47 protein-coding genes, 1 tRNA gene and 2 pseudogenes are annotated in these 53317 nt (G+C 70.8%); 29 read left to right on the top strand and 21 right to left on the bottom strand.

Features of this window, described 5'->3' with window-relative positions; genetic code table 11:
- Both IEY78_RS28880 and IEY78_RS28875 read right to left on the bottom strand, forming a co-directional pair.
- On the bottom strand, positions 1-1475 hold a 1475-nt coding region (locus IEY78_RS28880; RefSeq protein WP_506417104.1), incomplete at its 3' end, for an SUKH-4 family immunity protein.
- A 5-nt stretch (positions 1476-1480) separates the two neighbouring features.
- On the bottom strand, positions 1481-2488 hold the full coding sequence (locus IEY78_RS28875) for an SMI1/KNR4 family protein (protein ID WP_189103229.1): 1008 nt from the start codon (positions 2486-2488) through the stop codon (positions 1481-1483).
- A gap of 320 nt (positions 2489-2808) precedes the next feature.
- Between IEY78_RS28875 and IEY78_RS28870 the strand changes: the two genes are divergently transcribed.
- Both IEY78_RS28870 and IEY78_RS28865 read left to right on the top strand, forming a co-directional pair.
- Positions 2809-3321 carry a YwqJ-related putative deaminase gene (locus tag IEY78_RS28870; protein ID WP_189103227.1) on the top strand — a complete coding sequence of 171 codons (513 nt, stop codon included), beginning with the start codon at positions 2809-2811 and terminating at the stop codon, positions 3319-3321.
- Between the two features lie 8 nt (positions 3322-3329).
- Entirely contained in the window at positions 3330-3884 is a 555-nt protein-coding gene (locus IEY78_RS28865; protein WP_189103225.1) for an SUKH-3 domain-containing protein, read from the top strand.
- A 23-nt stretch (positions 3885-3907) separates the two neighbouring features.
- On the opposite strand, the gene IEY78_RS28860 is transcribed toward IEY78_RS28865, so the two are convergent.
- Positions 3908-5425 (bottom strand): sensor histidine kinase, encoded by a 1518-nt coding sequence (locus IEY78_RS28860; RefSeq protein ID WP_189103223.1) that lies wholly within the window; start codon positions 5423-5425, stop codon positions 3908-3910.
- Positions 5426-5677: 252 nt separating this feature from the next.
- On the opposite strand from IEY78_RS28860, the gene IEY78_RS28855 reads away from it, so the two are divergent.
- From IEY78_RS28855 to IEY78_RS28830, 6 genes are all read left to right on the top strand, one after another.
- Positions 5678-5749: transfer RNA gene (locus tag IEY78_RS28855), tRNA-Gln, on the top strand.
- A 132-nt stretch (positions 5750-5881) separates the two neighbouring features.
- Positions 5882-7336, top strand: coding sequence for a bifunctional UDP-N-acetylglucosamine diphosphorylase/glucosamine-1-phosphate N-acetyltransferase GlmU (gene glmU / locus IEY78_RS28850; RefSeq protein WP_189103221.1), 1455 nt, complete (start codon positions 5882-5884; stop codon positions 7334-7336).
- Positions 7337-7409: 73 nt separating this feature from the next.
- Complete coding sequence (locus IEY78_RS28845; RefSeq protein ID WP_093483605.1) at positions 7410-8384, top strand: ribose-phosphate diphosphokinase; 975 nt, start codon at positions 7410-7412, stop codon at positions 8382-8384.
- Between the two features lie 190 nt (positions 8385-8574).
- Positions 8575-9168 (top strand): 50S ribosomal protein L25/general stress protein Ctc, encoded by a 594-nt coding sequence (locus IEY78_RS28840; protein WP_189103219.1) that lies wholly within the window; start codon positions 8575-8577, stop codon positions 9166-9168.
- Positions 9169-9308: 140 nt separating this feature from the next.
- Entirely contained in the window at positions 9309-9896 is a 588-nt protein-coding gene (gene pth, locus IEY78_RS28835) for an aminoacyl-tRNA hydrolase (protein WP_189103217.1), read from the top strand.
- Positions 9897-9975: 79 nt separating this feature from the next.
- A complete protein-coding gene (locus IEY78_RS28830) occupies positions 9976-10500 on the top strand; it encodes a hypothetical protein (protein ID WP_189103215.1) in 525 nt (174 codons plus the stop codon).
- A gap of 72 nt (positions 10501-10572) precedes the next feature.
- Here IEY78_RS28830 and ppc read toward each other — a convergent pair whose 3' ends face one another.
- Positions 10573-13335, bottom strand: a complete 2763-nt coding sequence (gene ppc, locus IEY78_RS28825; protein WP_189103214.1) for a phosphoenolpyruvate carboxylase — start codon at positions 13333-13335, stop codon at positions 10573-10575.
- A 298-nt stretch (positions 13336-13633) separates the two neighbouring features.
- Here ppc and IEY78_RS28820 point away from each other — a divergent pair, with 298 nt between their 5' ends.
- The 6 genes from IEY78_RS28820 (at position 13634) to IEY78_RS28795 (ending at position 19056) form a co-directional block, all read left to right on the top strand.
- Positions 13634-14638, top strand: a complete 1005-nt coding sequence (locus IEY78_RS28820) for an acyl-CoA desaturase (RefSeq protein WP_189103212.1) — start codon at positions 13634-13636, stop codon at positions 14636-14638.
- A 22-nt stretch (positions 14639-14660) separates the two neighbouring features.
- Entirely contained in the window at positions 14661-15347 is a 687-nt protein-coding gene (locus tag IEY78_RS28815) for a TetR/AcrR family transcriptional regulator (RefSeq protein ID WP_372508924.1), read from the top strand.
- A gap of 210 nt (positions 15348-15557) precedes the next feature.
- A complete protein-coding gene (locus tag IEY78_RS28810) occupies positions 15558-16001 on the top strand; it encodes a WXG100 family type VII secretion target (RefSeq protein ID WP_229700230.1) in 444 nt (147 codons plus the stop codon).
- A gap of 43 nt (positions 16002-16044) precedes the next feature.
- Complete coding sequence (locus IEY78_RS28805) at positions 16045-17229, top strand: WXG100 family type VII secretion target (RefSeq protein ID WP_189103210.1); 1185 nt, start codon at positions 16045-16047, stop codon at positions 17227-17229.
- Positions 17230-17283: 54 nt separating this feature from the next.
- The gene (locus tag IEY78_RS28800; protein ID WP_189103208.1) at positions 17284-18411 is read left to right on the top strand and encodes a hypothetical protein; all 1128 of its coding nucleotides are present in this window, start codon (positions 17284-17286) and stop codon (positions 18409-18411) included.
- Between the two features lie 12 nt (positions 18412-18423).
- A complete protein-coding gene (locus IEY78_RS28795) occupies positions 18424-19056 on the top strand; it encodes a hypothetical protein (protein ID WP_189103206.1) in 633 nt (210 codons plus the stop codon).
- 22 nt (positions 19057-19078) lie between these two features.
- On the opposite strand, the gene IEY78_RS28790 is transcribed toward IEY78_RS28795, so the two are convergent.
- Together IEY78_RS28790 and IEY78_RS28785 are read right to left on the bottom strand one after the other, a co-directional pair.
- Entirely contained in the window at positions 19079-19447 is a 369-nt protein-coding gene (locus tag IEY78_RS28790; protein WP_189103204.1) for a VOC family protein, read from the bottom strand.
- A 29-nt stretch (positions 19448-19476) separates the two neighbouring features.
- Complete coding sequence (locus tag IEY78_RS28785) at positions 19477-20301, bottom strand: trans-aconitate 2-methyltransferase (RefSeq protein ID WP_189103202.1); 825 nt, start codon at positions 20299-20301, stop codon at positions 19477-19479.
- Between the two features lie 158 nt (positions 20302-20459).
- Here IEY78_RS28785 and IEY78_RS28780 point away from each other — a divergent pair, with 158 nt between their 5' ends.
- Together IEY78_RS28780 and IEY78_RS28775 are read left to right on the top strand one after the other, a co-directional pair.
- Complete coding sequence (locus IEY78_RS28780; protein WP_189103200.1) at positions 20460-20957, top strand: MarR family winged helix-turn-helix transcriptional regulator; 498 nt, start codon at positions 20460-20462, stop codon at positions 20955-20957.
- Positions 20958-21417: 460 nt separating this feature from the next.
- Entirely contained in the window at positions 21418-22212 is a 795-nt protein-coding gene (locus IEY78_RS28775) for an SDR family NAD(P)-dependent oxidoreductase (protein ID WP_189103198.1), read from the top strand.
- 54 nt (positions 22213-22266) lie between these two features.
- On the opposite strand, the gene IEY78_RS28770 is transcribed toward IEY78_RS28775, so the two are convergent.
- The 4 genes and pseudogenes from IEY78_RS28770 to galT form a co-directional block, all read right to left on the bottom strand.
- Positions 22267-23034, bottom strand: a complete 768-nt coding sequence (locus IEY78_RS28770; protein WP_229700229.1) for a response regulator transcription factor — start codon at positions 23032-23034, stop codon at positions 22267-22269.
- Positions 23035-23303: 269 nt separating this feature from the next.
- Positions 23304-24516: pseudogene (locus tag IEY78_RS28765) on the bottom strand (galactokinase).
- Positions 24516-25490, bottom strand: a complete 975-nt coding sequence (galE, locus tag IEY78_RS28760; protein WP_189103194.1) for a UDP-glucose 4-epimerase GalE — start codon at positions 25488-25490, stop codon at positions 24516-24518. The pseudogene IEY78_RS28765 and the gene galE overlap by 1 nt, the downstream one beginning before the upstream one ends.
- On the bottom strand, positions 25487-26551 hold the full coding sequence (gene galT, locus IEY78_RS28755) for a galactose-1-phosphate uridylyltransferase (RefSeq protein WP_189103192.1): 1065 nt from the start codon (positions 26549-26551) through the stop codon (positions 25487-25489). Before galT ends, galE begins: the two co-directional genes overlap by 4 nt.
- Before the next feature lie 248 nt (positions 26552-26799).
- Here galT and IEY78_RS28750 point away from each other — a divergent pair, with 248 nt between their 5' ends.
- Entirely contained in the window at positions 26800-28470 is a 1671-nt protein-coding gene (locus IEY78_RS28750; protein WP_189103190.1) for a sodium:solute symporter family protein, read from the top strand.
- 30 nt (positions 28471-28500) lie between these two features.
- Positions 28501-28812, top strand: coding sequence for a hypothetical protein (locus IEY78_RS28745; protein ID WP_189103188.1), 312 nt, complete (start codon positions 28501-28503; stop codon positions 28810-28812).
- A gap of 68 nt (positions 28813-28880) precedes the next feature.
- Here IEY78_RS28745 and IEY78_RS28740 read toward each other — a convergent pair whose 3' ends face one another.
- Positions 28881-29621 carry a response regulator transcription factor gene (locus IEY78_RS28740; RefSeq protein ID WP_189103186.1) on the bottom strand — a complete coding sequence of 247 codons (741 nt, stop codon included), beginning with the start codon at positions 29619-29621 and terminating at the stop codon, positions 28881-28883.
- 447 nt (positions 29622-30068) lie between these two features.
- Here IEY78_RS28740 and IEY78_RS28735 point away from each other — a divergent pair, with 447 nt between their 5' ends.
- The 3 genes and pseudogenes from IEY78_RS28735 to IEY78_RS28725 form a co-directional block, all read left to right on the top strand.
- Entirely contained in the window at positions 30069-30500 is a 432-nt protein-coding gene (locus IEY78_RS28735) for an SseB family protein (protein ID WP_189103184.1), read from the top strand.
- Entirely contained in the window at positions 30497-31102 is a 606-nt protein-coding gene (locus IEY78_RS28730; RefSeq protein ID WP_189103182.1) for a hypothetical protein, read from the top strand. Before IEY78_RS28735 ends, IEY78_RS28730 begins: the two co-directional genes overlap by 4 nt.
- Positions 31103-31166: 64 nt before the next feature.
- Positions 31167-35567 (top strand): annotated as a pseudogene (locus tag IEY78_RS28725) (putative T7SS-secreted protein); the annotation flags it as partial.
- On the opposite strand, the gene IEY78_RS34645 reads toward IEY78_RS28725, so the two are convergent.
- Entirely contained in the window at positions 35556-35816 is a 261-nt protein-coding gene (locus IEY78_RS34645) for a hypothetical protein (RefSeq protein ID WP_229700227.1), read from the bottom strand. The pseudogene IEY78_RS28725 and the gene IEY78_RS34645 overlap by 12 nt on opposite strands.
- 112 nt (positions 35817-35928) lie before the next feature.
- Between IEY78_RS34645 and IEY78_RS28720 the strand changes: the two genes are divergently transcribed.
- Positions 35929-36534 carry a hypothetical protein gene (locus IEY78_RS28720; protein ID WP_189103181.1) on the top strand — a complete coding sequence of 202 codons (606 nt, stop codon included), beginning with the start codon at positions 35929-35931 and terminating at the stop codon, positions 36532-36534.
- Positions 36535-36959: 425 nt separating this feature from the next.
- Here the strand turns inward: IEY78_RS28720 and IEY78_RS28715 are convergent, their stop codons facing one another.
- Positions 36960-38762: an ABC-F family ATP-binding cassette domain-containing protein gene (locus tag IEY78_RS28715; RefSeq protein WP_189103231.1), complete on the bottom strand. Its 1803-nt coding sequence runs from the start codon at positions 38760-38762 to the stop codon at positions 36960-36962.
- Positions 38763-38930: 168 nt separating this feature from the next.
- Between IEY78_RS28715 and IEY78_RS28710 the strand changes: the two genes are divergently transcribed.
- Positions 38931-39689, top strand: coding sequence for an alpha/beta hydrolase (locus tag IEY78_RS28710; protein ID WP_189103179.1), 759 nt, complete (start codon positions 38931-38933; stop codon positions 39687-39689).
- A 356-nt stretch (positions 39690-40045) separates the two neighbouring features.
- Here the strand turns inward: IEY78_RS28710 and IEY78_RS28705 are convergent, their stop codons facing one another.
- A complete protein-coding gene (locus IEY78_RS28705) occupies positions 40046-40261 on the bottom strand; it encodes a hypothetical protein (RefSeq protein WP_189103177.1) in 216 nt (71 codons plus the stop codon).
- A gap of 187 nt (positions 40262-40448) precedes the next feature.
- Between IEY78_RS28705 and IEY78_RS28700 the strand changes: the two genes are divergently transcribed.
- Together IEY78_RS28700 and IEY78_RS28695 are read left to right on the top strand one after the other, a co-directional pair.
- Complete coding sequence (locus IEY78_RS28700) at positions 40449-41306, top strand: helix-turn-helix domain-containing protein (protein ID WP_189103175.1); 858 nt, start codon at positions 40449-40451, stop codon at positions 41304-41306.
- The gene (locus IEY78_RS28695; RefSeq protein WP_189103173.1) at positions 41287-41505 is read left to right on the top strand and encodes a DUF397 domain-containing protein; all 219 of its coding nucleotides are present in this window, start codon (positions 41287-41289) and stop codon (positions 41503-41505) included. Before IEY78_RS28700 ends, IEY78_RS28695 begins: the two co-directional genes overlap by 20 nt.
- Positions 41506-41565: 60 nt before the next feature.
- Here IEY78_RS28695 and IEY78_RS28690 read toward each other — a convergent pair whose 3' ends face one another.
- The 7 genes from IEY78_RS28690 to rsmI form a co-directional block, all read right to left on the bottom strand.
- The gene (locus IEY78_RS28690; RefSeq protein WP_189103171.1) at positions 41566-41931 is read right to left on the bottom strand and encodes a hypothetical protein; all 366 of its coding nucleotides are present in this window, start codon (positions 41929-41931) and stop codon (positions 41566-41568) included.
- A 102-nt stretch (positions 41932-42033) separates the two neighbouring features.
- Positions 42034-42954 carry a 4-(cytidine 5'-diphospho)-2-C-methyl-D-erythritol kinase gene (locus IEY78_RS28685; RefSeq protein WP_189103169.1) on the bottom strand — a complete coding sequence of 307 codons (921 nt, stop codon included), beginning with the start codon at positions 42952-42954 and terminating at the stop codon, positions 42034-42036.
- Positions 42951-43901, bottom strand: coding sequence for a 16S rRNA (adenine(1518)-N(6)/adenine(1519)-N(6))-dimethyltransferase RsmA (gene rsmA / locus IEY78_RS28680; protein WP_189103167.1), 951 nt, complete (start codon positions 43899-43901; stop codon positions 42951-42953). Before rsmA ends, IEY78_RS28685 begins: the two co-directional genes overlap by 4 nt.
- 22 nt (positions 43902-43923) lie before the next feature.
- Entirely contained in the window at positions 43924-45075 is a 1152-nt protein-coding gene (locus tag IEY78_RS28675) for a resuscitation-promoting factor (protein WP_189103165.1), read from the bottom strand.
- A gap of 160 nt (positions 45076-45235) precedes the next feature.
- A complete protein-coding gene (locus IEY78_RS28670; protein ID WP_189103163.1) occupies positions 45236-46111 on the bottom strand; it encodes a TatD family hydrolase in 876 nt (291 codons plus the stop codon).
- Between the two features lie 33 nt (positions 46112-46144).
- Positions 46145-46618, bottom strand: a complete 474-nt coding sequence (locus IEY78_RS28665) for a hypothetical protein (RefSeq protein WP_189103162.1) — start codon at positions 46616-46618, stop codon at positions 46145-46147.
- Between the two features lie 265 nt (positions 46619-46883).
- Complete coding sequence (gene rsmI, locus IEY78_RS28660; RefSeq protein WP_189103160.1) at positions 46884-47777, bottom strand: 16S rRNA (cytidine(1402)-2'-O)-methyltransferase; 894 nt, start codon at positions 47775-47777, stop codon at positions 46884-46886.
- Between the two features lie 109 nt (positions 47778-47886).
- Here rsmI and IEY78_RS28655 point away from each other — a divergent pair, with 109 nt between their 5' ends.
- From IEY78_RS28655 to IEY78_RS28640, 4 genes are all read left to right on the top strand, one after another.
- A complete protein-coding gene (locus IEY78_RS28655; RefSeq protein ID WP_189103158.1) occupies positions 47887-49641 on the top strand; it encodes a dolichyl-phosphate-mannose--protein mannosyltransferase in 1755 nt (584 codons plus the stop codon).
- Between the two features lie 154 nt (positions 49642-49795).
- Positions 49796-51451 (top strand): penicillin-binding transpeptidase domain-containing protein, encoded by a 1656-nt coding sequence (locus IEY78_RS28650; RefSeq protein WP_189103156.1) that lies wholly within the window; start codon positions 49796-49798, stop codon positions 51449-51451.
- A gap of 88 nt (positions 51452-51539) precedes the next feature.
- On the top strand, positions 51540-52055 hold the full coding sequence (locus IEY78_RS28645) for a YbaK/EbsC family protein (RefSeq protein WP_229700226.1): 516 nt from the start codon (positions 51540-51542) through the stop codon (positions 52053-52055).
- The gene (locus tag IEY78_RS28640) at positions 52052-52897 is read left to right on the top strand and encodes an EamA family transporter (protein WP_189103152.1); all 846 of its coding nucleotides are present in this window, start codon (positions 52052-52054) and stop codon (positions 52895-52897) included. Before IEY78_RS28645 ends, IEY78_RS28640 begins: the two co-directional genes overlap by 4 nt.
- The last annotated feature ends 420 nt before the right edge of the window (positions 52898-53317 follow it).

The following is a 53317-nucleotide window of genomic DNA, read 5'->3' as shown; positions in this document are numbered from 1 at the left end:
GGCTTGGGCGCGCCCGGCACCCCCGGAGGACCGGGCGGCGGCGGCACACCGGGGCCGCCGGCCTCCCCCGGACCGCCCGCGACGGGCGGCGGCACCCGGAGGGCCGCGCTGTCGGCCAGCATCGTCGCGGCGGCGTGCACCCCGCCGGAGCGGGGGCCGTCGGGGGCGGGGGAAGCAGCGTCACCGGCGGAACCCTCGGAACCGCCGGTCTTCCCCGTTCCGTCCGGCCCGTCCACCGCGCTGAGATCCACGTCCGCGGCGTCCAGCTGCGACACCAGCTGGGTGGGGATGTAGCCCCCGGCCGGTGCGGCCCGGGGGGCGTCGGCCTCCGGCGCGTCCTGCGGCGCGCCGTCCCGGCCGGGACCGGGAGGAGCGGGAGGGCCGGGAGGCGGCGGCGGACCCGCGGCGGCGTTGCCGGGCAGCGCCGAGCCGTCGGCCAGCATCGTCGCGGCGGCGTGCACCCCACCGCCCACCGGCGGAGCGGGCGGAGCGGGAACGGCCGGTTCCGCGGCGGCGGAGCCACCCGCACCCGGCGGGGGCGGCACATCGGTGACCGGCGGTCCGGACGGCGGCGGCAGCGCGGACAGCCCGTCGGCGGACGGCGGCACGGACGGCGGTGCGGACGGCACCGGCGGCGGCAGCACCCCGTCACCGGGGCCGCCGGCCGGACGCGGCCGCCCCGCCGGACCGCCGTCGGCGTCCGGCAGGTCCAGCGCGGGCGCGAGCCGGGTACGCGGCAACTGGCTGCCGCCCTGGAGCAGTTCGGTCTTGGCCTCGGGGCGCGCCCGCGGCGCCGGCGGGGCCTCGTCCGCCTCGTCGAATCCGGCCAGCGGCGGCGCGAAGACCGTACGGGGCAGCTCGACCGAGCGGTCCTCGCCGCCCGCGCCGTGCGTGGTGTCCGCGCCGTCCCACGAGGCCGGCGCGGCGGAACCGGGCGCGCCGGTGGCCGGGCCGACGCCGTCCCCGGTGGGCCCGCCGTCGGCGGCATTCACGTTCACCCCGGCCCAGGCGTCGGCGGCCGAGGGCGCGGTGGCGGGCCCGGCCGGCGGTATCGGGAGCGGCGCCGCGGCTCCGGTGCCTTCCGCCGCCCGCCGCTCCGCGGCCCCTCGCGCGTCGGCCGCCTCCTGGAGCCATTCCGGCGGCGTCAGCAGGAAGGAGGTGGCCTCCAGGTCGATCCGCTGCGGCGGTTCGGGCGCGTGGTACCCGCCGTCCACGGGAGCGCCGTACGCCTCCTCGTAGCGCCGGATCACCTCGCCGACCGGCAGCCCCGGCCACAGCGTGGTCTCCCCGCTGTCCCGGGCGATCACCAGCCGGGCCCGGCCGCCGCCCGCCGACGGCCCGCCGGCCCGGTCCTCGGCCCAGGCCACGAAGCCCAGGTCGAACTCCCGCACCTGTACCTCGCGGTGGAGCCGCGGCGGCACCTCGCCGTTCACCCACAGCTCCGCGCGCTCCTGCGCCTGCGCGAACGTCACCACCGTGCTCAGCCCCCCACCGCAACCTGGTACGCGAAACCGCCGTCGACCATCAGGTCCGCCACGGTCTCCAGCTCCGGCGGGTTGCCCGCCAGCCGGAGCAGAAAGTCGTCGAAGTCCGCGCCGCACGGCAGCAGCAGCCGCTCCACGCGCTCCTGCACCGTCCAGCCGTCCCGGTCCCGTGCGTCGTCGTACGGGCAGAACCACACCGAGCCGAGCGCCTCGCCGCGGACCTTCACCGCGACCACCCCGCCCTGCACGAACGCCACGCCCAGGTAGTCCTTGGTGAAGTGGTCCCGCAGGCACTTGTTCACATAGACCAGATCGTTGACCGCCACGTCGTCGCGCACCGTGAAGAACGGCTGGTCGACCAGCAGCCCCAACTCCGCGTCGAGCGCCGCCCCCACCGGCGCGCACCCGCCCGCCGCCTTCAGGAACGCGCGGTAGGCCTCCGGCAGCCGGTAGCCCAGCGACTCCTCGGCCTGCGCCAGCGCTTCCTCACTCACCGACAGATCGCGGTGCGGCAGCCCGAAGTGCGCAGGCCGGGTCTCCTGCAACGGCCGGGTGCCGCGCCGGTCGTGCGCCACCGGGGCCGTCGCCAGCCCGCCGTGGTGCCGCAGCAGCGCCTTCACCTCGACCGGCACCAGCTCCATCCGCCGGGTGCCGGCCACGTGGTGCCAGGTCCAGCCGTGCGGGGTGGCCACCGCCGGCACGTCTATCCACAGCTCGTGGCCCTGGGCGTGCAGCGCGGCGTTCGCCGAGACGTAGTCCGTCAGCCGCAGCTCGTCGACGCCGAAGCCCTCCGGCGGCTCGGCGATCTCCGCCGCGGCGCGCGCGTAGGGCGTGAACTCCGGGAAACCGCGGGCGTCCATCCGCACGCCGGCCGGGTACCGCGCGGCGCGCACCGGGTCCGGGAAATGCACGACCTGTCCGGCATACGCCGCGTTCGGTGGCGCGGCATGTCCCGCCGCGCGGGGGCCGGGGAGTGCCCCCAGCCCGTGCGGACCTGTCGTCATCGCGGTTGCCCCCTGGCTCAAGCTGGCTGTGGGGCACAGCCTAAGCCGTACGGCCCAACCGGCCGCCGCCCCGTCCCCCCGCACGTCAGCCCGGCGACACACCGGTGTCACCCGCCGCCCCACCACCTGCGAGCCCCCCGCGCACCACCCCGCCGACCAGCCGCGTTTCCCCGCGGCCGACGCCCCGTCAGCTCCCCGTGAGATCGCCGACAGGCCGCCCGACTACCGCAACACCCAGCACATTTGGCAGGCTGACCCTCCCCCACCTTCGGTGGGGGGACCCCCAGCACCACGGGGATTCGGGGAGGGAAAGCACCACGATGAGCACCACTGCACGCCACCACAACTCAGCCGGCGACCCCCGCATCGGCTGGAGCGGCACCGCCGACACCCCTCGCGCGCCCGCCCTCCGCCACCGCCGCGACGGCATCCTCCCCACCGTCGGTGCCGCCCTGTCAGTACGCGGACAAACCCTTACCTGCACGGCGAGCAAGGCGGAGCAGCCGCCGGCACTCCACCCGCTGGTCCAGGATTTCCTCGACGCGCTCGCCACCGCACAGCGCGAACGTTTCACCGGACGCTGCCCCGAAGCCGTCCTGCTCTCCCGCCACCTCACCGCCGTCGAGGCCAACCGCGGCAAGCGCGCCTCCCGCAAGCCGCTGACCAATGGCGAAGCCCGCCGTTCCCTGAAACACTCCAAGATCACCGCACGCCATATCCGCGAGGACGGCGACCCCCAGCACGGCGGCTACGCCCCGCCGTGCCGCTCCTGCGACGCACTCCTCGCCCACTTCGGTGTCATGCCCGTCGGCGCGACGCCCACAGGAAGCTGACCGCCACCATGCCGACCACCCCCGGCCCCCGCACCGCCGCCCACGACCGCGGCGACTCCACCCGGTTTCCCGCCGCCGTCGACGTCGCGCTCCAGGACGCCGGCTGGCACCCCGGCCGCTGGGACATAAAGCAGGCGGAACACTGGGCCGACACCCTGCGCGCCCACACCTCGCCCGCCGGCCACCGCCACACCGTCTTCCCCGCGGCCGTCGAGGCCTGGGCCGAATTCGGCGCGCTGCACATCACCGGCCCGGGGCCCGGCCGCCACATCGCCCCCGCCCCCTTCGTGCTCGACCCCCTGCACGGCCTCCACCTCGCCCGCACCCTCGGCGATCTCGGCCGCGCCCTGGAGACGGACGTGGCCCCGCTCGGCCGCGAGGAACTCACCGCGCCCGACGGGGCCACCTACGGCCAGGCCGCCCTCGCCATCGACGCCGAGGGCCGGGTCTACAGCCTCGACCACACCGGCGACTGGTATCTGGGGCCCGACATCGACACCGCGCTGGGGACGCTGGTGCTGGGCAGCCGGCCCACCCGGCTCGCGCCGGACGCGGCCGGCTGAACCGGCGGGACCGGGCGGCCGGATCAGGCGGCCGGCACCGGGGAGACCGGCAGCACCGCCGACACCCGGAAGCCACCGGTCTCGGTCGGGCCGGAGACGAAGACGCCGCCCAGCGCCGTCACCCGCTCCCGCATCCCCACCAGGCCGTTGCCGCCGCTCGGCAGCCCGGCACCGGCCGCGCCGCTCTCGCCGGGGCCGTTCTCCACCTGGACCGCGAGCTCGCCGTCCCGGTGCGCCAGCCGCACCCGCGCCTGCGCACCCGGCGCGTGCTTGTGCACATTGGTGAGCGCTTCCTGCACGACGCGGTAGACCGTCCGCTCCACACGCGCCGCGTACCGGCACCCGGCCTCGGCCGCCACCGCTCCCCCGGTGTCCCCGGCGTCCCCGGCATCCTCGTCGACCGTCAGCTCGACCGTCATGCCGGCCGCCCGGGACTGCCCCACCAGATCCGCCAGCTCCGCGAGGTGCGGCCCCTCGGCCGCCGCCTCACCGCCCCGCTGCTCCGGTACGTGCGCCCCGGTGGGCGCCGCATTGGCGGCTCCGGGCCCCGCCGTCGGCGCGCCGCCGGACGGCTTCGCGGGCGGCTCGGCCGGGCGGTCCCGCTCCGTCGCCTGCGCCCCGGCCCGGGAGGCCACCGCCGCCAGCCGCTCGGACGCGGCGGGCGCCGAGGCGCCCCGCACCGCCGGCCCCTCGGCCGTCCGCAGCACCCCGAGCATCTCCCGCAGCTCGGTGAGCGCCTGGCGGCCCATGTCGCCGACCAGCCCCGCGTTCCGCGACGCCTTCTCCGGGTCCTTCAGCGCCACCGCCTGCAGCGCGGCCGCGTGCACCACCATCAGGCTCACCCGGTGCGCGACCACGTCGTGCATCTCGCGCGCGATGCGGGTGCGCTCCTCGTTGCGGGCCCACTCGGCGCGCTCCTCGGCCCGGTCGGCCAGCAGCGACAGCTCCCGCTCCAGGCCGTCCGCCCGCTCCCGCAGGCTCTCCACCAGCCGCCGCCGGGCACCGATGTACAGGCCCCACAGCACCGGCGGCGCCGTCAGCAGCAGCCCCACCGCGACCGAGGTCACCGGCGCGAACCACAGCGGCGGACGGAAGCCCTGCTGACCGGCCATCCCCTGCTGCACGTTGAGGTACGACGTCACCCACGACCCCACCACCGACATCCCGGCCAGCAGCGCGGTGATCCGGCGCGGCAGGTCCGACGCGGCGAGCGTGTACAGCCCCACCAGGCCCAGGAGGACGCCCATCTCGGCGGGCATCACCGCGATCGAGACCAGCACCACCGCCACCGGCCACCGGCGGCGCACCAGCAGCACCGAGCCCGCCAGCAGGCCGAGCAACAGCCCCAGCAGCTCGGGCAGCTGGGCCTCGTCGGCGAATTTCGCCCCCTCGATCAGGCACTCCAGGGCGGACGCCGCCGCCAGAAACACATCCAGTACGGCGCTCCGCCGCCGGGCCCACCACCACGGCCCGTCCACCGGCCCGTTCACCGGCGCACCCCGCGCGCCCACGCCTTCGTCACTTGCCCCCGTCGCGGTCATACCGCCCAGCCTACGGGCGCCCGCCCCGGATCCCCCTAGGAGTTGCGCAGCCCATTACCAGGCCGTATCCCCGGATTTCCCTCGAACTATAAATTCACCCGCAATACCGACATCCCGCCCCACCCGCCCCGCACACACGCGGCAGCGGCATCACACGGACCTATACCGTCGCGTCAACGGCTGGTGGTACGGCATAGTGTGGGTGGCCGAGCGGCCGTACCGGCGCACCGTCCGGAGCGGTTCGCCCTACCATCCCCTGTGGTGTAATTGGCAGCACTGAGGCTTTTGGTGCCTTATGTCCGGGTTCGAGTCCTGGCAGGGGAGCAAACGCACCACAGGCATATTTCCGGGTCCTGACCACCACGTCAGGACCCGCACGCGTTTCGGCTGCAATACGCACCGGTATCCTTCGGGTGACCACCACCCGAAGTAGCCAAGAAGCCGAAGGGCATCCCCGTGAGCGCCAACCGCCCGGCAGCCGTCGTCGTTCTCGCAGCGGGTGAGGGCACCCGCATGAAGTCGGCGACCCCCAAGGTCCTGCACGCCCTCTGCGGCCGCTCCCTCGTCGGACATGTCGTCGCCGCCTCCCGCGAGCTGGACCCCGAGCACCTCGTCGTGGTCGTCGGCCACGCCCGCGAGCAGGTGCGGGCCCATCTCACCGAGACCGACCCCGCCGTGCGCACCGCGGTGCAGCACGAGCAGAAGGGCACCGGCCACGCGGTCCGCACGGCCCTGGAGGAGCTGAGCCAGAGCGGTGTCGCCCTCGACGGCACCGTGATCGTGGTCTGCGGCGACACCCCGCTGCTGACCGGCGCGACCCTGGAGCGGCTCGGCGCCACCCACGCCGCGGACGGCAACGCCGTCACGGTCCTGTCCGCCGAGGTCCCGGACGCCACCGGCTACGGCCGGATCGTGCGCGAGGCCGGCGGCGCGGTGACGGCGATCGTCGAGCACAAGGACGCCACCGACACCCAGCGCGCCATCCGGGAGATCAACTCCGGCGTCTTCGCCTTCGACGCCCGGCTGCTCGTGGACGCCCTGGGCAAGGTGCGCACGGACAACAGCCAGGGCGAGGAGTACCTCACCGACGTGCTGGGGATCGTGCGCGAGGCCGGGCACCGCGTGGGGGCCGCGGTCGCGGACGATCACCGCGAGATCCTCGGGATCAACAACCGCGTCCAGCTCGCCCAGGCGCGTGCGCTGCTGAACGAGCGGCTGCTGGAGCGGGCGATGCTGGCCGGCGTGACCGTGGTGGACCCGGCGTCGACCCTGATCGACGTGTCGGTGACCTTCGAGCCGGACGCGACGGTGCACCCGGGGACCCAGCTGCTGGGCACCACGCACCTCGCCACCGGCGCCGAGGTCGGCCCGCATTCGCGGCTGACCGACACCACGGTGGGCGCGGACGCGGTGGCCTCCTTCACGGTCGCCGAGGGCGCGCGGATCGGCGCGGGCGCGAATGTCGGCCCCTACGCATATCTGCGGCCGGGTACGGATCTCGGTCCGAAGTCGAAGGCCGGCACCTACGTGGAGATGAAGAACGCCACGATCGGCGAGGGCACGAAGGTGCCGCATCTGTCCTATGTGGGAGATGCCACGATCGGTGAGTTCACCAATATCGGAGCGGCGAGCGTCTTTGTGAACTACGACGGTGAGGCGAAGCACCACACCACGGTCGGATCACATTGCAAGACGGGCTCGGACAACATGTTTGTGGCTCCGGTCACGATCGGGGACGGCGCTTATACGGCGGCCGGCTCGGTCATCACCAAGGATGTGCCCCCGGGTTCGCTGGCGGTCGCGCGCGGCCAGCAGCGGAATATCGAGGGCTGGGTCGCGCGCAAGCGGCCCGGAAGCGCCGCCGCGCAGGCGGCTTCGGCCGCTCGCCAGGAATCCGAGGGCGAGCGGTGACCGTGCAAGAGGTGCGCCGTGCGGGGCGTACCTTTGTTGAGCGCACGCAAACTGTGATTCGAGGAGATTTGCTGTGACCGGGATCAAGACGACCGGCGAGAAGAAGCTGATGCTCTTCTCCGGCCGCGCCCACCCCGAGCTTGCCGAGGAGGTCGCGCACCAGCTGGGTGTGGGCCTGGTCCCGACCAAGGCATTCGACTTCGCCAATGGCGAGATCTATGTCCGCTATCAGGAATCGGCGCGTGGCGCGGACTGCTTCTTGATTCAGAGCCACACGGCTCCGATCAATAAGTGGATCATGGAACAGCTGATCATGATTGATGCGCTGAAGCGGGCCTCGGCCCGGAGCATCACCGTGGTCGTGCCGTTCTACGGCTATGCCCGCCAGGACAAGAAGCACCGCGGCCGCGAGCCGATCTCGGCGCGGCTGATCGCGGACCTGATGAAGACCGCGGGCGCCGACCGCGTGGTGACCGTGGATCTGCACACGGACCAGATCATGGGCTTCTTCGACGGCCCGGTGGACCACCTCTTCGCGCTGCCGGTCCTCGCGGACTACGTGGGCGCGAAGGTGGACCGCGACAAGCTCACGGTGGTGTCCCCGGACGCCGGCCGGGTGCGGGTCGCCGACCGCTGGTGCGACCGCCTCGGCGCCCCGCTGGCGATCGTGCACAAGCGGCGCGACAAGGACGTGGCGAACCAGGTCACCGTGCACGAGGTCGTCGGCGACGTGAAGGACCGGGTCTGCGTCCTGGTCGACGACATGATCGACACCGGTGGCACGATCTGCGCCGCCGCCGACGCGCTGTTCGCGAACGGCGCCTCGGACGTGATCGTGACCGCGACGCACGGCGTGCTGTCCGGCCCGGCCGCGGACCGCCTGAAGAACTCCAAGGTCAGCGAGTTCATCTTCACCAACACCCTGCCGACCCCGTCGGAGCTGGAGCTGGACAAGATCACGGTGCTGTCGATGGCGCCGACGATCGCCCGGGCGATCCGCGAGGTGTTCGAGGACGGCTCGGTGACGAGCCTCTTCGAGGAGCAGTGAGCGGGTCGGTGGGGTAGTCCGCACTGATCGACTTTGGGGCGGCCTCCCGGCCGGGTAGACTCATCGAGTTGCTCGGCGAGGGAGGCCGCCCCGTGTGGTGGTTGTCCGTTATCGACGCGCTCTTCGTAGCAGGTCTGTCGTGGGCCGGGTGACGCCCACCAGATGTTTCTGAGTTACGAGGAGTGCTGTTATGGCTGAGGTCAAGCTCACCGCCCAGGTCCGTACCGACTTCGGTAAGGGTGCCGCCCGCCGCGCCCGCCGCGCCGACCTGGTGCCGGCCGTCGTCTACGGCCACGGCGCGGAGCCGCAGCACGTGGCGATCCACAACCACGCGCTGATGATGGCGCTGAAGACGCCGAACGCCCTGATCCGCCTGGACTTCGACGGCAAGACCGAGCTGGTCATCCCCAAGGCCGTGCAGCGTGAGGCCATCCGCCAGTTCCTGGTCCACGTGGACTTCCTCGCCGTGAAGAAGGGCGAGAAGGTCTCCGTCGAGATCCCGATCAACGTCGAGGGCGACCTCGCCCCGGGCCAGCTCGTGCTGGAGCACGTCCTCAACACCCTGCCGGTCGAGGCCGAGGCCACCCACATCCCCGAGTCGGTCACCATCTCCGTCCAGGACCTGGACGCCGGCGCCTCGGTGCTGGCCAAGGACATCACCCTGCCGTCCGGCGTCTCGCTGGCCGTCGAGGACGACGCCGTCGTGGTGCAGGTCATCGCCGCCCAGGCCGAGGCGCCGGCCGAGGAGGCCGCCGAGGGCGAGGGCGAGGCCGCCGAGGCCTGAGTCTCTTCCGCTGGGTAGATTTCTCAGCGAGTCGTCCAACCGCCGCCGCGCGCCTTTGGGTGCGGGGCGGCGGTTGGACTGTTTCATGGGCAATTGCGGTCGTTGGCCGGCGGCGGTCGGCGGGATGTGGGAGTGACGGAATGTCGGACGCGGATCCGTGGCTGGTCGTGGGGCTGGGTAATCCGGGCCCGGAGTACGCCGGAAATCGCCACAACGTGGGCTTCATGGTGGCGGATTTGCTGGCGCAGCGGATGGGGGGCCGGTTCAAGGCGCACAAGGCGCGGGCCCAGGTCGTGGAGGGCCGCTGCGGTGCGCCCGGGCCGGGAAGCCGGCGGGTGGTGGTGGCCAAGCCGTCCTCGTACATGAATGTATCGGGCGGGCCGACCACCGCACTCCGGGATTTCTACAAGGTGCCGGTCGCCCACATCATTGCCATTCATGACGAGTTGGATATCGATTACGGTGCGCTGCGGCTGAAGCTGGGCGGCGGCGACAACGGCCACAACGGGCTGAAGTCGATCACGAAATCCCTGGGTGCGGAGTACCACCGGATCCGGTTCGGGATCGGACGCCCGCCGGGCCGTATGCAGGTGGCGGATTTCGTGCTGAAGGACTTCTCCTCGGCCGAACGGCGCGAACTGGACTACTTCGTGGACCGCGCCGCGGACGCGGTGGAGACGCTGATCGTGGACGGTCTGGAACGGGCGCAGAGCACCTACAACTCCTGAATGGGACAGCGCGGGTCAGGGGCCCACGAACCGTTTCCGGAGGTTGACGGGCGCTGATGCATGGCCAAGGATCGCCGCCATGCCCCGAAGCAGTACGCGCCCCCGTCCGGTCAGACGCAGTCGTACCCGCCGGGCCGGCGAGAGCGCTTTCGGCGCGCTGCTCGTCGCCAGGATCGCCGTGATGGGGCTGCTGGCCGCGCTGTTGCTGGTGGCCGGGGTGTGGACGTCCTGGCACACGGCGCAGTACGCGATGCTCGTCAAGGCGCGCGAGCGCGGGCTGATGACGGTGTCGGCGTGTGCGGGTGAGCGGTGCACGGGACCGTACGTGCCGACGGGCGGGGACGGCCGGCGGCGGCCGAAGGTGACGATCGCGCAGGCGGCCGCGCCCGACGAGGGCGAGCGGGTCGAGGTCGTGGTCGAGCCGGGGACGACGCACGCGGTGCGGGCCGGGACCGCCGGCATCCTGCACGCCTGGGTGCCCTTCGCGGGGGCGCTGCTGCTGGCGGCGCTGGTGGTGGCCGGCGGGATGCGGATGCGGCGTACGGCGTGGGTGATGGGACTGCTGGGGGTCGTGCTGCTGGGCGCGGCCTTCGCGGCGATGTAGGGCAGGAACGCGCGGCGGCCCGTCCTCTCCGGTGGGGGAGGACGGGCCGCCGCGCTGCTTTCGGGGCGCCGGTCAGCCGGTGTTGCGCAGGCCGGCCGCGACACCGTTGACGGTGAGCAGCAGGGCCCGGGCGAGGACCGGGTCCGCCTCCTCGCCGCGCTCGGCGGCGGTCCGCTGGCGATCCAGCAGCGAGACCTGGAGGTAGGAGATCGGGTCGAGGTAGGCGTCGCGGATGTGGAAGGTCTGCTGGAGGACCTCGTTGGAGTCGAGGAGCTTCTTCTCGCCGGTGACGCGCAGGACCTCGGCGACGGTCAGCTCGTGCTCGGCCTTGATGTGCTCGAAGACGTGCTTGAGGTTCTCCGGGACGAGGGTGTCCACGTAGTGCTGGGCGATCCGCAGGTCCGTCTTGGCCAGCGTCATGGTGACGTTGGACAGGAAGTTGCGGAAGAAGTGCCAGTGCTCGTGCATCTCGTCCAGCACGCTGTCGAGTCCGGCCTCGCGGGCGGCCTTGAGGCCGGTGCCGACGCCGTACCAGCCCGGGACGATCTGGCGGGACTGGGTCCAGCCGAAGACCCACGGGATGGCCCGCAGTCCGTCGAGGCCGGCGCCGGAGTCGGGGCGGCGGGACGGGCGCGAGCCGAGGTGCAGCTCGGCGAGCTGGTCGACGGGGGTGGAGGCGAAGAAGTACGCGGGCAGGTCGGGGTCCTCCACCAGGCGGCGGTAGGAGCCGTGGGCGGCCTCGGAGACCGTCTCCATGGCCGCGTCCCAGCGGGCCAGCGCCTCGTCGGACTGCCGGGGGGCGGTGTGCAGGGCGGAGGCCTGGAGGGTGGCCGCGACGGTCAGCTCCAGGTTCTCCCGGGCCAGCGACGGCACCAGGTACTTGTCGGAGATGACCTCGCCCTGCTCGGTGACCTTGATCTCGCCTTCGAGGGTGCCGTAGGGCTGGGCGAGGATCGCGTCGTGGGAGGGGCCGCCGCCGCGGCCGACCGTGCCGCCGCGGCCGTGGAAGAGGCGCAGCCGCACGCCGTGGCGGTGGGCGACGTCGCGCAGCAGGCGCTGGGCGCGGTGGATCTCCCACTGGGAGGTGGTGATGCCGCCGAACTTGGAGGAGTCGGAGTAGCCGAGCATGACCTCCTGGACGTCGCCGCGCAGGGCGACCAGCCGCCGGTAGGAGGGGTCGGAGAGCATCTCGTCGAGCAGCTGGTCGGCGATCTTCAGCTCGTCGGTGGTCTCCAGCAGCGGCACGATGCCGATCTTGGCCCAGCCGGCGTGCAGGTCGAGCAGACCGGCCTCACGGGCGAGGACGGCGGCCGCGAAGACGTCGTCGGATCCGGCGCACATGGAGATGATGTAGGACTCGACGACCTCGGGGCCGAAGGTGTCCTTGGCCTTGCCGATGGTGCGGAAGACGCCGAGGGTCTTGGCGCCGGCCTCGTCGAGCGGGGCCGGGGTGGGGGCCAGCGGGCGGCGCGAGCGCAGCTCCTTGGCGAGGAGCTTGCGGCGGTAGTCACGCGGCATGTCCACATAGCGCCAGGACTCCTCGCCGAGCCGGTCGAAGAGCTGGCCGAGGGCGTGGTGGTGGGCGTCGGCGTGCTCGCGGACGTCCATGGTGGCGAGCTGCAGACCGAAGGCGGCGATGGTGCGCAGGGTGCGCTCCAGGCGGCCGTCGGCGACCAGACCGCCGCGGTGCTCGCGCAGCGAGGTCTGGATCAGGGCGAGGTCGTCGAGCAGCTCCACGGTGCCGAGGTAGTCGCGGCCGGGCACGTGCGGGGTGTCGCCGGCCAGCCGCTCGCGGGTGTTGACGAGCTTCTGCCGGATGCAGGTGGCCTTGAGGCGGTAGGGCTCCTCGCTGTTCAGCCGCTTGTAGCGGGGGCTGATCTCGGGCAGCACGTCGAGGTCGCGCCGCAGGGACGCCAGCAGCTCCTCGGTGGCCCCGCAGTTGCGGATGGAGTTGGACAGCGCGCCGCGCAGCTCGTCGACGTGCTCCAGGGCGTCGGTGATGCCGTGCTCGTGCTGGAGGAGCAGCACGTCCCAGGTCACCTGCGGGGTGACGTTGGGGTTGCCGTCGCGGTCGCCGCCGATCCAGGTGCCGAAGGTGAGCGGGCGGGTGCCGGCGGGCAGCTCGGCGCCGGCCCGCTCCAGCTCGGCGGCGAGGTCCTCCAGGACGTCGCCGACGGCGCCGCGGCCCAGCTCGTCGAGGTAGTAGATCGCGTTGCGGGCCTCGTCGGTGGGCTCCGGGCGGGCGACGCGCAGCTCGTCGGTCTGCCAGATGAGGTCGATGTTCTCGGCCAGGCGCAGATCGGCGCGGCGGCGCTCGGCGTCGGGGCTGTCCAGCAGCTCGGCGACCTTGCGGAGCTTGGTCAGGACGGAGCGGCGGGCGGCCTCGGTGGGGTGCGCCGTGAAGACGGGGCGCACGTTGAGGTTGCGGGCGGTGTCCCGCAGGTGCGCGGGGTCGGCGTCCTTCAGCATGTCGGCGGTGCGGGCCAGGATGCTGCCCTCGGCGGAGCGCCGGGCGGCCAGCTCGCGGCCGCGGTGGACCTGCTCGGTGACGTTCGCGAGGTGGAAGTAGGTGGAAAAGGCCCGCACCAGCTTGGCGGCGGTGGCCAGATCCGTGTCGCCCAGGAGCCGGGCAGCCGCTTCGCCGTCCTCGCGCGTCAGGGCGCGTACCCGCTCGACGAGGTCGAGCAGCTCGGGGCCCTCCTGGCGGACGAGGGTCTCACCGAGGAGGTCGCCGAGGCGGCGGATGTCGGCACGCAGGGCGACGTTGTCGCTCGGGCCGGCGTCCAGGCTCTCGGCGATCGCGGTCTCGGCCGGAGTGTGGTCGGCACTGCTCACAGGTGCGCTCCTTGCAGCGATCAGGGACGTCGCGCCGCGGCTCTGGCATGAGGGGGCGGGCGACGGATGGGCTGGTCTGATGCGGGCGGGTGCGGACCGCGCTGTCCGACGTCCCCAGGATAGGTCTGCCCAGCCTCGGGGAATCACACCGTCCGCTTGCTGGGCATCTGCTGCGGCGCCGGGGGGTGTGGCGCCTGTCACGGCCTTGCCCGTGTCGGCGTCACTGCCATACTTACGAGACCGTAGGTTACGGTCCCGTAGCCGTAGCCGTGCCCCCGAGCCCCCGACGAGGGACACCATGACCGCTGGTCCTGAAGCCGTAGAAGACCCCCCGATTCCTGCCGATTCCCCCGCCGCAGGCACCGCTCTGCCGTCCGCGACGCTGGGCGGTGAGCAGCGCAGATCGATCGAGCAGATCACCCTGCTGATCTTCATCGTCGTCCCGTTCGTGGCGCTGGTGGCCGCCGTCCCGCTGGCCTGGGGCTGGGGGGTGAGCTGGCTGGACCTGGCGCTGATGACAGCGATGTACTACATCGGCTGCCACGGCATCACGATCGGCTACCACCGCTACTTCACCCACGGCGCCTTCAAGGCCAAGCGCCCGCTGCGGATCGCGCTGGCGATCATGGGGTCGGTGGCCGTGGAGGGGCCGGTGGTGCGCTGGGTGGCCGACCACCGCAAGCACCACAAGTTCTCCGACGCCGAGGGCGACCCGCACTCCCCGTGGCGCTTCGGCGAGACGGTGCCCGCCCTGATGAAGGGGCTGTGGTGGGCCCACATCGGCTGGATGTTCGACCAGGAGCAGACCTCGCAGCAGAAGTACGCACCGGACCTGGTCAAGGACGAGGCGATCCGCTCGGTCTCCCGCCAGTTCGTCCTGTGGACGGCGGTCTCACTGCTGTTCCCGCCGCTGGTGGGCGGCCTGGCCACCTGGTCCTGGCAGGGTGCGCTGAGCGCGTTCTTCTGGGGTTCCCTCGTCCGGGTCGCGCTGCTGCATCACGTCACGTGGTCGATCAACTCCATCTGCCACGCCGTCGGCAAGCGCCCCTTCAAGTCGCGCGACCGCTCCGGCAACGTCTGGTGGCTGGCCGTCCTGTCCTGCGGCGAGTCCTGGCACAACCTGCACCACGCGGACCCGACCTGCGCCCGGCACGGCGTCCTGAAGGGGCAGCTGGATTCCAGCGCCCGGATCATCCGCTGGTTTGAGAAGGCGGGCTGGGCCTACGACGTCCACTGGCCGGACGCGTCCCGGCTGGAGGCCCGCCGCACGGCGGTGGCTGCCGGGGGTACCACCCGGCGGTAACCGGGGAAGGCATGATTGACGGGTGGCGATCGACGACAGCAGCACGAGCAGCAGCAAGGCCAAGCCGTCCCCTGCCCCGGGGACCCGGCGGGCCCGCAGGGTCCGGATGACCGGTGCGGAGCGCCGGGAGCAGCTGCTGGACATCGGTCGCACGCTCTTCGCCGAGCGCGGCTACGAGGGCACGTCGGTGGAGGAGATCGCGGCCAAGGCCGGGGTCTCCAAGCCGGTGGTCTACGAGCACTTCGGCGGCAAGGAGGGCCTGTACGCGGTGGTCGTGGACCGCGAGATGCGCCAGCTGCTGGACATGGTGACCGGCGCGCTGACCGCGGGCCACCCCCGCGAACTCCTCGAACAGGCGGCGTTCGCGCTGCTCGACTACATCGAGACCTTCACCGACGGCTTCCGCATCCTGGTCCGCGACTCCCCCGTGGCCCAGTCGACCGGCACCTTCGCCTCCCTGATCAGCGATATCGCCACCCAGGTGGAGGACATCCTGGGCCTGGAATTCAAGGCCCGCGGCTTCGACCCGAAGCTGGCCCCCCTCTACGCCCAGGCCCTGGTCGGCATGGTCGCCCTGACCGGCCAGTGGTGGGTCGACACCCGCAAACCGAAAAAGGCCGAGGTAGCCGCCCACCTCGTCAACCTCGCCTGGCACGGCCTGGGCAACCTGGAGGCCCGCCCCCGCCTGATAGGCCACCGCAAGAACTGAGGCCGCAGCCCGGCTTCCCCGGGCACCTCACGTTCACCCCACCTCTCCCGCTTGCGGAACCGCCTTACCTCTTTCGCCCAGCGGACCGCCATGCCGGACATTTCCGAGAAGGCACGAACCCTCTCACGATACTCCGCCTTGCCCCCATCGCCCCATCCCGGCCATTTCCGGCCGGAGTGATTTCCCTCCTTCCATCCGCATCGCGATACGGTGATCCACAGCACGGAGAACGTTTCGCCCCATCGTCCGGAGCATTGGCGTCCTCCGTCCGCTGCCCTCAATCATTTCAGTGCGAATGATTCCGCGAAGGATTCACGGGCAAACAACAACAGCAACGACGGGGCATGGAGGGGAAATTTCAGCATGCCGTCAGACTTCAAAATTGATGTCGAACGCGTACAAGGAATGCTCAATAAGCTGTCAAGTGCCGATGACCGCATGCGGGACGCGCAGAAACGCCTCAACCAGGTTGGCCCGAAATCTTTGGGGACCGAAGGCCTCGACGATGCCTGTGATGAGTTCCAGGATCAGTGGGGGGACGGCATCAAGAGGATCGCTGATGCCGCAAAGGATATTCACGAGAGGCTCAAAGCAACCTTGGACGCCTACAAGGCAGGCGAGGAAGAGAACTCCAAAATGCTGGGAAAGCACTGACCTTCGGGTCGGTTCTCGAAGAAGCTAATCAAGGGGGAAATGCATGTCCTGGCGCAGCATGTTCATCGACGATGATTCGGCTTGGCCCGGCGTGGGATTCAATCCAGCCAAGGGAGATCTGCACGCAATTCAGGCGCTCGCCTCGGATGTGAAGTCCGTCGGCGACGAGCTCGACGAGCTGGACCACCTGCTCAAATCTGTCGGCAGGAGCGACGGCGCTTGGGAGGGGGAGGCGGCACAGAACTTTGCGAAGAAGCTCGGCGAACTCCCCAAGTATCTCCGCCAAGGCGGAGAATCCATGCACGATTGCGCGAAAGCTCTACGCGGCTGGCACAGTCACTTGCAGGAATTCCAAGACAAGGCCGGGAAGGTCGAGACCGAGGCGGCGACGGCCCGCAAGCAGGCAGAGTCTGACCTCGATCATTTCAATGATGTCTATCGACAGTACGAGCCGTACTTCGGCCAGCCAATGGAACCGGCCCAAGCCAAGCGGATGGACAACGAGATGGACGCGGCCCGCGACAGGGCCGACTCCTCGAAGGAGAAGCTCGAGCATCTCATCCGTGAGGCCGAGCGGATCCATGCCCAGTGGAAGGACCGGGCAGGCGAAGCCGAGCGGGCCATCCTGAAAGCATCGGAGAACCACCCGCCGGACATTCACTGGTGGAACCGTGCGGTCGACGGTCTCAAGAGCGCTTGGCGCGGGTTCAAGGACTGGCTGGTCGAGCATGCGGATCTGCTGTCGACGATCTCCGCAGGACTGGCCGCGGCGGCGCTGGCGTGCGAGTTCGTCCCGGTCGTCGGAACGGTCGCTGGCGGCGTGCTCGCCGGCGCCTCAGCTGTGTGTGCAGCCGGTGCGATGGCAGGCCATTGGATGGGGAACGCCCGCGGCAACGGAACACCGGGCTGGAAGATCGGGCTGGATGCCCTCGGGGTCATTCCAGGCGTGGGTGGCATCGCGAAGACGGCCGTTGCCGGGATCAAGACCGCCCGCGGTGCCGAAGCTGCGGGAGAGGGAATCCAAGCCGCCGCGAAGTTCTCCGAAGGTATTCGCCAGCCCCTCACACAGAAGGGCATCAACTGGGCCCTTAACAAGAGGTTTAATTTCCCGGAAGGCAAGATCCCCAGCAAGATCGAGGCCGGAATCCAACTGCCCATCAAGGCAGGGTCTTTCATTCACGGCACCGCGAAGGAAATGTCGGGCCACTCCGCCGGAAGCGACGACTAAACACATACCTCGCGCCCCTCTGTTCATCCAGTTGCTTGAAGGATCGGAATTTTGATGAACATCACCGGAGACGAGGTGGCAAACGCGGCTGCAGCCGTGCGACGGCCGTCCAAACTTAATGTTGGATGGATAATGCCGCCGTTCATACACGAACTCCCCGTGTCGGCCGCAGACGACGAGACCGCGGCCGAACAACTGTACGCGCTGGTGACGGAGATTCTTCCGGAACACCCCGCGGAGCTCCAGTACCGCTTCGCCCTAGGGATATCGGCGCAGCTCGAACCCATGGCTGCTGCCGACGTAATCTATGCCGGTCTCTGCCTGCTCACGGTGGAACAGCGACCAAGTCTCTCCACCATAGTCGTCAGTCAGGTGCGGCACGAGAGCGAAGACGATGCAGCGCTGCTCCGCACAACGCAAGGAGTTCTTGAACTTAAGTTCCCCGACGATGAATACCGAACCCTGGAATTGGCATGTGGTCCAGCCCTCGTGCGTGCTGGGGTATCCGAGTTCGTCATAGATGCGGACTGGTCGATATCAGGCCGTGAACTGACGGTGCAGCAGTCGCAGATCCAGTCATACATTCCACTTCCGGGCACCAGCGAGATGCTGATATTCGAACTCAGCTCGCCGGCGGGTATGGACTGGGAATTGCATACGGAGTTGTTCCACGAGATCCTCAACACAATCGATTGGGGAACAGACCAGGAAGTCGCGGACTATCGCAGTATACGTCAGTCTACTTCGGTGGCGCTAGAGGCGGACGACTCAGTCAAAAAGGAACTGCATTGGTACTCCAGTCGCCTCCTCGATGCTCTGGGTGTTCGAGGGCGCATGAGGGGCGGCGGGCGAGTCAACCCGGTCACCTGCCAGAAATGCTGGGATAGGGGCTTGCGGACTCCGTGCTCCGCCACGCACGACTGGCGTATGGAGCTTCCGCAACAGACCGATATCGTTGCCGCCCTCTCGCGTGTCGCGAATTTCTCCGCCACCCTCGGATGGGAATCAGAAGTGTCCGACGGAAGCACTGTGATCCGCAGCTGGGAAGTGGGCGACGAGGAGAAAGCAGGCTTCCGGTTCGCCCTCGGAGTGACCGAAGGGACCGAGCAGATCGCTTCGGAAGTCACCTCTCCTTGCAACCGTTCTCTCCGCGCGTCCGTGACCGAGTCCACTTTCGGATGAATCGAGAGTTGAATGAAACGCTATGACATCGCCGACCGAGTGCGGGCGGTGCTGCCCGTCGGTGAGCAGGGTGCCAAAATTTTCGTTGTCACCCATATCAACCACAGCGAGGCCGGGGGCGGTGACGTCCCGAAGTCGGTACGGCCGAAGGTGCTGGTCGGACACCGTATGCCGGGTGACGGTTGGGCTCGGGTCTTTTCGGTCTTCGGGTTGATTTTGAAGCTAGTGATCAATGACTTGCCGAGTCCCGGGAAGGGTAGTGATGATCCTGAATACCGGGTGACGGCTCAGCAGCGGAACCATCGTTTCTTCGGTACCTGGGACGGTCTGGCCGGGCGCATCATGGCGGCTTCACAGCCGCTTTGCACCGGTGGCGTGGTGACGGCGATAGCGGTCAGCGAAAGCACCCTGCGATTCGTTTACTGGCAGAACCGTCGCTGGGGAGTGAAAATCGGTGACGCCTACGAAATGGGGCCCTGCTTCCGGCGGGACACCATCGCGTGGACGCGCCGCCGGGGAAAGCGTGGCGGCGATGTGCAGATCGGATTCGTCGACGGCTCCTGGGGAACACTGCTGCTCCCCGCGGCCACCGAATTCCTTGCCGAGTTCCCGGGGAGTCTGACCGCCGACGATCCCGTTCCGTAACCGGTTCACCGCTCCGGCCCGCTCAGTCGTGCTCCACCGGCTCCAGGAACTCCAGGCGGTTGCCGACCGGGTCGACGGAGTGGAAGCGACGGTGGTTCGGGAGGGTGGTGTCCCAGGTGACGGGGGTGCCGGCGGTGGTCAGGCGGGTGGCGAGGGCGTCGATGTCGTGGACGCGGAATCCGGGGTGGGCCTTGCGGGCCGGGCGGAAGTCCGGCTCGATGCCCAGGTGAAGGCGGGCCGTGCCGGCCTCGAACCAACATCCGCCCCGGGCGGCCAGCGCCGGTGGCTTGCGGACCTCGGTCATGCCGAGGAGGTCCGCGTAGAAGGCGCGCAAGGCGTCCTCGGTGCCGGGGGGTGCGGCGAGCTGGATGTGGTCGAGGCCGGTGATCACGGGCGGCTCCTCACGGGTGGGGAAAGGCGTCAGCCGTTCGCCGGTTTGCGGGCCACGGCGAAGATGCGGCGGAAGGGGAAGACGGTGCCGTGGGCGCCGGTGGGGTAGGCCTTGCGCAGCGCGTCGCGGTACTCGGCGAGGAAGGCCTCGCGGGTCTGCGGATCGTTCTCCAGCGCGGTCAGCACGGGGCGCAGGGCGGTGCCCTTGACCCAGTCGAGGACCGGGTCCTCGCCCTCCAGGAGCTGGACGTAGGTGGTCTCCCACACATCGGTGGCGCAGCCGAGGTCGGCGAGGCGTTCCAGGTAGTCGGCCGGTTCGAGGATGTGGACGTAGCGGCGGCCGTGGGTGGTGAGCCGCTCGCGCCACTGCGGGGCGTCGCACAGCTCGCCCAGGAGGGCGTGGCTGGGCGAGGTGAAGTTGCCGGGGACCTGGAAGGCGAAGACGCCGCCGGGGGTGAGGGCGTCGATCCAGCGGGCGAAGGAGTCGGGGTGGTTGGGGACCCATTGCAGTGCCGCGTTGGACACGATCAGGTCGTAGGTCTCCTCGGGCGCCCAGTCGGCGGCGTCGGCGATGGCGAAGTCGAGGTGGCCGCCGCCCGGGGTGGGTCCGGCGTGGGCCTCGGCCTCCTTGAGCATCTCCGGGGAGTTGTCGTAACCGGTGATGTGCGCGTCGGGCCAGCGGGAGGCGAGCAGCGAGGTGACGTTTCCGGGACCGCAGCCGAGGTCGGCGATGCGGGCGGGCCGGCCGGGCCGGGGCAGGTCCGATATCCGGGCGAGGAGGTCGAGGAAGGGACGGGTACGGTGCCCGGAGTGGCGGAGGTATTGCTGCGGATCCCAGGTTGGTGCGTCGTGCATGGTCGAAACCCCTTTGCTGGGCAGGCACAAGGCTGGCACGGGCTGGTTCGGGCCGACACGGCCGGAAACCGAGCCCCCGCCGACGATGCCCATCGTCCAACGAAATATATCTCGACGTCAAGAGACTTCATGTCGACAGACCCTCTACACTGATCGTCATGGAGGACGAGGTCGACCGACTGGTCGCAGCATGGCGCCGCGAGCGCCCGGACCTCGACGTGGAGCCGCTTGAGGTCCTCAGCCGCGTCTCCAGGCTGGCCAGACACCTCGACCGGGCTCGCCGCATCGCCTTTTCCGAGGTCGGCCTGGAGCCCTGGGAATTCGACGTGCTCACCGCGCTGCGGCGGGCCGGGGCGCCCTATCAGCTCTCCCCCGGTGCGCTGTTGACGCAGACCCTGGTCACCTCGGGGACGATGACCAACCGCATCGACCGGCTTGCCAAGAAGGACCTCGTCGAGCGGCTGCCCGACCCCAGCGACCGGCGCGGAGTGCTGGTCAGGCTGACCGCGGCGGGCCGCGACAAGGCCGACCGGTCGCTGGCCGGACTGCTGATCCAGGAGCGCGCCATTCTCGCCGAGCTCTCCCGCGAGCAGCGCGGCGAACTGGCCGGGCTGCTGCGGCGGTTGACCGGCCCGTTCGACAACATTCCGGGGTAGCGGAGCAGTTCGCCCGGCCCCTGTTCCAGGGCGGTGCGGGCGGTGCGGGCGGTCCATTCGGTGACGTCGCCGGCAGGTGCCCGGTCCGTGCGGCCTCGTTCCCGGCGGATTCCCACCAGGCCCGGGCTCCCCTTGCGGCCGCTCCCGCCCCGCTCTCCTACCCCGTTCCGGCCCCCGTGGCCGACGCCCCCCTCCCCCACGTGGCCGGATTCTTTCGCGGACGGGCGAGAGGCACCCACTCCCGGCCAGTCAGCCGGCCGGCCAGGCGGACACGACCCACCGCGCCGGGGAGCCGCCCGGCGGACACCGCGGAGGCCGACGGCGCCCAGCGCACGACGGGGTGGCCACACACAGAGTTGACGGATCGTCATGAGGTCTCGCGCGCCCCCTGGTTCCGTACACGCCCCCCTCGTGCCGCGTCCCCTTGCCCGCCGCTCTCCTCGTGGGCTTGGATCACGCCATGAGCCAGCAGCGCGCACCGCACTCGTCGAACGGCCCGTACGGCAGGCGGTTCGAGGGCCGTACGGTCCTGGTCACCGGCGCCGCCACCGGCATCGGGGCGGCCACCGCCGACCGGCTGGCGGCCGAGGGCGCGGGCGTCCTGCTGCTGGACATCGACGACGCGCGCGGCGAGCGCACCGCACGCCGCATCCGTGCGGCCGGCGGCCAGGCCTCGTACGAGCACTGCGATGTGGCGGTCGAGGACGACTGGCGGCGGGCGATCGAGGCCGCCCGGCGGCGCTACGGCCCGGTGAACGGGCTGGTCAGCAACGCCTTTCTGCCGTATGTGGCGACCGTCGGCGACACCCCGCTCCCCGACTGGGACCGGCAGCTCGCGGTCAATCTCACCGGCTCGTTCCTCGGGGTGCGCGCCGCCCTGGACGATCTGCGGGCACACGACGGCGCGGTGGTGCTGACCTCGTCCGTCCATGCGCTGATCGGGCTCCCGGGGCGGCCCGCGTACGCGGCGGCCAAAGCGGGGCTGATGGGGCTCGGGCGGCAGCTGGCCGTCGAGTACGGGCCCGGGATGCGGGTCAACTGCGTGCTGCCGGGCCCCGTGCTGACGGCGGCCTGGGACGGCATCGACGAGGAGGACCGGCAGGCCAGCGCCGCGCAGACGGCGGCCCGGCGGCTGGGGCGGCCGGAGGAGGTCGCCGCCGCCATCACCTTCCTGCTCTCCCCCGAGGCCTCCTTCATCACCGGCGCCGGCCTCGTCGTCGACGGCGGTTGGAGCGTGTACAAGAACTCCTCGTGAAGCGGGCGGTGGGGCCTACTGCTGGTCCGGGCCCGCGGGCCACTGCCGCTCAGCTCACGGCACCGGGACCGAGGCCGCGGTCTCCAGCTCGACCGGGCCGACGCCGGCCCGGCGGGCCAGTGCCACCGCGGCGAGGGTGGAGTGCACCCCGAGCTTGCCGAGCACGTTCTGCATATGGGTGCGGACCGTGTGCGGGGAGAGGAACAGCCGCTCGGCGACCGCCTTGCGGCCCAGGCCCGCCACCATGCAGCGCAGCACCTCGCGCTCGCGCGGGGTCAGCGACTCCACCAGCCGCTCGCTCTCCGAGCGGTGCTTGCGGGCGGCCGTCAGCTCCCGCAGCACCCCCGTCAGTAGTGCGGGCGGCAGATGCGTCTCGTCGCGCAGGACGCCGCGGATCACCGCCAGCAGCCGGGAGAGCGAACAGTCCTTGGCGACCCAGCCGGAGGCCCCCGCCTGCAGGGCGGCGGCCGCGCGGCGCGGGTCGTCGCGGTCGGCCAGGACGACGGTGCGCAGATACGGATGGCTGGTGCGCAGGCCGGAGACCAGCGCGATGCCGTCCCGCGGGCAGGCGCGCGGCACGCTCTCGCGCAGCGGCGCCGGCGACTGCGGCGGCACCGCGAGCAGCGGCGCGGTGAGGTCGGCGTCGGCGAGCAGCACGTCGAAGCGGCGGCCCTCGGTGGCCGCCCGGTCCAGATTGCGCAGCGCCGCGGGGGCGCTGCCCGCGGCCGCGACGTCCACGTCCTGCTCCGCGGCGAGCGCGGCCGCCAGGGATTCGGCGAAGATGCGGTGGTCGTCGACCACCAGAACCCGGATGCGTTGCACAGAGACCCCCTGTCCCGGTGAACGGACCATAGCGGGCACGACACCCGGGTTGAAGATCGCCTCAGCCGCACGGCCGCCGCCGCGCCGACTTGCCACCCCACCCCGGGCGCCGTACCCGAACGGTCTCGCCCCCTGATCGGCACCGGCCCCCACCGGTGCAGGATCTCAGCGTACGGACGGGGTGCGACGAGGGAAGGTGATTGACGAAACTGCTTGCCCCGTCGGGCCGTTCGCCGGCCGCCGGACGGCCGCGCGCCGTTGGGCGCGCCCTACCCGATGCGGTGCGCCCCCGCGCTGGGGACGGCCTCGAAGATCCGCGGCACGGCGTGGCCGGCCGCCGCGAACGCCTCGGTGACGGCCGCGCCGACGCCCGCCGCGTCCGCCTCCTCCACCAGGACGATCGCCGAGCCGCCGAAGCCGCCACCGGTCATCCGGGCCCCGAGGGCGCCGGCCGCCAGGGCGGTGTCGACGGCGAGGTCGAGTTCGCGGCAGGAGATCTTGAAGTCGTCGCGGAGCGAGGCGTGACCGGCCGTCAGCAGGGGGCCGATGGCCCGGGTGCGGCCGGCGTCGAGGTGGGCGACGATCTCCTCGACGCGGAGGTTCTCGGTGACGATGTGCCGGACGAGGGCCTGGACGACAAGGTCGCCGGACAACTCGGCCAGGGCCTTGGACAGATGCGCGTACGGCACCTCGCGCAGGGTCCGCACCCCGAGCGCCCGCGCGCCACGCTCGCAGCCGGCGCGCCGCTCGGCGTACGCGCCGTCCCCCAGCTCGTGCTGCACCCGGGTGTCCACCACCAGCAGCCGCAGCCCCTCGCGCGCCAGGTCGAACGGGATCTGCCGCCGGGTGAGATCGCGGGCGTCCAGGAACAGGGCGTGGCCCTCGGTGCAGCAGGCCGCGGCGGTCTGGTCCATGATTCCGCAGGGCACCCCGACGAAGGCGTTCTCGGCCCGCTGGGCGAGCCGGGCCAGCTGCTGCGGCTGCTGCCCGAGCCCGTGGAGCGCATTGAGGGCGAGCGCGGTGGCGACCTCCAGGGCGGCGGAGGAGGAGAGTCCGGCTCCGGTCGGCACCGTGCTCTCGAAGTGCAGATCCGCACCGCCCACGGGCAGCCCGGCCTCCCGCATCGCCCAGACGACGCCCGCCGGGTACGCTGCCCAGCCCCCGCTGCGCCGCACCTCGCCCCGGCTGCCCTCCAGCGCCTCGGTGGCCGGGCCGGGCGCCGGGCGCAGCTCGTCGGCGCGCAGCTCCACGATGCCGCCGCCGACGCCGCCGGAGTGCAGCCGCAGCACCCCGTCGGTGCGGGGCGAGGCGGCGGCGATGGTGGTGTGCGGCAGGGCCAGCGGCATCGATCAGGTTGACCCGGCCGGGCGCGGCCCACAGGCCGGTGGGCGCGGTGCCGTACACGGCGGCGAACCGCTCCGCCGTGTGCCGGGCGCCGTGTGCGTGCCCGGTGGCCGGGGTGACGGCTCCGTGCGCGGTCATCAGGACTCCTTCGTCCGTTCCAGGTGCTGCGCGAACTGCCAGGCGTCGGCGACGATGCCGGCCAGGTCGGTGCGGCTGGGGCGCCAGCCGAGGCGGTCGACGGCGGTGCGCGCGGAGGCGACCAGCACGGCGGGGTCGCCGGCGCGGCGCGGGGCGGCGATCTCCGGGATCGGGTGGCCGGTGACCTTGCGGACCGTCTCGATGACCTCGCGGACGGAGAAGCCGTTGCCGTTGCCGAGGTTGCAGATCAGATGCTCGCCGGCGCGGGCCGCGTCCAGGGCGAGGAGGTGGGCCTCGGCGAGGTCGGCGACGTGGATGTAGTCGCGTACGCAGGTGCCGTCGGGGGTGGGGTAGTCCGCGCCGTAGACGGAGATCGCCTCGCGCCTGCCCTGGGCGACCTGGAGGACGAGCGGGATGAGGTGCGACTCGGGGTCGTGGCGCTCGCCGCAGCTGCCGTAGGCGCCGGCGACGTTGAAGTAGCGCAGCGAGACGGCGGCCAGGCCGTGGGCGGCGGCCTCCCCGCTGATCATGTGGTCGACGGCGAGCTTGCTGGCGCCGTAGGGGCTGGTGGGCGCGGTCTCGGCGGACTCGGTGAGCGGCGTCGACCTCGGCTCGCCGTAGGTGGCCGCCGTGGAGGAGAAGACGAGGGTGCGGATCTGGGCGTCGCGCATGGCGGCGAGCAGGTCCATGGTGCCGCCGACGTTGTTGCGCCAGTACTTCTCGGGGTCGGCCACGGACTCGCCGACCTGGGAGAAGGCGGCGAAGTGCAGCACCGCGTCATAGGACGGGTCGAGCCACTTCGCCGCGTCCTGGATGCGCCCCTCCAGGAAATGGGCGCCGGCGGGGACGCCCTCGCGGTGGCCGGTGGACAGGTCGTCCAGCACGGTGACCTCGTGGCCGGCCTGCAGCAGATGTGCCGCGACGACGCTGCCGACGTATCCGGCACCGCCCGTGACCAGGTACTTCTTGCTCACTTGCTCGCTACCTCTCGCAGTCGCTCGGCCGCGGCCTCCGGCGGCACGTCATTGATGAACACGTTCATGCCGGATTCGGAACCCGCGAGAAACTTCAGCTTGCCGGAAGTGCGGCGAATGGTGAAAAGCTCGAGGTGGAGCGCGAAATCGCCGCGGTGCTCGGCGCGCAGCGGGGCCTGGTGCCAGGCGGCGATGTACGGCGTGCGGGCGGTGCGCTCCCCCTGGCCGTCCCCCTCGTCGAAGATCCGGTCGAAGCGCCGCAAGACTTCCAGGTAGACCTGTGGGAATTCGGTGCGCGCCGCCTCGTCGAGGGCGAGCAGGTCGGGGACCCGCCGCTTGGGGTAGAGGTGCACCTCGTAGGGCCAGTGGGCGGCGTAGGGGACGAAGGCCACCCAGTGCTCACCCTCCAGGACGACGCGGCGGCCGTCGGCCAGCTCCTCCTCGACCACCTCGTCGAAGAGGTTGCCCCCGCCGGTGGCCGCGCGGTGCTCCGCGAGCGAGTCGAGCATGCGGGCGGTGCGCGGGGTGACGAAGGGATAGGCGTAGATCTGGCCGTGCGGATGGCCGAGGGTGACGCCGATCTCCGCGCCGCGGTTCTCGAAGCAGAAGACCTGCTCCACGCCCGGGAGTTGGGACAGTTCGGCGGTGCGGTCGGTCCAGGCCGCCAGGACCAGGGCGGCCTGCGCGTCGGTGAGGTCGGCGAAGGAGGCGTCGTGGTCGGGGGTGAAGCAGACCACCTCGCAGCGGCCGTGGTCGCCGGCGAGCGAGGGGAAGCGGTTCTCGAAGACGGCGACGTCGTAGTCCGGGGCGGGGATCTCGGAGCGCCGGCCCTCGCGGGAGGGGCACAGCGGGCACTCGTCGGCCGGCGGGTGGTAGGTGCGGGCCTGCCGGTGCGAGGCGATGGCGACCCGGTCGCCGAGCAGGCGGTCGTGGCGGATCTCGGCGGCGGTGGCGACGGGGTCGAGGGGGCGGGGGTCCGGCTCGCCGTGCACGGCGTCGTCGCGCAGGTCGTAGTAGATGAGCTCCCGGCCGTCCGCGAGCCGGGTCGTCGTCTTCTTCACGGGAGCTCCTCAGCCACGCTGACCAAACACAAACAAACACAATGAAGCACAACTAAACAGCCACGTCAACGCCGGACCCTGGGCGGACATTCCCGGCAAACCGCCCACCCCGATCACGAATCAACAACTGAAACAAACATAAGTGTTCAGTTTCTCAAGGAGCGAGCGTAGCTTTTTGTGCGTTCAGCTCGCGCACACCGCTCTGTCTCCTGGGGGACGCCCCCCGGACCCCCGAAAAGAGTGCCCTCATGATCACGCTGGCCGAAGGGCTACGGCTCCCCACCAACGGGCTCGACTACACCATCCTGGCCATCTACTTCGCGGTCGTCCTCGGCATCGGCTTCGCCGCCAGGCGCAGCGTGCGGACGAGCCTGGACTTCTTCCTCTCCGGGCGGTCACTGCCCGCCTGGGTCACCGGCCTCGCCTTCGTCGCCGCCAACCTCGGCGCCACCGAGATCCTCGGCATGGCCGCCAACGGCGCGCAGTACGGGGCCTACACCGTCCACTGGTACTGGATCGGCGCCATCCCGGCGATGGTCTTCCTCGGCCTGGTGATGATGCCGTTCTACTACGGCTCCAAGGTCCGCTCGGTGCCGGAGTTCCTGCTGCACCGCTTCGGCCCGTCCTCGCACCTGCTGTCGTCGGTGATCTTCGCCGTCTCCTCGGTCCTGATCGCGGGCGTCAACCTCTACGCCATGGCGATCGTGCTGCAGGCGCTGCTCGGCTGGCCGCAGTGGCTCGCGATCGTGATCGCCGGGCTGTTCGTCCTCCTGTACATCACCATCGGCGGCCTGTCCTCGGCGATCTACAACGAGGTGCTCCAGTTCTTCGTCATCCTGGCCGCGCTGATCCCGCTGACCGTCGTCGGCCTCAAGCGAGTCGGCGGCTGGGACGGGCTGACCCACTCGCTCACCTCCTCGCACGGTGACGCCTTCCTGACCGCCTGGAAGGGCACCGGCATCGGCGACTCCAACCCGCTCGGCGCCAACTGGCTCACCATCGTGCTGGGCCTGGGCTTCGTGATGAGCTTCGGCTACTGGACCACCAACTTCGCCGAGGTCCAGCGCGCGCTGTCCGCGAAGAACCTCTCCGCCGCCAAGCGCACCCCGCTGATCGCCGCCTTCCCCAAGATCTTCATCCCGCTGGTGGTGGTCGTCCCCGGCCTGATCGCGCTGGTCATGGAGCCGACGCTGGGCAAGACCGACGGCGGGCTGCAGTACAACGACGCGATCCCGGTGCTGATGCGGGACCTGCTGCCCAACGGCGTGCTGGGCATCGCGGTGACCGGTCTGCTCGCCGCCTTCATGGCCGGTATGGCGGCCAACGTCTCGTCGTTCAACACGGTCTTCACCAACGACATCTGGGCCGCGTACCTCAAGAAGGGCCGCGAGGACCGCTACTACCTGGCAACCGGCCGGGTGGTCACCGCCGTCGGCGTGCTGATCGGCATGGGCACCGCCTTCATCGCGTCGTCCTTCAGCAACATCATGAACTACCTCCAGACGCTCTTCTCCTTCTTCAACGTGCCGCTGTTCGTGGTCTTCATCATCGGCATGTTCTGGAAGCGGACCAGCGCCGCGGCCGGCTTCTGGGGGCTGCTGTCCGGCACCGTGGCCGCGATGGTCAACTACTTCTGGTTCTACAAGCAGGGCATCATCTCGATCCCCTCCGACCAGGGCGCCAACTTCGTGTCCTCGATCGTCGCCTTCGTCGTCGGCGCGGTCGTGATGTTCGTGGTCACCCTGGTCACCCGGCCCAAGCCCGCCGCCTCCCTCGCCGGCCTGGTCTACGGCACCCGCTCCCCCGGCATGGAAGAGCTGCCGGCCGAGGGCGACGACGCCTGGTACCGCAAGCCGGCGCTGCTGGGCTGGGGCGCGATCGTCCTGGCCGCCGTCTGCTACATCCCGTTCTCCTTCTGAGCCCGTCCGAACCAGCGGAGTTGACGCACCATGAGTGACTACCAGCACGAGGTCGAGGAGCTGGAGCGCGAATCGGCGACCGCCGCGCGGCTCTTCGACGTCCGGCGCATCATCGGCGGCCTGTTCGTCGTCTACGGCGTGATCGTCACCATCGCCGGCCTGACCGCCTCGGACGCGGACCTCAGGAAGGCCCAGGACATCAACATCAACCTGTGGACGGGCGTGGGCATGCTCGCGCTCGGCCTGTTCTTCCTGATCTGGCTGAAGCTGCGACCGGCCGTACCGCCGACGGCCGACGAACTGCGGGCGGCGACGACCGAGGACGGTCCTACGGGAGGCTGAACGGGGCGCCGGTCACCGCGGGGTGGGGTGACCGGCGGGTGCTGGGGGGCGGCTGCGGGGGCCGACGATCAGTGCGGCGGCGGTACCGGATGATCCCGCGGTTCCGCCGGATCCGCCGCCGTGGGGCGCACGACGGCCGCCCGCCCGCCCACCGCCCGGTCCAGCAGCCCGGTACGCGCCGCCAACGCGGCGGCCTCCAGCCGGGAGCCCACCTCCAGCTTCATCAGCACCCGCTGCACATGGGTGCGCGCGGTGCTCGGCGCGATGTCCATCCCCGCCGCGATCAGCCGGGTGTCCTCGCCCTCCGCCACCCGCATCAGCACCTCGACCTCGCGCGGGGTGAGCAGCTCCAGCAGCCGCGCGCCCTCGTCGTCGGGCTGCGCGGCCGGGTGCAGCAACTCCTCGAAGGCCTGCTGCAACAACTGCGGCGACACCGCCGACTCCCCCGCCCGCGCCTTCATCATGGCGCGTTCCACGCCCTCGATCCGCTCGTCGTTGCGCACGTACCCCGAGGCCCCGGCCGCGAACGCGGCGGCGATCCCGCGCGGACTGGGCACCGGCCCCAGCACCACGACTGCGACCTGCGGCCGCTCCTTCTTGATCCGTACGACCGGGTCGAAGGCCCCCGGCTGGGCCGGCGCGGCGGTCCCCAGCAGACACACCTCGGGCGCCCGGCTCACCACCAGCTCCGCGGCCCCCGCACTCGGCGCGGCCGCCGCCAGAACGCGGTGCCCGCGCAGCTTCAACGCCGAGGCGAGCGCCTCCGCGAGCAGACGATGATCGTCGACCACCATGAGCCGCACGCCCATCGGGCAACCCCCTCCCACCACCGGCGGGCCCCTGTGCGACCCCCCGGCCGGGCCGCTCGTCCCCGGGAAGCTACACGCTCGGCTGCGATAGTGCGCCCCCTACCGGGGAGAAGCCCCCGGAATGCTGGATTCCCGGCCAATCTGGGCCGGTTGCCGCCGTTTCGGAACGGTGCCATGCCCAACTGGGCCCCGTCTTCGGGGATTCGGCGGCGGGGCATCGGGGGCGTGCTGCACATCGGGGGCGCCGGTGGGGCGCGATGTGTGACCGCACCACACCGCCTCCACCAATCCGGCTGCACCCACCACCCATGCGATTGAAAACAAAAGAAACCACCGGCCGGTTTTCGCGTCCACAGCATCCCGGCGCCTTTGCGCCGCCCCCTGTCAGTGCCGTATGCGAAAGTAGGTTCGGCAGTTGAGGAGAAATCGGGGGAGGGCCGATCCGCCATGTCATTGGCCGACGAGGTAGCAGCCGCTCACGCGGGACATCCGAATCCAGCCGCCCTGGTGGGTGAATTGCGCAGGACGTCGGTATGCGTACCGCTTGTCACCGACTCCCTCATGTCAGCCGAGTTGACCGGCATCCGGTGGCTGTACGCCTTCTCCGACGAACAGGAGCTGGCCCGCTTCGCGGTGTCCCGGGGCGCCGACGCCGATGCCGAACTCTCCTACGTCCGCACCGTCGGCGCCCGCCTCCTGGACGTCGTCATCCCCGCCATCGAGGGACCGGCGGGCGTCGTGCTGGACGCGGGCAGTGCGCAGGCGATGGTGTTTCCGCCGGTCAGCGGCATCGTCCCGGACTCCGCGGCGGTCGACCTCGGCGAGCCGGTCGAAGCCGCGAGTGGACCCGGCATACCCGCGGCCGGAGGTGCGGCATGACATCGGCCGAAGGCTACGAACTCGACCCGGCGGCCCTGAAGCAGGTCACCAAGGGCATCCACGACGCGATCGCGGAGCTGAAGGAGCTGGGCTTCGACACCAGCGCCCAACTCGGCCAGGGATTCGACAAGCTGGCGCTCTCCGGGATGGAGAGCGGCCATGCCGATGTGAGTTCCGTATTGGATTCGTTCTGTGAACGCTGGGGCTGGGGAGTTCGCCTGCTCATCCATGAAGCGAACGAATTCGCGCGCCGCCTCGATCTGTCGGCCGGGCTTTATCACGAGCAGGAGCAGTACGTTTCGACGACGTTGAAGGTCGGGGCGAATGCCTTGCTGATGGGCGACCCGACGAAGACCGAGGAACAGCTGAAGCACCGGACGTGGAAGCAGGTCGGCGAGGACAACGCGGTCACCCAGTTCGATGACGCGGACTGGGACCCCACCTCGGCCAGGTCCCGCAAGGCGTTCCAGGAAGTCGGGCAAGCGGCGGAGCAGACGGGCCAGGACTTCTCGACGTCCAAGTGGGCGGGCGACGCGGACCACAACTGGGCCCTGCGGCCCCTGAGAACGCCCCATCAGAGCTCAGGGCACGACGGATCCTGAGCCTTCGCCGCACCGCCACTACCGCACACCACTGCCGCACCGCACCACTGGGGGATGAGAACTGATGGGCCTCGGCGACATTCTCGGGGACGTCAAGGACGGCATCAATTCCGTGGCCGACAAGGCCGGGAACGCCATCGATGACGTGAAGGAATCGGCCGGCGAGGCGGTCGACTACGCCACCGACAAGACCGCCGACGTTCTCGGCTACGTCGGTGCGGACGGCGCGGCCAAGGCCGTCCGATCCGCCGGTGACGACATCGCCGACGCGCTCGGCGCACAGGTCGACGAGCGGCAGCTGGGAGAGACCGACGACCCCAAGGAGCTGATCCACGGCGACGTCGCGAAGATCAACGAATCCGCCGGGCACCTGAAGGACTTCTACGCGGCCTTCGAACGCGTCGGCCAGGGCATCCGCAAACTGGACGCCGGTTCCTGGAAGGGCAAGGCCGCCGAAGCCTTCCACGAGAAGTTCGACGTGCACCCCAAGCAGTGGATGCGCACCGCGGATGCCTGCGAGTCCGCGTGGAAGGCCCTCGACTCCTACGCCGAGACGGTCTCCTGGGCGCAGAAGAAGGCCCGGTCGGCCATCGACGCCTGGCAGGCTGCCGAGAACAAGAGCAAGAAGGCGTACGAGGCCTACCGCCATACGGTCGACTCGTACAACGCGAAGGCCGATGCCTACAACGCCGCGCGGGAACAGGGCTCCGACCCCGGGCCCAGGCCCGACAAGCCGGGCGACTTCCATGACCCCGGCGACCAGGGCCGCGAGGCGGCGCAGGACATTCTCAAGAACGCCCGCAGCCAGCGCAACGAGGCGGCCGCGAAGGCACAGCACGCCCTCAAAGGCGCCTTGGAACACGCGCCGCAGGCACCGAAGTTCACCACGGAGGCGTCCTTCGACGTCGTGGACGGTGTCGCGGCCGGCGGCATGACCCTGATGCACGTCGTCGGCGGTGTGGGCAAGGGCGCGGTGGAGACGGTCAATATGGCCCGCACGCTGAACCCGATGGAGCCGTACAACATCGCCCACCCCCACATGTACCTGGCCAACGTCGCCAAGACCTCACTCGGCCTGGCCGGCACCGCCGCCCACCCCGGGCGCCTGGCCAAGGGGATGCTCGGCGAGGGCTGGGGCAGCGACCCGGGGGACGCGTTCGGGCACCTCCTCGCCAACGTCGTCGGCGGCAAGGGCGCCGCCGGCATCGGCAAGGGCCTGCTGAAGGCGGGGGCGAAGGACGCGGCCAAGGGGGCCGCACGGACAGCGGTCAAGGACGGCGGCAAGCGCACGGTCATGGACCGTGCGCGTACCGCCTGGTGCAAGACCTTCGGCAGCGACCCCATCGACATGGCCACCGGCCGGATGATCCTGCCGCAGACCGACATCACCCTCCCCGGCAGCCTCCCCCTCACCTTCAGCCGCACCTTCGAGTCGTCCTACCGCACCGGCCGCTGGTTCGGCCCGAGCTGGATGTCCACGGTCGACCAGCGCCTGGAGATCGACGCCGAGGGCGTCATCCTCATCGGCGAAGAGGGCAACTTCCTCCTCTACCCCCACCCCGCCGTCGGCGTCCCCACCCTCCCCCAGGAAGGCGACGGCGCCCCCCTCGAACTCACCCCGGACGGCGACTACCTCCTCACCGACCCCGTCACCGGCATCCGCCGCTACTTCACCACCTGCACCGAGGACCTCGCCGTCCTCGACGAGATATCCGACCGCCGCGGCAACCACCACACTTTCGACTACACCGAGGACGGCACACCGACCGCCCTCACCCACAGCGCCGGCTACCGCCTCCTGTTCACCACCGAGAGCGGGCGCATCACCGCCCTCCACCTCGCCGGCGGCGCCCCCGACGGCTCCGATCAGCTGCTGATGACGTACGGCTACGACGAGGCCGGCAACCTCATCAGCACCACCAACTCCTCCGGCCTCCCCCTCCGCTTCACCTACGACGACCACGACCGGATCACGTCCTGGACCGACACCAACGACAGCAGCTATACCTACGTCTACGACGACGATGACCGCTGCACCTCACAGGGCGGCATAGCGGGCCACCTCAGCGCCCACTTCACCTGGGGCGAGCCCGACCCGGTCACCGGACTGCGCACCAACCTCCACCACAACTCCCTCGGCCAGATCCTCACCTACCAGGTCAACGACCGCCACCAGATCGTCGCGACCACCGATCCCACCGGCGCCACCACCCGCACCGTCCGGGACGCCAAGCACCGCGTCCTGTCCACCACGGACCCATTGGGCCGCACCACCCACATCGACTACGACGACGCCGGCCACCCCACCACCGTCACCCTCCCCGACGGCAGCGTCTCCACCACCGCGTACACCCCCGACGGCCACCCGGCGAGCACCGCCGGCCCCGATGGCGCCACCTGGACCCACACCTACGACGCCGACGGCAACCGCACCTCCACCACGGACCCCGCCGGCGCCACCACCCACTACACCCACGACGAGCGCGGCCATATCGCCGGCGTCACCGACGCCTTGGGCAACACCACCCACCTCTTCTGCAACAAGGCCGGCCTGCCGATATCGGTCACCGACCCGCTGGGCGCCACCACCCACTACCGCCGTGACCCCTTCGGCCGCACCACCTCCGTCACGGACCCCCTGGGCGAGACCACCCACATGGTGTGGACGGTGGAGGGGAGGCTCGCCGCGCGCATCGACGCGACCGGCGCCACGGAGCAGTGGACCTACGACGGCGAGGGAAACCGCCTCACCCACACCGACGCCATCGGCCAGACCACCCACTACGCCTACGGCCACTTCGACCTCCTGGTGGCCCGCACCGACCCCGACGGCGTCCGCCATGAGTTCACCCACGACACCGAACTCCGCCTCACCCAGGTCACCAACCCCCAGGGCCTGACCTGGAACTACGCCTACGACGGCGCCGGCCGCCTCATCTCCGAGACCGACTTCGACGACCGCGTCCTGGCCTATACGCACGACGCCGCGGGCCAACTCGCCACCCGCACCAACGCGCTCGGTGAGGTCACCGCCTACCGGCGCGACACCCTCGGCCGTATCACCGAGAAGAACGCCGCGGGTCTGGTCACCACCTACGCCCACGACGCCGGCGGCAACCTCCACCAGGCGGCCAACCCCGACGCCACGGTCACCTACGCCCGCGACACCCTCGGCCGCGTCACCGCCGAGTCGGTCAACGGCCGCACCATGACGTTCACCTACGACGCCCTGGGCCGCCGCACCTCCCGCACCACCCCCACCGGCCACACCACCACCTACACCTACGACGCCGCCGGAAACCGCACGGCCCTCAACACGGGCGGCCACACCCTCACCTTCGACCACGACGCCGCCGGCCAGGAGCTCACCCGCACCATCGGCGACCACCTCGCCCTCACCCACACCTGGGACCCCGCCGGCCGCCTCACCGCCCAGTCCCTCACCACCGCGGCCACGGGCACGCTCCAGTCCACCGGCCCGGACAACCCGGCGGCCGCCGAGGCCCAACGAGTCCTCCACCGCGGCTACACCTACCGCCCCGACGGCCACCTCACCGCGATCGACGACTCCCACACCGGCCGCCGCACCTTCGACCTCGACCGCGCCGGCCGCGTCGCCGCCGTCCACGCCACCGACTGGACCGAGACCTACGCCTACGACGCAGCCGGCAACCAAACCCACGCCACCTGGCCCGACCGCCACCCCAGCCCCTCAGCCCGCGGCACCCGCACCTACACCGGCACCACCATCACCCGAGCCGGCCGCATCCGCTACGAACACGACGCCCTCGGCCGAGTAACCCTCCGCCAAAAGACTCGCCTCTCGCGCAAGCCGGACAGCTGGCATTACAACTGGAACAGCGAAGACCGCCTCACATCGGTCATCACCCCAGATGGCACCGCCTGGCGATACCTCTACGACGCTTTCGGCCGTCGTACAGCCAAACAACTTCTGGCTCAGGACGGGTATACAGTCCGAGAGCAGACAGAATTCATATGGTCTGGGTCGGTACTTGTCGAGGAGACGACGAAGACACACACCCAGGCTTCAACACTTAACTGGGACCACATAGGGCTGCATCCAGTCGCCCAGACAGAGCGACAAACGAACATGGCGCTTGAAACGCAAACAGACCGACGCTTCTTCGCCATTGTGACGGACCTGATAGGTACGCCGGTCCAACTGCTGGATGAGACTGGACAGGTGGCCTGGAGGACACGCACCACGCTATAGGGTAGCACGGTCTGGAATCGCGCCGCAACAGCTTACACTCCACTCCGTTTCCCTGGACAGTATTTCGACCAAGAAACCGGCCTCCATTACAACGTACACCGTTACTACGACCCGGATTCCAGTGTCTATTTGTCGCAAGATCCGCTTGGCCTACCCCCCTCCCCGAACCCAAGCGGCTATGTCAAGAACCCACTCACCCTGGCAGATCCATTCGGACTCTCACCATGCGAGTGGGATGTCACTCGAATTGACGAGAAGTACGATAAGCACGTAGAGGGACATGGCAAGCGTCTGGGCGAAGAGCCCGACATGCCGGAATACAAAGATCAACATCCAGAAGATGACGGATTTGAACGATACAGGAGAGATGCCGAGCACCTCGCAAATAGCCCACTGCACGAAGTCCAGAGGGAGGTCCGAAGGTACCACGACGGCGCGATATTGCGCATGGACAGCAAGGGTAGAATCGTATTCATTCAAGACGGAAAGATAACGAACTACTTCCGTCCGGGCCCTGATCCCAGCCCTGAGAAATTTATGGATAACGAGGGTACACGCTAAGGAATGTCAATTTCTCACGAAGGTTATCAAGATGTCAGGCAGTAGCGGCGAGGCTTCATCAGTTGACCTGGAAGAATCAGCGCGGCGTTGGAAAAAATTTGCCGGGTACTGCCGTGATGGGTACCCGTGGGAGATGGAAGACTACCTTGTCGATGTCACTCTTCGTTCAGTCATTAACGAAGCCATGCGTGACGGTAGTGCACAGTTCGAGTCTCTCCCCGAGCAGGTGAAGCGTGAAATTTTGGAGACTGATTCATCACTGCTGAGCCTGTTCACCACGGAGGCTTTCCCTCGCGCCCCCGAGAGTGAGTGGTGGATCCGAAATGTGCCGGAGTACGCATCGCGGCGCTTCTGCCAAGAATTCGAGGAAGCGTATAATGTCAAAATCACTCCGAATTCGAAATTCGACGCCGACTTGGATGACATGTTCAGACTCGTCGACGAGGGAACACCCCCGGTTGAAGTATGCCTGAAAGCAAAGAACTGCGGTTGGTATGTTGCCACCGAACCTGCTCTTCTTTTTCGTGCATGCACTCTAGTTCTGTCATTGCAGCGGAAGGAGCGGAGAGCGGTATGGGCATGGGCAATTGGAGATTTTTCTGATTCAACCCTCCAGATGAAGCTCAGTGAGTCTTAGATGAGCCGCTCACCAGGTCGCTGTCGATTCGGGTTGTTGGTGATCTGCCAGCTACGCCACAACGGCATGCCTGGCCGCGCCCAACGGCGAAGTTGGTCCACCCGCGCAAGTCAGGCTTTCTCAACAGTCGTAGGAGCCCGTCGTGTGGATAGCCCAGCTCTGTTCGGGGAAGCCCGCGACGCCTTCTCTGTCGCGGTCGGCGTTCAACACATGCCAGAGCGAAAAGAGTCGGGGCGGAAGCGGAAGCACGCCTTTCGGGTGGTTCCGTGGACAGGAAGCGCGGCTTAAGGGTGTCTCTCCCACAACAGCGGCCGTAGGCCCGGCGGGAGCACAGACGCAAACGGACGATCCGGGGCGGTCCCTTGATCGGCCCCGACGGCGCGCACCCTCGCCCGCTATCGCCCTGGGCCAGCGCAACCCCGCCCCTACGCCCCCTCAGCCAGCTCCAGCCACCGCATCTCCAACTCATCCTTCTCCGTGCTGAGTTCGCGCAGCTGGGCGTCGAGGCCGGCGACCTTTTCGAAGTCGGTGGCGTTTTCGGCGATCTGGGCGTGGAGCTTGGTTTCCTTGTCGACGAGCTTGTCCAGCTGGCGCTCGATCTTCTGGAGTTCCTTCTGGGCGGCGCGGTTGACGGCGGCGGCCTTCTTGGGGGCGGCGGCGGTCTGCTGGGTGGGCGCCGGCATCGCGGCGTCGATCACCTGCTGGCGGCGCTCCAGGTACTCGTCCAGGCCGCGCGGCAGCATCCGCAGCGTGGCGTCGCCGAGGAGGGCGTGCACGCGGTCGGTGGTGCGCTCGATGAAGTAGCGGTCGTGGCTGATGACGATGAGGGAGCCGGGCCAGCCGTCGAGGAGGTCCTCCAGCTGGGTCAGGGTCTCGATGTCGAGGTCGTTCGTCGGCTCGTCGAGGAAGAGGACGTTGGGCTCGTCCATGAGGAGGCGCAGGATCTGCAGGCGGCGGCGCTCACCGCCGGAGAGGTCGCCGACCGGCGTCCACTGCTTCTCCTTCGTGAAGCCGAACTTCTCGCACAGCTGGCCGGCGGTCATCTCCCGGCCCTTGCCCAGGTCGACCCGCTCGCGCACCCGCTGGACGGCCTCCAGCACCCGCAGCGCCGGGTCCAGCTCGCCGACCTCCTGGGAGAGGTAGGCCAGTTTGACCGTCTTGCCGACGGTGACCCGGCCGGCCACCGGCTGCGTCTCGCCCTGCGTACGGGCGGCGTCGGCGAGCGCCCTGAGCAGCGAGGTCTTGCCGGCGCCGTTGACGCCCACCAGGCCGATCCGGTCGCCGGGGCCCAGCTGCCACGTCAGGTGCTTGAGGAGGACCTTCGGCCCGGCCTGGACGCTGACGTCCTTCAGCTCGAAGACGGTCTTGCCCAGCCGTGAGCTGGCGAACTTCATCAGCTCGGCGTTGTCGCGCGGCGGCGGGACATCCGCGATCAGCTCGTTGGCGGCCTCGATGCGGAAGCGGGGCTTGCTCGTGCGGGCCGGGGCGCCGCGCCGCAGCCACGCCAGCTCCTTGCGCATCAGGTTCTGCCGCTTGACCTCTTCGGTCGCGGCGATCCGCTCGCGCTCGGCCCGGGCGAAGACGTAGTCGCTGTAGCCGCCCTCGTACTCGTGGACGTCGCCGCGCTGGACGTCCCACATCCGCGTGCAGACCTGGTCGAGGAACCACCGGTCGTGGGTGACGACCACGAGGGCGGAGCGGCGGGCGCGCAGGTGCCCGGCCAGCCAGGAGATGCCCTCGACGTCGAGGTGGTTGGTGGGCTCGTCCAGGACGATCAGGTCCTGCTCGGCGATCAGCAGCTTGGCCAGCGCGATACGGCGGCGCTCACCGCCGGACAGCGGGCCGATGACGGTGTCCAGGCCCTGGGTGAAGCCCGGCAGGTGCAGATCGCCGAAGAGGCCGGTCAGCACGTCGCGGATCTTGGCGTTGCCGGCCCACTCGTGGTCGGCGAGGTCGCCGATGACCTCGTGCCGGATGGTGGCGGCCGGGTCGAGCGAATCGTGCTGGGTCAGGACGCCGAGGCGCAGCCCGCCGTTGTGGGTGACCCGGCCGGTGTCCGTGTCCTCCAGCTTCGCGAGGATCCGGATCAGGGTGGTCTTGCCGTCCCCGTTGCGTCCGACGACGCCGATCCGGTCCCCCTCGTTGACGCCGAGCGAGACACCGTCGAGCAGGGCACGGGTTCCGTACACCTTGCCGACGGCTTCCAGATTGACGAGGTTGACGGCCATCTCACTCCTGCGGTTCACATCGGGCGACCTTCCCAGCCTAGTCGCCGTGCGGAAGCGTCCCGCCGCCGAGCCGGTTCCCCTCCCCGGGGCACCGGTGCGCGGCCGGTGGTGGTGCCGGCCCCGTGGGCGCCCCGGGTGCCGCCGCGGCCCGTTGGATAACGTGCCGTCATGGCACCGGACATGGGCATGGCGGACACCGCAGTGGAGACGGAGCACGGGCTGGTCTACGGCTCGTCGAGCGGGAAGCGGCTGGACGCGTACCGGCCGGTGAACGCCCCCGGGCCGCTGCCCGTCGTGCTGCTCTGGCACGGCATCGGCCCCGACGAGCGGGACATCCTGGCACCGCTGGCGCGTGCTGCGGCGGGGCACGGCCTGCTGGCCCTGGTCCCGGACTGGCGCTCGGACGCCGCCGACGGGGGCCGGGCACACCTGCTGGAGTCCCTGGCCTTCGCCCATGAGGAAGCGGGCGGGCTGGGCGGCGACGGGCGGCCGTGCGTGCTGGCCGGGTGGTCGGCGGGGGCCGGGGCCGCGCTGGGGGTCGCCCTGCGGCCCGAGAGCACGGACGGCCGGCGCCCGCGGGCCGTGGTGGGCCTGGCGGGCCACTACGGCCTGCCGGCACGGACCACCGGCACCGCGCCCCTGACCGACCTCGCCGCGGGCCGGAATCCGGGCGTCCCCGTCCACCTCGTCCACGGCAGCGGCGACACCGTCCTGCCGGCCCGGCACTCCCACGACCTGGCGGACGCACTGCGGGCCGCGGGCGCCACGGTGACCCTCCAGGAGCCGGACACCGATCACGCGGGCGTGATCATGACCGAGTACGACGCGACGACGAACCGCTGCGTGCCGACGGCTGCGGAACACGCGCTACGGGCGGGCCGGGCGGCGGCCGGACTGCTGGCCGAGGTCGCGGGGAGCACGGCCTGACCCCCGGCCCCTCGTGGTGCCTCAGCGGCGCCCACCTCCACCCGACGACCAGGTGTTGAGTCTCCGTACGGACTCCTCCAGCTCCCGGCGCCGGGCGTCCTGAACCGCACGCTGCCGGGCCTGCGGGGCAGGGGCGTACGGCCGCCGGACGCTGCCGCTGTCCGTACCGCACAGCGGCAGCAGGCCGGGCGGCACCCGACGGACGTGTACGAGGCGCCGCCGCGCCGTGGCCCCAGGCAGCCAGGCCGCGACATCGAGCGCGCCGACACTGGTGGTGGCTCGATGGCCACCCCGCCCAGGGAGTAACCAACTCAGCAGCCTTCCGAGGGCGGTTCGCACGAGGCGCGGTCCACCGTTCAACGGGCGGCCGCCTTGCGGAGCACCTCGGCGAGTCGGCGGGCGGTGGTCGCGTTGCAGTTACCGAGGGCGACGAGCGAGACGCTGTAGACGCCTGCGAAGCCGGGCAGGTCGACGCCGAGCGACGGCAGTGTGATGCCGTGGTCCTTGAGCGCGGTGCGCAGCTCTTCGGCACTTTCGTGCACCTCGTCGGGGAGGGGACGGTCGAGGGGCATGGACCCCACCTTTCTTCACGCATGGCTACGAATCGCTTACAGAGTGATGTGACGCGGCGTAGCGTGAAAGGGGTTTGGGCTCCCGGTCGCGGTCCGGGGAATGCGCGGTATGGCGTGGTGGAAATGTGGGGACCACCGGGGCTCGTCCGTAACGACTGGAAATCAGCTACACGTACGGCGGTGAACCGTGGCACGACGCAAGGACATTGACGGCTCGGCGGGAGTCCCCACCTTTTACGGCAAGGAGCTGCGCTACCAGCGGGAGCTGGCCGGGCTCACGCTCTCGCAGCTGGTCGAGGGCAGCTTCTACGGCCCGAGCCACCTCAGCGAGATCGAGCGCGGCGAACGGCGGATGCCGGCGGAGCTGGCCGAGCACGTCGACAAGGTGCTCAAGACGGACGGCTTCTTCCAACGGCGCTGCGAGGACGTGCGGAAGGCGAGGCGGACCGGGCATGCCGAGTATTTCGAGCGCGTCCTGGAGGCGGAGAAGTACGCGGCAAGCGTCGAGGAGTGGTCCCCGGCCGTCATCCCCGGCTTGTTGCAGACCGAGCCGTACACACGAGCAGTGGTCCAAGCGGCGGATCCGATGGCGTCCGACGCGGAGGTGGACGAGAAGGTCAACGCCTCCATGGCCCGCGCCGGCCTGTTCGAGGGCGGCCACAAAACCCCGGAGTACTGGGCGATCCTGCACGAGTCGCTGCTTCGCCACCCCATCCTCCCGCCGGAGGAGATGGCCGATCAGCTCAACCACATCTCGGCGCTGGCACGGAGCCGCCGGATCGTTCCACAGATCCTTCCGTGGAACTGCGGACCGCATCCGCTCATGGTGGTGGGCTTGGTCAAGATCATGACCTTCCGGGATGCTCCACCATTGGCCTACCTGGAATCGCAGTACAGCGGTGACACGATCGACGATCCGGCCCTCGTGCAGAAGTACCGCAAGGCATACGATTGGCTAAGGGCCGCCGCGCTGCCGCCGAAGGCGTCCCTCGCCATGATCGAGGAAGCGGCTGAGGATTTTCGAAATGGCAAACAGCCACGTTGACTTGAGCACGGCCGCCTGGCGCAAGAGCAGCTACAGCAATGGCGACGGCGGGGACTGCGTCGAGGTCGCCGACGACCTCCCCGGCATCGTCCCCATCCGCGACTCCAAGGACCCGCACGGACCGGCGCTCATCTTCCCGGTTGCCGCCTGGTCATCGTTCGTCTCCGCCGTCAAGGACACCGCGCTGCCAGGCGTCTGAGCCCTCCCGGCCCGAACGCTCCCGGTCGGCCGGCCGGCCACCAGGAGACCTTCTGAGCGGTCAGCTCAGCGCCTTCTCGATGGCCTCGAAGATGTCGGCGTCGGTCTCCTGCTGCCAGACCGGGAGATCGGGCCAGTCCGCGACGTAACCCGGCTTCGGGTCGTCGAAGTGCTTGAACATCTGGGCCGTCCAGCAGGTCGCGACGAAGCGGCTCTTCTGCTCCCGCGAGAGCCTGGACGTGCGCCCGTCACTGACCTCGATGAACTGGCGCACCTGCGCGTAGACCGCGCCGGCCGCCTCGCGTTCCCACTGCGGGGTGTCGTCCCACGGGGTGACGTAGCCGGCCTTCGGCTCGCCGGGGAAGCGCTGATGCACTCCCGCGATCCAGGCCTCCCGGAACAGTCGTGCACCCTCGGTCTGCGACATGCCCTCCCCTTTCCTCACGGCGTGCTCAGTGCGGCGACCTCCGCCCCCAACTCAGCCACGCGGTGGCGCGGCTCAGGGGGCGAACTCGTCGCGCGGCTCCCCCTAAAGAACCGTAGCCCCCGCCACCGGCCCCTCCGCCACTCGCGTCTGACGGCACGTTCCCGACGCCAGGAGGGCCGAGGCCACTTCCCGGGCCGTTTCTGCGTCCTTGACCAGGAAGGCGGTGGTGGGGCCGGAGCCGGAGACCAGGGCGGCCAGGGCGCCGGCGGTGGTGCCGGCGGACAGGGTGGCGGTCAGGGGTGGGCACAGGGAGAGTGCTGCCGGCTGGAGGTCGTTGGTGAGGGACGCGGCGAGGGCGGTGGCGTCGCCGGACTCCAGGGCGGCCAGCAGGTCGGGGGCCGGCTCGGGCTCCGGCACCGCCGTGCCGGCCGTCAGGCGGTCGAACTCGCCGTAGACGGCGGGGGTGGACAGGCCGCCGTCGGCGACCGCGAAGACCCAGTGGAAGGTGCCGCCGACGGGGAGCGGGGTCAGCAGTTCGCCGCGGCCGCGGCCCAGGGCGGCGCCGCCGACCAGGCTGAACGGGACGTCGCTGCCCAACTCGGCGCACAGGGCGAGGAGTTCCTCGCGCGTGGAGCCCGTCGACCAGAGGGTGTCGCAGGCCAGGAGGGCGGCGGCGGCGTCCGCGCTGCCGCCGGCCATGCCGCCCGCGACGGGGATGTCCTTGCGGATGTGGAGGTGGACGCGGGGTTCGATGCCGTGCCGGGCCGCGAGGAGTTCGGCGGCGCGGGCCGCCAGGTTCGTGCGGTCCAGCGGGATGCGGTCGACGTCGTGGCCCTCGGCGGTGATCCGGAGGGTGTCGGCGGGGGTCGCGGTGACCTCGTCGTGGAGGCCGACGGCGAGGAAGACGTTCGCCAGGTCGTGGAAGCCGTCCGGGCGGGCGGCGCCGACCGCCAGCTGGACGTTGACCTTCGCCGGCACCCGGACGGTGATCGAGGTGGTGGTCGTATCGGTCCCAAGGTTCATGCGGCTGCTCCCCCGGATGTCTGGGCTCCCCCTGCTGCCTGGTCGCCCCGCGATTGGCGGATGCCCGGCGCGCCGCCCGGCCCCCGGTGTTCGGCGATCCGCGCGAACTCCTCGACGGTCAGCGCTTCCCCGCGGGCCTGCGGGGAGACGCCCGCGGCGACCAGCGCGGCCTCCGCGGCGGCGGCCGATCCGGCCCAGCCCGACAGCGCGGCCCGCAGCGTCTTGCGGCGCTGGGCGAAGGCCGCGTCGACGACGGCGAAGACCTCGTCGCGGCTCGCCGAGGTCTCGACCGGCTTTTCGCGGCGGACGAGGGAGACCAGTCCGGAGTCGACGTTGGGCGCGGGCCAGAAGACATTGCGGCCGATCGAGCCGGCCCGCTTGACCTCGGCATACCAGTTGGCCTTGACCGACGGCACGCCGTAGACCTTGTTGCCGGGGCGGGCGGCCAGCCGGTCGGCGACCTCGGACTGCACCATGACCAGGGTGCGGTCGATGGTGGGGAAGGCCGCGAGCATGTGCAGCAGCACCGGCACCGCGACGTTGTAGGGGAGGTTGGCGACCAGGGCCGTGGGCGCGGGGCCGGGCAGCTCGGTGACGTGCATGGCGTCGCTGTGCACCAGCGCGAAGCGGTCGGCGCGCTCGGGCATCCGGGCCGCGACGGTGCCCGGCAGCGCGCCCGCCAGCACCTCGTCGATCTCGACGGCGGTGACCCGGCCGGCGGCCTCCAGCAGCCCCAGGGTCAGCGAGCCGAGGCCGGGGCCGATCTCGACGACGACATCGTCGGGCCGCACCTCGGCGGTCCGCACGATCCGGCGGACCGTGTTGGCGTCGATGACGAAGTTCTGGCCGCGCTGCTTGGTGGGGCGGACGCCCAGCGCGGCGGCCAGCTCGCGGATGTCGGCGGCGCCCAGGAGGGGGCCGGGATCGTCGGTGGTGCTCTTGGTCATGCCGAAGCCTCGCTGCGCTCGTTCACCCGTGAAGCTTACGGCCGCACACCGGCCACGGGCTCGCCCCCCTTCGGATGTAGAGCTTCTTGGCCCGGTAGGTCTGCTCCCGGGGGGAGGCGTCCTGCGGCCGGCCGTGGCCGCCGAGGGCCCGCCAGGTGCCGGCATCGAACTGGTAGAGCCCGCCGTAGGTGCCCGACGCGTCGACGGCGTTCGGCCGCCCGCCCGCCTCGCACTGCGCCAGCGCGTGCCAGGCGAGGTGGTCGGCGCCGCGCACGGAGGTGGGCAGCACCATCGTGCCGAGGTGCACGATCTGCGGGCGGGGGGCGTGCACGACCTCGCTGTGCAGGCGTTTGGGCTTCTGCCGGACGCCGTTGACGGTGCGCACCCGGTAGGTGACCCGCCGCACGCCGGGCCGCCCCTGCTGGACGACGGACTGCACGCCGCGAGCCAGGTGCGGATCGGCCCGCAGGATCGTGCGGAACGGGAGGCGGACCTCGCGGACCTCCTTGGAGCCGGTGATCCGCAGCACGGAGACGGTCTGGCCGTCGCGGGGGAAGCTGTCCGGCGGCACCGAGGTGGTGTCCTGGTCGCGCAGCGCGAGGCCGGCCTCGGCCAGCGCCTCGCGGACGGTCGCGGCGTTGGTGCGGACCCGGTGCTCACGGCCGTCGGCGACGATGACCACCGAGCGTTCGGTGCGCACCGCCAGCTCCATGCCGTGCGCGATGCGCCGGGAGCGGTCGGCGGACAGCACGGCGCCCTCGGCGCGCACGCCGAGCTGGTGGAGCGCACCGGCGACGGTGTCCGCCGTGGTCCACACCGTGCGGCGCTGCCCGTCGATGGTCAGGACGACCGGGCGGCCGTGGCGGACGACGACCTCGTCACCGCTGCCGAGGGGCGTGCCGGGGGCGGGGGCGACGATGTCGTGGGCGCCGATGTCGAGATGCTCGTCGGCCAGCAGGTCGTCGACGTCGTCGGCGAAGGTGTGCAGGGTGCGCGGGGTGCCGTCGACGGTGAGCCGGACGGCCTTGTCGTGCGCGATGAAGGCGGTGGTGCCGCCGGCGAGGAAGGCGACGACCAGCGCTCTGGGCAGCAGCCGGCGCAGCGCATCGGGGGGTTCGGCGCGACGTCTGCGGCGCCCGCGCGCGACCCGGTGGCTGCTCTGCGAATGACTCACGGCGCGCTCCACATGCCCCGGCTGCGGTTGACGGCCGGAATGTAGCGGAGTGTCCGTAACTCTCCAAAGTCGGATCAGTACGGATAGTGGCCTTCGGGGGGACGCGGGTTGCCGCCGCGGGCCGGTCAGCGGCCCGCCGCGAGGGGCCCGCCGGCCACTCTCAGTAGTCGAAGGCCCGTGCCGTGTTCGCCGCGACGGCGGTGGCCAGGGCGTCCTCCGTCATCCCCTTGACCTCGGCCATCGCCCGCAGGGTGACCGGGACGAGGTAGGGGGCGTTGGCCCGTCCCCGGTAGGGCGCCGGGGTGAGGAAGGGGGCGTCGGTCTCGACGAGCACCAGCTCGGGCGGGGCGACGGCGAGGGCGTCCCGCAGCGGCTGGGCGTTCTTGAAGGTGACGTTGCCGGCGAAGGACATGAAGTACCCGGCCGCGGCGCAGATCCGGGCCATGTCGGCGTCACCGGAGTAGCAGTGAAAGACGACCCGTTCGGGGGCGCCCTCCTCGCGCAGGATCCGCAGCACGTCGTCGTGCGCCTCCCGGTCGTGGATGACCAGGGCCTTGCCGTGCCGCTTGGCGATCTCGATATGGGCGCGGAAGGAGCGCTCCTGGGCGGCGATGCCCTCGGGTCCGGTGCGGAAGTGGTCCAGGCCGGTCTCGCCGATGCCCCGGACCTGCGGCAGCGCGGCCAGCTCGTCGATTCCGGCGAGCGCGGCGTCCAGCGCGGCGTCCCCGCCCGCTTCCCTGGCCCCCTGCCGCGACCAGCCGTCCGGGTCCCCCAGCACGATCCGGGGCGCCTCGTTGGGGTGCAGGGCCACCGTGGCGTGCACGGCCTCGTGGGCGGCCGCGGTCTCGGCGGCCCACCGGGAGCCCGCCAGATCGCAGCCCACCTGGACGACGGTGGTCACCCCGACCGAGGCGGCCTTGGCGAGGGCCTCCTCGACGGAGCCCTCCTGCATGTCCAGGTGGGTGTGCGAATCCGCCACCGCCACCCGAAGCGGTTCGGGCAGCGGCGGCGGGGTGTTCTTGTCCTGCGGAGCCATGGCCGCGATCCTACGAGGGCCGCGGCGGGGGCCTCACTTGCGGTGGTGCTGGAAGGGGTGCAGCAGGTCGGAGAGGTGCCAGTGGTGGCGGCCGTCGCCCTCGGCGGTGCTGCCGCTACGGCCGTCCTCCCCGTCGGGGCGGCCCGTGCTCGCCGCGGGCGCCGGATCCTTGCGCTTCGCGCTGTCGGGCTGACGCTGATGCATGGTCGCGATCGCGTCGGAGACCATCGAGACCTGGCCGGACCGCATGATGCGGACCACATCGGAGCCGCAGTTCAGGCAGGAGGGGTGGGTCAGCGGGGACGGGACCCGCTCGCCGTCCGCGTAGTAGACGACGTGCAGCTCGCCCTTCCCGTCGACCTGGTGGACTATCTCGTACGCCTGCTCCCAGCCGTGCCCGCACCTCATGCAGGCGAAGGAGTACGCCTCGTGCGCGGCGGCCTCGGGCCGGGGGGCAAGGTGGTCTCCGCTGGCCGTGACGCCAGTGGTGTTCGCAAACTCGCTCATGTGCGCTCCTCTTGTCCGCTGGACAAGGTCTTCGGGAAACCGTTCGTCCCTGTCCCAGGGAACGCCTTTCCCGGCCATAGCGCAGTAGTGCTTCTATCGTATTGGCCCAGATTTGGCCGGTGGCAGGAAAAACACCCGATCGCGCAGCCCCGCCCTTTACCTTCGAGGCCAGCCATTTACCTTCTGATGAGTCGGTTTTCTCCCCGCATTCCGCGGCGGCGTTCTCCGCGGTCTTCGCGATCTCCCCTGCCGACTGCTCCGCGGACTACTCCGGGGACTTCTCCGTGCTCTTGCCCGCGGTCTTTTCCGCCGTCGTGGCCGCCGTCTTGGCCGCGACCACCGCGTCGAAGACCTCGCGCTTGGGCAGCCCCGCGTCCGCGGCGACCGCGGCGATCGCCTCCTTGCGGCGCTCCCCGGCCTCCTCGCGGACCCGCACCCGGCGCACCAGCTCCTCGGCGCCCAGGTCCTGCGGCCCGGTGTCCGGCGCGCCCTCGACCACGATCGTGATCTCGCCGCGCACGCCCTCGGCCGCCCAGGCCGCGAGGTCGCCCAGGGGCCCGCGCTTGACCTCCTCGTAGGTCTTGGTCAGCTCCCGGCACACGGCCGCCCGCCGGTCCGTGCCGAAGATCTCGGCCATCGCGGCCAGGGTGTCGTCCAGGCGGTGCGGCGCCTCGAAGTAGACCAGCGTGCGCCGCTCGCCCTCGACCTCGCGCAGCCGCGAGCGCCGCTCCCCGCCCTTGCGCGGCAGGAAGCCCTCGAAGCAGAAGCGGTCCACCGGCAGCCCGGAGACGGCCAGGGCGGTCAGCACCGCGCTGGGGCCCGGGACGGCCGTGACCGTGATGCCGCGCTCGACGGCGGCGGCGACCAGCCGGTAGCCCGGGTCGGAGACGGAGGGCATGCCCGCGTCGGTGACCAGCAGCACCCGCGCCCCGCCGGCCAGCGCCTCGGCCAGCTCGGGCGTCCGGGCCGCCTCGTTGCCCTCGAAGTACGACACCACCCGCCCGGACGGCTGCACGTCCAGCCCCTGGGTGAGCCGGCGCAGCCGCCGGGTGTCCTCGGCGGCGATCACATCGGCGGCGGCCAGCTCGGTGGCGAGCCGCGGCGGCGCGTCCGCGATCTCCCCGATGGGCGTCCCTGCAAGTACCAGCGTTCCAGTCACCCGCCCATCCTCCCAGGGCATCGCCGCCGTCCTCACCGGGCGCCGCCCCGCACCGAACCGCCGGCCGCCCGGTGGCGCTCCCCCCTGGTCCACAGGCGGCTTCCCTACGATGGGCCGGGTGACGAGTGACACCACCGCGACCGACGCCGCCGCGCAGCCCGCCCCGGAACCGTCCGGGCGGCCCCCCGCGTGGCAGCGGCGGCTGCGCCGCTTCGGGTACCCCGCCCGCCCGCAGGCCGATGTCCGGGCCCGGCTGGTGCCCCCCTTCCCCGAACCGAGCGGCCGCCTGTGGGCGGTGTTCGGCGCCGGTCCCGACGCGGCGGCCCGGCTGGCGCGCTGGTCGGGCTGGGCCGGCCCGCTGCTGGTGACGCTCTTCGCGGGGGTGCTGCGGTTCTGGGACCTGGGCAGCCCGCGGAAGGTGATATTCGACGAGACGTACTACCCCAAGGACGCCTGGTCGCTGCTGCAGTACGGCTACGAGGGCACCTGGGCCAAGAACGCCAATGACGCGCTGGTCGGGCATCCGCCGCAGCTGCTGCTCTCCCCCGAGCACTCGTATGTCGTGCACCCGCCGATGGGCAAGTGGCTGATCGCGCTGGGTGAGTGGGCCTTCGGGATGAACCCGTTCGGCTGGCGGTTCATGGTGGCGCTGCTCGGCACGCTGTCGGTGCTGCTGGTCTGCCGGATCGGCCGCCGGCTGCTGCGGTCGACGGCGCTGGGCTGCCTGGCCGGGACGCTGCTGGCGGTCGACGGGCTGCACTTCGTCATGAGCCGCACCGCCCTGCTCGATCTGATCGTGATGTTCTGGGTGGTGGCCGCGTTCGGCTGCCTGCTGGTGGACCGGGACCGCACCCGGGCCCGGCTGGCGGCGGCGCTGCCGCTCGCCGGGGACTCCGGGGACGGGACCGGCCCCGCCCGCCCGGACGAGGCGGTCGGCGACCGGCTGCGGCTGGGGTGGCGGCCCTGGCGGATCGCCGCGGGGCTGTGCCTGGGCCTGGCCACCGCGACGAAGTGGAACGGGCTGTACTTCCTCGCCGCGTTCGCCCTGATGTCGGTGCTGTGGGATGTCGCGGCCCGCCGTACGGCCGGTGCCCGGCACCCCTTCCGGGCGGTGCTGCGCCGCGATGCGCTGCCCGCGTTCGCCTCCACGGTCGTGCTGGCCCTCGCCACCTATCTCGCGTCCTGGTCCGGCTGGATCGCCACCAAGGGCGGCTACTACCGCGACTGGGCGACCACCCCGGAGGGCCGTACCGGCGCCTGGACCTGGCTGCCGGACTGGCTGCGCAGCCTCTGGCACTACCAGACCGAGGTCTACGCGTTCCACACCGGACTGACCACCCCGCACACCTACCAGTCCAACCCGTGGAGCTGGCTGGTCCTGGGCCGCCCGGTGTCGTACTTCTACGAGGACCCCAAGGCCGGCCAGGACGGCTGCACGGCGGCCGAGGGCTGCGCCCGCGAGGTGCTGGCGCTGGGCACCCCGCTGCTGTGGTGGGCGGCCTGCTTCGCGCTGCTCTACGTGCTCTACCGCTGGCTGTTCAAGCGGGACTGGCGGGCCGGGGCCGTCGTCTGCGGGGTCGCGGCCGGCTATCTGCCGTGGTTCCTCTACCAGGAGCGGACCATCTTCCTCTTCTACGCGGTGGTGTTCGTCCCGTTCCTGTGCCTGGCGCTGGCGATGATGATCGGCGCGATCATCGGGCCCCCGGGCTCGACGGAGCGGCGCCGCACCCTCGGTGCGGTGGGGGCCGGTGTCCTCGTTCTCCTGATCGTGTGGAATTTCGTCTACTTCTATCCGCTCTACACGGGTATGCCGATCCCCAAGAGCGCCTGGCACCACCGGATGTGGTTCGACACCTGGGTGTGAGCCGCCGAGTTCGACAGTTCTGTCACAGGCTTACAACAGCGCGTCACCGGACCGTGCCCTGATCGAGACTCACGGCCCTCCCGTGTCCCTTAGAGTGCGAGGCACGTTCTTGTGTGCGTATTCAAGGGCGAGGCTTCGGGAGGGAATCGGTGGCATGCGCCGAGAGGTGATGTACGGGCTGATCGGCGGATCGGTGGCCCTGGTGGCGGGTGTCGTGGGGGGCCTGACGCTGTTCGGCGGCTCGGACGACTCGTCGCACCAGGAGGTCAGGGCGGCGGATGCCAAGTCCGGCGACAAGGGGCCCAAGGTGCCGACCGGCCCCCTGTCGGCCAAGGAAGTGCAGACCACGTCCCGGGAGTTCCTGTCCGCCTGGCAGTCCGGCGACGCCGCCAAGGCGGCCGGGCTGACGGACAGCCCGGCGACCTGCAAGAGCGCCATGGAGGCCTTCCGCAAGCAGGCGAAGTTCTCCAGGATGACGGTCACCCCCGGCACCCCGGACGGCGACAAGGTCCCCTACGGCGTCTCCGCGCAGATCGACTACAAGGGCACCAAGGCGGCCTACTCGTACCGCACTTCGGCGACCCTGCAACGGGACAAGGCCACCGGAAAGCCGCAGATCGCCTGGCGGCCGACGATGCTGCACCCGGGCCTGTCCAAGGGCGACCACCTGCGCACCGGCGAGGCCGAGGCGCCGCCGATCAAGGCCGTGGACCGCCACGGCGCCGTGCTGACCCCCGAGGCGCACCCGGCGCTGGCCGGGGTGCTGGCGAGCCTGCGCGACAAGTACGGCGACAAGACCGACGGCAAGCCCGGTGTGGAGCTGTTCATCCAGCGCGCCAAGAGCGCCAAGCCCGCCGACCAGCTGCCCGACAAGACGCTGAAGGTGCTCTCCAAGGGGACGCCGGGCACGCTCAGGACCACCCTGGACGCCGCGATGCAGTCGGCGGCCGAGCGGGCGGTCAAGGGCAAGAAGTCCGCCTCCGCGGCCGCGGTCAAGCCCAGCACCGGCGAGATCCTGGCGATCGCCAACGCCCCGGAGAAGGGCTTCAACATGGCCACCCAGGGGTCGCTGGCCCCCGGCTCCACGATGAAGATCGTCACCTCGGCGCTGCTCATGGACAAGGGCCTGACCTCGCCCGGCAAGAAGAACCCCTGCCCCAAGTACGTGACCGTCGGCGGCTGGAAGTTCCAGAACCTGAACAAGTCCGAGATCAAGGACGGCACCTTCGCGCAGAGCTTCGCCGCGTCCTGCAACAACGCCTTCATCTCGCACGCCAAGGACCTCGGCGACGGCGACCTGACGAACGAGGCCCGGGACGTCTTCGGCATCGGCCTGAACTGGCAGACCGGCATCCCCACCTTCGACGGCGCGGTGCCGGTGCAGCACGACGCCCAGATGGCGGCCTCGCTGATCGGCCAGGGCGGGGTGCGGATGAACCCGCTCAACGTGGCCACGCTCGCCGCGACGGTCCGGGCCGGCTCCTTCCACCAGCCGTACATCGTCGCGCCGTCGCTGGACCACCGGACGCTCGCCAAGGCCTCCCGCACGATGAAGCCGGCCACCCTCAGCGGGCTGCGGTACCTGATGAAGCTGACCGCGACCTCCGGCACGGCCGCCGAGGCGATGGCCGGGGTCAGCGGTGACGTCGGCGCCAAGACCGGCTCGGCCGAGGTCGACAACCAGAAGAAGCCCAACGCCTGGTTCACCGCCTACCGCGACGACCTCGCCGCGGCGGCCGTCGTCCCGGCGAGCGGCCACGGCGGCTCCAACGCGGGCCCGCTGGTCCGCGCCATCCTCACCGCCGGCTGAGGCGGCGGGGCACCGCACCACGTGCCTCTCATCTCATCGGCCGGAAGACGGTCGCATGGCCCGTACAGCTTTCGCTAGCGTGCGGGCCATGAACGATTCCGCGTCCGACACCACCCCGGAGACCACCCCCTCACCCGCCCACCCCCGCTTCGCCGAGGCCCTCGCCGGGCTGGGCCTGACCGTCGAGGTCCGCGCCTTCCCCGAGGCCACCCGCACCGCCGCCGAGGCCGCGGCGGCCGTCGGCTGCGAGCTGTCCCAGATCGTCAAGTCGCTGATCTTCACGGCGGACCAGGAGCCGGTGCTGGTCCTCATGGACGGCGCCGGGCGGGTCGACACGGAACGTCTGCGCGCGGAACTCGGCGCGTCCACGATCGGCCGGGCCGACGCCGACCTCGTGCGAGCGACCACCGGCTACGCCATCGGCGGCGTACCGCCCTTCGGCCACCGCAACCGCACCCGGGTCCTGGCCGATCGCGGACTGCTCGCCCACAAGACGGTCTGGGCCGCCGCCGGCACCCCGCACACCGTCTTCCCGCTCGACCCCGCCGCCCTGGTCGAGTACGCCGGGGCCCGTGTCGTGGACGTGCGCGAGCGCACCTCGTGACCCCGCTCGTCGTCGCGGCCGTCCTGCTCGCCGCCGTCACCCACGCCAGCTGGAACGCCATCGCCCACGGCATCCGCGACCAGCTCCTGGCCTTCACCCTGGTCGGCGGCGGCGGTGCGCTCTGCGGCGTGGCCCTGGCCGCCGTCACCCCGCTCCCCGCCCCGGACGCCTGGCCCTTCCTGCTGGCCTCCGCCGTGCTGCACATCGTCTACCAGGTCCTGCTGATGCAGTCGTTCCGGCTGGGCGACTTCGGCCAGATGTACCCCATCGCCCGCGGCACCGCGCCCCTGGTCGTCACGGTCCTGGCCGCCGTCTTCGTCCACGAGGTCCCCGACGGCTGGGCACTGGCAGGTGTGGCCCTGGCCTCCGCCGGCCTGGTCGGCGTCGCCCTGTGGGGCATCCGCGGCACGGGCAAGCGCCCGCACTGGCCGGCCCTCGTCGCCGCGCTCGCCACCGGCCTGGCCATCGCCTCGTACACCACCGTCGACGGCCTGGGCGTCCGCGCCTCCGGCACCCCCCTCGGCTACATCGGCTGGCTGATGTTCCTCGAAGGCGCCGTGATCCCCGTCTACGCGCTGGCCACCCGCCGCCGCCAACTCCTCACCGAACTGCGCCCCTTCGCCCTGCGCGGACTGGCCGGCGGCGTGCTCTCCGTCTTCGCCTACGGCCTGGTCCTGTGGGCCCAGACCCGCGCCCCGCTCGCCCCCATCGCCGCCCTGCGCGAGTCCTCCATCATCGTCGGCGCCGCGATCGGCGCGGTCTTCTTCAAGGAACGCTTCGGCGCGCCACGGATCGCGGCGGCGGGGTTGATGGTGATCGGCATCGGCCTCATGTTGACGTAGGTGCCTGGCGGCCCTTCCCACGTTTTTGGCTGCGGCACCGTTTGCCTTTCGCCTCCGGCGGGGGTTGTTGGTTGGGCTGCGGCGCCGTTCGCTTTTCGCCTTCGGCGGGGTGGGGTGGTTGGGCGGGGGCGCCTGGTGTGTGGTGGGTGCCGGTGGTGGACCTCCGGGGGTGGGTGTTCGGACTGCTTCGCTTTACGTCCGAACACCCACCCCCTCCGGCCCACCCCCTCCCGACCGGATCGGCACCCCCGCCCGGTGGGGGAAATGGTCAAAACCCAGAAGCTCGGCCGTGGCGTACTCCGGCCGAGCTTCTGGTTTTTGTCTTTGACACTCCTCCCACCGGGGTGGGGCCCCACAACTACGGGAGGGGGCAGGGGCGGAGGGGTGGGTGTGTGGACGTAAAGCGAAGCAGTCCACACA

It is taken from the genome of Streptomyces kronopolitis (assembly GCF_014646275.1).
GTDB classification, from domain to species: Bacteria; Actinomycetota; Actinomycetes; order Streptomycetales; family Streptomycetaceae; genus Streptomyces; species Streptomyces kronopolitis.
The sequence above is the reverse complement of the archived record's forward strand: the minus strand, read 5'-3'. Positions and strand labels throughout refer to the sequence as shown.

Coding starts and splice junctions, on each gene's coding strand:
- IEY78_RS28730 (WP_189103182.1), top strand. CDS start 30,497: ATGACATCGGCCGAAGGCTACGAACTCGACCCGGCGGCCCTGAAGCAG.
- IEY78_RS28780 (WP_189103200.1), top strand. CDS start 20,460: ATGGAGGACGAGGTCGACCGACTGGTCGCAGCATGGCGCCGCGAGCGC.
- IEY78_RS28840 (WP_189103219.1), top strand. CDS start 8,575: ATGGCTGAGGTCAAGCTCACCGCCCAGGTCCGTACCGACTTCGGTAAG.
- IEY78_RS28795 (WP_189103206.1), top strand. CDS start 18,424: ATGAAACGCTATGACATCGCCGACCGAGTGCGGGCGGTGCTGCCCGTC.
- IEY78_RS28800 (WP_189103208.1), top strand. CDS start 17,284: ATGAACATCACCGGAGACGAGGTGGCAAACGCGGCTGCAGCCGTGCGA.
- IEY78_RS28865 (WP_189103225.1), top strand. CDS start 3,330: ATGCCGACCACCCCCGGCCCCCGCACCGCCGCCCACGACCGCGGCGAC.
- IEY78_RS28665 (WP_189103162.1), bottom strand. CDS start 46,618: ATGAGCGAGTTTGCGAACACCACTGGCGTCACGGCCAGCGGAGACCAC.
- IEY78_RS28645 (WP_229700226.1), top strand. CDS start 51,540: ATGAACGATTCCGCGTCCGACACCACCCCGGAGACCACCCCCTCACCC.
- IEY78_RS28655 (WP_189103158.1), top strand. CDS start 47,887: ATGGGCCGGGTGACGAGTGACACCACCGCGACCGACGCCGCCGCGCAG.
- IEY78_RS28670 (WP_189103163.1), bottom strand. CDS start 46,111: ATGGCTCCGCAGGACAAGAACACCCCGCCGCCGCTGCCCGAACCGCTT.
- IEY78_RS28870 (WP_189103227.1), top strand. CDS start 2,809: ATGAGCACCACTGCACGCCACCACAACTCAGCCGGCGACCCCCGCATC.
- IEY78_RS28715 (WP_189103231.1), bottom strand. CDS start 38,762: ATGGCCGTCAACCTCGTCAATCTGGAAGCCGTCGGCAAGGTGTACGGA.
- IEY78_RS28805 (WP_189103210.1), top strand. CDS start 16,045: ATGTCCTGGCGCAGCATGTTCATCGACGATGATTCGGCTTGGCCCGGC.
- IEY78_RS28745 (WP_189103188.1), top strand. CDS start 28,501: ATGAGTGACTACCAGCACGAGGTCGAGGAGCTGGAGCGCGAATCGGCG.
- IEY78_RS28650 (WP_189103156.1), top strand. CDS start 49,796: ATGCGCCGAGAGGTGATGTACGGGCTGATCGGCGGATCGGTGGCCCTG.
- IEY78_RS28740 (WP_189103186.1), bottom strand. CDS start 29,621: ATGGGCGTGCGGCTCATGGTGGTCGACGATCATCGTCTGCTCGCGGAG.
- rsmA (WP_189103167.1), bottom strand. CDS start 43,901: ATGACCAAGAGCACCACCGACGATCCCGGCCCCCTCCTGGGCGCCGCC.
- IEY78_RS28735 (WP_189103184.1), top strand. CDS start 30,069: ATGTCATTGGCCGACGAGGTAGCAGCCGCTCACGCGGGACATCCGAAT.
- IEY78_RS28820 (WP_189103212.1), top strand. CDS start 13,634: ATGACCGCTGGTCCTGAAGCCGTAGAAGACCCCCCGATTCCTGCCGAT.
- IEY78_RS28705 (WP_189103177.1), bottom strand. CDS start 40,261: ATGCCCCTCGACCGTCCCCTCCCCGACGAGGTGCACGAAAGTGCCGAA.
- IEY78_RS28875 (WP_189103229.1), bottom strand. CDS start 2,488: ATGACGACAGGTCCGCACGGGCTGGGGGCACTCCCCGGCCCCCGCGCG.
- IEY78_RS28860 (WP_189103223.1), bottom strand. CDS start 5,425: ATGACCGCGACGGGGGCAAGTGACGAAGGCGTGGGCGCGCGGGGTGCG.
- IEY78_RS28685 (WP_189103169.1), bottom strand. CDS start 42,954: ATGAACCTTGGGACCGATACGACCACCACCTCGATCACCGTCCGGGTG.
- IEY78_RS28785 (WP_189103202.1), bottom strand. CDS start 20,301: ATGCACGACGCACCAACCTGGGATCCGCAGCAATACCTCCGCCACTCC.
- IEY78_RS28710 (WP_189103179.1), top strand. CDS start 38,931: ATGGCACCGGACATGGGCATGGCGGACACCGCAGTGGAGACGGAGCAC.
- pth (WP_189103217.1), top strand. CDS start 9,309: ATGTCGGACGCGGATCCGTGGCTGGTCGTGGGGCTGGGTAATCCGGGC.
- IEY78_RS28695 (WP_189103173.1), top strand. CDS start 41,287: ATGGCAAACAGCCACGTTGACTTGAGCACGGCCGCCTGGCGCAAGAGC.
- IEY78_RS28690 (WP_189103171.1), bottom strand. CDS start 41,931: ATGTCGCAGACCGAGGGTGCACGACTGTTCCGGGAGGCCTGGATCGCG.
- IEY78_RS28720 (WP_189103181.1), top strand. CDS start 35,929: ATGTCAGGCAGTAGCGGCGAGGCTTCATCAGTTGACCTGGAAGAATCA.
- IEY78_RS28750 (WP_189103190.1), top strand. CDS start 26,800: ATGATCACGCTGGCCGAAGGGCTACGGCTCCCCACCAACGGGCTCGAC.
- IEY78_RS28775 (WP_189103198.1), top strand. CDS start 21,418: ATGAGCCAGCAGCGCGCACCGCACTCGTCGAACGGCCCGTACGGCAGG.
- IEY78_RS28830 (WP_189103215.1), top strand. CDS start 9,976: ATGCCCCGAAGCAGTACGCGCCCCCGTCCGGTCAGACGCAGTCGTACC.